The sequence below is a fragment of the Alteraurantiacibacter buctensis genome, assembly GCF_009827655.1.
GTDB classification, from domain to species: domain Bacteria; phylum Pseudomonadota; class Alphaproteobacteria; order Sphingomonadales; family Sphingomonadaceae; genus Alteraurantiacibacter; species Alteraurantiacibacter buctensis.
In genome coordinates this window covers 168,138-224,613 of record NZ_WTYV01000003.1, presented here as the reverse complement: position 1 = coordinate 224,613, position 56,476 = coordinate 168,138, and the positions used below count along the sequence as shown (strand labels likewise).

At 65.7% G+C, this 56,476-nt stretch carries 53 protein-coding genes (2 of these 53 only partly in view); 25 read left to right on the top strand and 28 right to left on the bottom strand.

Annotated elements, in window-relative coordinates:
* Positions 1-225: the 5' portion of a putative quinol monooxygenase gene (locus GRI99_RS09915; protein ID WP_160771885.1), read on the bottom strand. The gene continues 75 nt to the left of window position 1, outside the view; 225 of the gene's 300 nt are visible here — the first part of the coding sequence; its start codon is at positions 223-225; the stop codon falls past the left edge of the window.
* Between the two features lie 38 nt (positions 226-263).
* On the opposite strand from GRI99_RS09915, the gene GRI99_RS09910 reads away from it, so the two are divergent.
* Both GRI99_RS09910 and GRI99_RS09905 read left to right on the top strand, forming a co-directional pair.
* Positions 264-1,187 (top strand): NAD-dependent epimerase/dehydratase family protein, encoded by a 924-nt coding sequence (locus tag GRI99_RS09910; protein ID WP_160771884.1) that lies wholly within the window; start codon positions 264-266, stop codon positions 1,185-1,187.
* 13 nt (positions 1,188-1,200) lie between these two features.
* On the top strand, positions 1,201-2,193 hold the full coding sequence (locus GRI99_RS09905; protein WP_160771883.1) for a LysR family transcriptional regulator: 993 nt from the start codon (positions 1,201-1,203) through the stop codon (positions 2,191-2,193).
* 9 nt (positions 2,194-2,202) lie between these two features.
* Here the strand turns inward: GRI99_RS09905 and GRI99_RS09900 are convergent, their stop codons facing one another.
* Positions 2,203-2,610, bottom strand: a complete 408-nt coding sequence (locus tag GRI99_RS09900) for a winged helix-turn-helix transcriptional regulator (protein ID WP_160771882.1) — start codon at positions 2,608-2,610, stop codon at positions 2,203-2,205.
* A gap of 110 nt (positions 2,611-2,720) precedes the next feature.
* Here GRI99_RS09900 and GRI99_RS09895 point away from each other — a divergent pair, with 110 nt between their 5' ends.
* From GRI99_RS09895 to GRI99_RS09880, 4 genes are all read left to right on the top strand, one after another.
* Positions 2,721-3,737 (top strand): Rieske 2Fe-2S domain-containing protein, encoded by a 1,017-nt coding sequence (locus GRI99_RS09895; protein ID WP_337192902.1) that lies wholly within the window; start codon positions 2,721-2,723, stop codon positions 3,735-3,737.
* 119 nt (positions 3,738-3,856) lie between these two features.
* Positions 3,857-4,870, top strand: coding sequence for a VOC family protein (locus GRI99_RS09890; protein WP_160771880.1), 1,014 nt, complete (start codon positions 3,857-3,859; stop codon positions 4,868-4,870).
* A gap of 12 nt (positions 4,871-4,882) precedes the next feature.
* Positions 4,883-6,007, top strand: a complete 1,125-nt coding sequence (locus GRI99_RS09885; protein WP_160771879.1) for an FAD-dependent oxidoreductase — start codon at positions 4,883-4,885, stop codon at positions 6,005-6,007.
* Between the two features lie 173 nt (positions 6,008-6,180).
* Complete coding sequence (locus GRI99_RS09880; RefSeq protein ID WP_160771878.1) at positions 6,181-7,227, top strand: nucleoside hydrolase; 1,047 nt, start codon at positions 6,181-6,183, stop codon at positions 7,225-7,227.
* Here the strand turns inward: GRI99_RS09880 and GRI99_RS09875 are convergent.
* From GRI99_RS09875 to hisD, 6 genes are read right to left on the bottom strand one after another with little or no spacing between them, the layout of a single operon-like run.
* On the bottom strand, positions 7,224-7,868 hold the full coding sequence (locus GRI99_RS09875) for an O-methyltransferase (protein ID WP_160771877.1): 645 nt from the start codon (positions 7,866-7,868) through the stop codon (positions 7,224-7,226). The genes GRI99_RS09880 and GRI99_RS09875 overlap by 4 nt on opposite strands.
* Positions 7,869-7,909: 41 nt before the next feature.
* Entirely contained in the window at positions 7,910-8,935 is a 1,026-nt protein-coding gene (locus GRI99_RS09870; protein WP_160771876.1) for a Rieske 2Fe-2S domain-containing protein, read from the bottom strand.
* A 38-nt stretch (positions 8,936-8,973) separates the two neighbouring features.
* Positions 8,974-9,627 carry a TetR/AcrR family transcriptional regulator C-terminal domain-containing protein gene (locus tag GRI99_RS09865; protein WP_160771875.1) on the bottom strand — a complete coding sequence of 218 codons (654 nt, stop codon included), beginning with the start codon at positions 9,625-9,627 and terminating at the stop codon, positions 8,974-8,976.
* A 45-nt stretch (positions 9,628-9,672) separates the two neighbouring features.
* Positions 9,673-10,473: a cyclase family protein gene (locus GRI99_RS09860; RefSeq protein ID WP_160771874.1), complete on the bottom strand. Its 801-nt coding sequence runs from the start codon at positions 10,471-10,473 to the stop codon at positions 9,673-9,675.
* Between the two features lie 11 nt (positions 10,474-10,484).
* A complete protein-coding gene (locus GRI99_RS09855) occupies positions 10,485-11,240 on the bottom strand; it encodes an SDR family oxidoreductase (RefSeq protein ID WP_160771873.1) in 756 nt (251 codons plus the stop codon).
* Complete coding sequence (gene hisD, locus GRI99_RS09850) at positions 11,237-12,568, bottom strand: histidinol dehydrogenase (protein ID WP_160771872.1); 1,332 nt, start codon at positions 12,566-12,568, stop codon at positions 11,237-11,239. Before hisD ends, GRI99_RS09855 begins: the two co-directional genes overlap by 4 nt.
* Positions 12,569-12,737: 169 nt before the next feature.
* Between hisD and GRI99_RS09845 the strand changes: the two genes are divergently transcribed.
* The 5 genes from GRI99_RS09845 to GRI99_RS09825 all read left to right on the top strand — a co-directional run bounded on the left by GRI99_RS09845 (position 12,738) and on the right by GRI99_RS09825 (position 17,660).
* On the top strand, positions 12,738-13,682 hold the full coding sequence (locus GRI99_RS09845) for a fumarylacetoacetate hydrolase family protein (RefSeq protein ID WP_160771871.1): 945 nt from the start codon (positions 12,738-12,740) through the stop codon (positions 13,680-13,682).
* The gene (locus GRI99_RS09840; RefSeq protein WP_337192896.1) at positions 13,679-14,173 is read left to right on the top strand and encodes a cupin domain-containing protein; all 495 of its coding nucleotides are present in this window, start codon (positions 13,679-13,681) and stop codon (positions 14,171-14,173) included. Before GRI99_RS09845 ends, GRI99_RS09840 begins: the two co-directional genes overlap by 4 nt.
* Positions 14,174-14,214: 41 nt before the next feature.
* Positions 14,215-15,519 carry an MFS transporter gene (locus tag GRI99_RS09835; RefSeq protein WP_160771870.1) on the top strand — a complete coding sequence of 435 codons (1,305 nt, stop codon included), beginning with the start codon at positions 14,215-14,217 and terminating at the stop codon, positions 15,517-15,519.
* A gap of 159 nt (positions 15,520-15,678) precedes the next feature.
* On the top strand, positions 15,679-16,839 hold the full coding sequence (locus GRI99_RS09830) for an alpha/beta hydrolase (RefSeq protein WP_160771869.1): 1,161 nt from the start codon (positions 15,679-15,681) through the stop codon (positions 16,837-16,839).
* Positions 16,840-16,892: 53 nt separating this feature from the next.
* Complete coding sequence (locus GRI99_RS09825) at positions 16,893-17,660, top strand: siderophore-interacting protein (RefSeq protein WP_160771868.1); 768 nt, start codon at positions 16,893-16,895, stop codon at positions 17,658-17,660.
* Here GRI99_RS09825 and GRI99_RS09820 read toward each other — a convergent pair.
* Positions 17,657-19,093, bottom strand: a complete 1,437-nt coding sequence (locus GRI99_RS09820; protein WP_160771867.1) for an MFS transporter — start codon at positions 19,091-19,093, stop codon at positions 17,657-17,659. The genes GRI99_RS09825 and GRI99_RS09820 overlap by 4 nt on opposite strands.
* Before the next feature lie 164 nt (positions 19,094-19,257).
* Here GRI99_RS09820 and GRI99_RS09815 point away from each other — a divergent pair, with 164 nt between their 5' ends.
* From GRI99_RS09815 to GRI99_RS09800, 4 genes are read left to right on the top strand one after another with little or no spacing between them, the layout of a single operon-like run.
* Entirely contained in the window at positions 19,258-20,481 is a 1,224-nt protein-coding gene (locus GRI99_RS09815; RefSeq protein ID WP_160771866.1) for an MFS transporter, read from the top strand.
* A complete protein-coding gene (locus GRI99_RS09810; RefSeq protein WP_160771865.1) occupies positions 20,478-21,383 on the top strand; it encodes an alpha/beta hydrolase in 906 nt (301 codons plus the stop codon). The genes GRI99_RS09815 and GRI99_RS09810 overlap by 4 nt, the downstream gene beginning before the upstream one ends.
* Positions 21,383-21,823: a nuclear transport factor 2 family protein gene (locus GRI99_RS09805; protein ID WP_160771864.1), complete on the top strand. Its 441-nt coding sequence runs from the start codon at positions 21,383-21,385 to the stop codon at positions 21,821-21,823. Before GRI99_RS09810 ends, GRI99_RS09805 begins: the two co-directional genes overlap by 1 nt.
* Before the next feature lie 11 nt (positions 21,824-21,834).
* Positions 21,835-22,671 carry a 3-keto-disaccharide hydrolase gene (locus GRI99_RS09800; RefSeq protein ID WP_160771863.1) on the top strand — a complete coding sequence of 279 codons (837 nt, stop codon included), beginning with the start codon at positions 21,835-21,837 and terminating at the stop codon, positions 22,669-22,671.
* On the opposite strand, the gene GRI99_RS09795 is transcribed toward GRI99_RS09800, so the two are convergent.
* From GRI99_RS09795 to GRI99_RS09785, 3 genes are all read right to left on the bottom strand, one after another.
* On the bottom strand, positions 22,668-23,687 hold the full coding sequence (locus GRI99_RS09795) for a Rieske 2Fe-2S domain-containing protein (protein ID WP_160771862.1): 1,020 nt from the start codon (positions 23,685-23,687) through the stop codon (positions 22,668-22,670). The two genes, GRI99_RS09800 and GRI99_RS09795, sit on opposite strands and share 4 nt — an antisense overlap.
* Positions 23,688-23,898: 211 nt before the next feature.
* The gene (locus GRI99_RS09790) at positions 23,899-25,590 is read right to left on the bottom strand and encodes a GMC oxidoreductase (RefSeq protein WP_160771861.1); all 1,692 of its coding nucleotides are present in this window, start codon (positions 25,588-25,590) and stop codon (positions 23,899-23,901) included.
* Positions 25,590-26,234 carry a gluconate 2-dehydrogenase subunit 3 family protein gene (locus GRI99_RS09785; RefSeq protein ID WP_160771860.1) on the bottom strand — a complete coding sequence of 215 codons (645 nt, stop codon included), beginning with the start codon at positions 26,232-26,234 and terminating at the stop codon, positions 25,590-25,592. Before GRI99_RS09785 ends, GRI99_RS09790 begins: the two co-directional genes overlap by 1 nt.
* A gap of 76 nt (positions 26,235-26,310) precedes the next feature.
* Here GRI99_RS09785 and GRI99_RS09780 point away from each other — a divergent pair, with 76 nt between their 5' ends.
* The gene (locus GRI99_RS09780) at positions 26,311-26,922 is read left to right on the top strand and encodes a redoxin domain-containing protein (RefSeq protein ID WP_160771859.1); all 612 of its coding nucleotides are present in this window, start codon (positions 26,311-26,313) and stop codon (positions 26,920-26,922) included.
* Here the strand turns inward: GRI99_RS09780 and GRI99_RS09775 are convergent.
* The 5 genes from GRI99_RS09775 to GRI99_RS09755 form a co-directional block, all read right to left on the bottom strand.
* Positions 26,919-27,605 (bottom strand): glutathione S-transferase family protein, encoded by a 687-nt coding sequence (locus GRI99_RS09775; protein WP_160771858.1) that lies wholly within the window; start codon positions 27,603-27,605, stop codon positions 26,919-26,921. The two genes, GRI99_RS09780 and GRI99_RS09775, sit on opposite strands and share 4 nt — an antisense overlap.
* A 51-nt stretch (positions 27,606-27,656) precedes the next feature.
* Positions 27,657-28,712, bottom strand: a complete 1,056-nt coding sequence (locus tag GRI99_RS09770; RefSeq protein ID WP_160771857.1) for a sugar phosphate isomerase/epimerase family protein — start codon at positions 28,710-28,712, stop codon at positions 27,657-27,659.
* Between the two features lie 14 nt (positions 28,713-28,726).
* Positions 28,727-29,827, bottom strand: coding sequence for a Gfo/Idh/MocA family protein (locus tag GRI99_RS09765; protein WP_160772010.1), 1,101 nt, complete (start codon positions 29,825-29,827; stop codon positions 28,727-28,729).
* Between the two features lie 72 nt (positions 29,828-29,899).
* Entirely contained in the window at positions 29,900-30,292 is a 393-nt protein-coding gene (locus GRI99_RS09760; RefSeq protein ID WP_160771856.1) for a C-glycoside deglycosidase beta subunit domain-containing protein, read from the bottom strand.
* Positions 30,293-30,306: 14 nt separating this feature from the next.
* Entirely contained in the window at positions 30,307-31,335 is a 1,029-nt protein-coding gene (locus tag GRI99_RS09755) for a sugar phosphate isomerase/epimerase family protein (RefSeq protein ID WP_160771855.1), read from the bottom strand.
* A gap of 157 nt (positions 31,336-31,492) precedes the next feature.
* Between GRI99_RS09755 and GRI99_RS09750 the strand changes: the two genes are divergently transcribed.
* A complete protein-coding gene (locus GRI99_RS09750) occupies positions 31,493-31,894 on the top strand; it encodes a DoxX family protein (RefSeq protein WP_160771854.1) in 402 nt (133 codons plus the stop codon).
* A 13-nt stretch (positions 31,895-31,907) separates the two neighbouring features.
* Here the strand turns inward: GRI99_RS09750 and GRI99_RS09745 are convergent, their stop codons facing one another.
* The 4 genes from GRI99_RS09745 to GRI99_RS09730 all read right to left on the bottom strand — a co-directional run bounded on the left by GRI99_RS09745 (position 31,908) and on the right by GRI99_RS09730 (position 37,386).
* Positions 31,908-32,867, bottom strand: coding sequence for a nucleoside hydrolase (locus GRI99_RS09745; RefSeq protein ID WP_160771853.1), 960 nt, complete (start codon positions 32,865-32,867; stop codon positions 31,908-31,910).
* Positions 32,864-34,189, bottom strand: coding sequence for a glycoside-pentoside-hexuronide (GPH):cation symporter (locus GRI99_RS09740; protein WP_160771852.1), 1,326 nt, complete (start codon positions 34,187-34,189; stop codon positions 32,864-32,866). Before GRI99_RS09740 ends, GRI99_RS09745 begins: the two co-directional genes overlap by 4 nt.
* The gene (locus GRI99_RS09735; protein ID WP_160771851.1) at positions 34,182-34,946 is read right to left on the bottom strand and encodes a TIM barrel protein; all 765 of its coding nucleotides are present in this window, start codon (positions 34,944-34,946) and stop codon (positions 34,182-34,184) included. The genes GRI99_RS09740 and GRI99_RS09735 overlap by 8 nt, the downstream gene beginning before the upstream one ends.
* Before the next feature lie 82 nt (positions 34,947-35,028).
* Positions 35,029-37,386, bottom strand: a complete 2,358-nt coding sequence (locus tag GRI99_RS09730; RefSeq protein WP_160771850.1) for a TonB-dependent receptor — start codon at positions 37,384-37,386, stop codon at positions 35,029-35,031.
* A 364-nt stretch (positions 37,387-37,750) separates the two neighbouring features.
* Between GRI99_RS09730 and GRI99_RS09725 the strand changes: the two genes are divergently transcribed.
* The 3 genes from GRI99_RS09725 (at position 37,751) to GRI99_RS09715 (ending at position 40,529) form a co-directional block, all read left to right on the top strand.
* Positions 37,751-38,446: a TetR/AcrR family transcriptional regulator gene (locus GRI99_RS09725; protein WP_160771849.1), complete on the top strand. Its 696-nt coding sequence runs from the start codon at positions 37,751-37,753 to the stop codon at positions 38,444-38,446.
* Positions 38,447-38,480: 34 nt separating this feature from the next.
* Complete coding sequence (locus GRI99_RS09720) at positions 38,481-39,413, top strand: LysR family transcriptional regulator (protein WP_237438261.1); 933 nt, start codon at positions 38,481-38,483, stop codon at positions 39,411-39,413.
* Positions 39,414-39,626: 213 nt separating this feature from the next.
* Entirely contained in the window at positions 39,627-40,529 is a 903-nt protein-coding gene (locus GRI99_RS09715; RefSeq protein WP_160771848.1) for a VOC family protein, read from the top strand.
* Between the two features lie 116 nt (positions 40,530-40,645).
* On the opposite strand, the gene GRI99_RS09710 is transcribed toward GRI99_RS09715, so the two are convergent.
* Genes GRI99_RS09710 through GRI99_RS09695 form a run of 4 tightly spaced genes read right to left on the bottom strand, consistent with a single transcriptional unit; the run spans position 40,646 to position 48,385 of the window.
* Positions 40,646-44,005, bottom strand: a complete 3,360-nt coding sequence (locus GRI99_RS09710) for a glycosyl hydrolase (RefSeq protein ID WP_237438260.1) — start codon at positions 44,003-44,005, stop codon at positions 40,646-40,648.
* A 26-nt stretch (positions 44,006-44,031) separates the two neighbouring features.
* A complete protein-coding gene (locus GRI99_RS09705; protein ID WP_237438259.1) occupies positions 44,032-45,318 on the bottom strand; it encodes a sugar isomerase in 1,287 nt (428 codons plus the stop codon).
* Entirely contained in the window at positions 45,318-46,235 is a 918-nt protein-coding gene (locus tag GRI99_RS09700; protein WP_160771847.1) for an alpha/beta hydrolase, read from the bottom strand. Before GRI99_RS09700 ends, GRI99_RS09705 begins: the two co-directional genes overlap by 1 nt.
* 26 nt (positions 46,236-46,261) lie before the next feature.
* Entirely contained in the window at positions 46,262-48,385 is a 2,124-nt protein-coding gene (locus GRI99_RS09695) for a bifunctional rhamnulose-1-phosphate aldolase/short-chain dehydrogenase (protein WP_160771846.1), read from the bottom strand.
* 85 nt (positions 48,386-48,470) lie between these two features.
* On the opposite strand from GRI99_RS09695, the gene GRI99_RS09690 reads away from it, so the two are divergent.
* The 4 genes from GRI99_RS09690 to GRI99_RS09675 are packed head-to-tail and all read left to right on the top strand — an operon-like array spanning position 48,471 to position 53,068.
* Complete coding sequence (locus GRI99_RS09690) at positions 48,471-49,859, top strand: FGGY-family carbohydrate kinase (RefSeq protein ID WP_160771845.1); 1,389 nt, start codon at positions 48,471-48,473, stop codon at positions 49,857-49,859.
* Positions 49,856-51,103 (top strand): MFS transporter, encoded by a 1,248-nt coding sequence (locus tag GRI99_RS09685; protein WP_202393025.1) that lies wholly within the window; start codon positions 49,856-49,858, stop codon positions 51,101-51,103. Before GRI99_RS09690 ends, GRI99_RS09685 begins: the two co-directional genes overlap by 4 nt.
* Positions 51,104-51,105: 2 nt before the next feature.
* Positions 51,106-51,897 carry a DeoR/GlpR family DNA-binding transcription regulator gene (locus GRI99_RS09680; RefSeq protein ID WP_160771843.1) on the top strand — a complete coding sequence of 264 codons (792 nt, stop codon included), beginning with the start codon at positions 51,106-51,108 and terminating at the stop codon, positions 51,895-51,897.
* A gap of 55 nt (positions 51,898-51,952) precedes the next feature.
* The gene (locus GRI99_RS09675) at positions 51,953-53,068 is read left to right on the top strand and encodes an FAD-dependent oxidoreductase (protein WP_160771842.1); all 1,116 of its coding nucleotides are present in this window, start codon (positions 51,953-51,955) and stop codon (positions 53,066-53,068) included.
* On the opposite strand, the gene GRI99_RS09670 is transcribed toward GRI99_RS09675, so the two are convergent.
* Both GRI99_RS09670 and GRI99_RS09665 read right to left on the bottom strand, forming a co-directional pair.
* Positions 53,065-54,753, bottom strand: coding sequence for a GMC oxidoreductase (locus GRI99_RS09670; RefSeq protein ID WP_160771841.1), 1,689 nt, complete (start codon positions 54,751-54,753; stop codon positions 53,065-53,067). The two genes, GRI99_RS09675 and GRI99_RS09670, sit on opposite strands and share 4 nt — an antisense overlap.
* A gap of 16 nt (positions 54,754-54,769) precedes the next feature.
* Positions 54,770-55,354, bottom strand: a complete 585-nt coding sequence (locus tag GRI99_RS09665) for a gluconate 2-dehydrogenase subunit 3 family protein (protein ID WP_160771840.1) — start codon at positions 55,352-55,354, stop codon at positions 54,770-54,772.
* Positions 55,355-55,459: 105 nt separating this feature from the next.
* On the opposite strand from GRI99_RS09665, the gene GRI99_RS09660 reads away from it, so the two are divergent.
* The gene (locus GRI99_RS09660; RefSeq protein ID WP_160771839.1) at positions 55,460-56,443 is read left to right on the top strand and encodes a sugar phosphate isomerase/epimerase family protein; all 984 of its coding nucleotides are present in this window, start codon (positions 55,460-55,462) and stop codon (positions 56,441-56,443) included.
* Here the strand turns inward: GRI99_RS09660 and GRI99_RS09655 are convergent.
* Positions 56,440-56,476, bottom strand: the final stretch of a protein-coding gene (locus tag GRI99_RS09655) for a sugar phosphate isomerase/epimerase family protein (RefSeq protein ID WP_160771838.1). Its footprint extends 821 nt past the window's final position; the window shows 37 of its 858 coding nt (coding positions 822-858); the start codon falls outside the window, past its right edge; its stop codon occupies positions 56,440-56,442. The genes GRI99_RS09660 and GRI99_RS09655 overlap by 4 nt on opposite strands.

The window sequence follows — 56,476 nt, the reverse complement described above, 5'->3', positions numbered from 1 at the left end:
CCAGCGGGTGAAATTGGGCGAACCGCGGAAGGTCACCGTGTGGGCCTCTACGCTATCCCAGCCAACCACCAGGCGGTATTGCGCAGGGTCTTCCACCACCCGCTCCAGCCGCATGGACCGGCAGCCACTGTCGGCCTTGAACGAGGCCGCAGCTTCGGCCACGGCAGCCTCGAATTCGGCAGCACGGGTGGGATCGATGGTGATATGGGCCACTTCGGTGATCATGCGGCTGTCATGACCAAAATCGGGGCGGGAGACAAGCGATGAGAATTTTGGTGACCGGCGCGGGCGGCTTCGTGGGCCGGCGACTGGTGGAAAAACTGCTGGCGGCAGGCCACGCGGTGACGGGGCTGGACAGTGCGGCAGGCGGCATCCCCGCAGGGGCGCGGGCGGCGGCGGGTGATCTGGGGAACAAGGCCGTGCGCGCCGAGGCGCTGGCTGGTGGCTGTGACGCGCTGGTGCATCTGGCCACGGTCCCCGGCGGCGCTGCCGAGGCCGATCCCGCCGCCAGCCGCCGGATCAACGTGGATGCCACGTACGACCTGCTGGAAGAAGCTGCTGCTGCCGGAGGCCGCCCACGCGTGGTCTATGCCAGTTCCATCGCCGTGCTGGGCGAGCACCTGCAGGCAACGGGCGTGGACGATAGTACCCCGCTCTCTCCCCACCTGATTTACGGGGGTCACAAGGCAATGATGGAGGTGGCAGCCGCGCTTCTGTCCAACCGCGGGGCGATCGATGCAGTCAGCCTGCGCCTGCCGGGCATCCTGGCCCGCCCGAAAGGCCCATCCGGCATGAAGAGCGCCTTCATGAGCGACCTGTTCCATGCACTGAAAGCTGGCGAGTCCTTCACCTGCCCCACCAGCCCGGCCGCGACGATCTGGGCGCAATCGGTGGATTGCTGCGCTGAAAACTTCGTCCACGCGCTGACGATGGACACCGCGCTGCTGCCGCCAACCCGCGCCGTTACCCTGCCCGCGCTGCTGATCCACATGGACGACCTGGCGGCCGAGATTGCCCGCCAGTGCGGCACCGATCCGGCCCTTGTCACCTACGTGCCCGACCCTCCGCTCGAAAAGGCCTTCGGCGCCTATCCGCCGCTAGCCACCCCGGCGGCGGAGCGCGCGGGCTTTGCGCATGACGGTTCTCTCGCTAAGCTGGTGGCGAGCGCTCTTTCGACGCTCGCCTAGGGGAGAGAAAATCGTGCGGTTCCAGCGACTGGACCTGAACCTGCTGGTAGCGCTGGATGTGCTGCTGGAGGAGCGCAGCGTATCGCTGGCGGCTGACAGGCTGTGCCTGTCGCAGAGCGCCACGTCCAGCGCACTGGGCCGCCTGCGCGACTATTTCGAGGATGACCTGCTGGTGCTGAAGGGCAGGCAGATGATCCTGACCCCGCGCGCTGAGGAACTGATTGAACCGGTGCACGCGGTGCTGGAACAGATCCGCACCACCATTGCCGTGGCGCCGGAGTTCGATCCCGCCACCTGTGACCGGCAGATCCGCATCATGGCCTCGGACTACACTTGCGAGGTGCTGCTGACCGACGTGATCAATGGCCTGGCTAACAAGGCCCCGTACATGCGCTTTGAAATCCAGGGCATGGGCAGCAAGCCGATCGATTCGCTGGAACGCGGGATGATTGACCTGATCGTGTCGGTCGACTTCTCGCTCTCATCCGACCACCCCAGCGAGGTGCTGTTCGACGATGGCTATATCATCGTCGGCGATGCCAACAACGAGGCGGTGAAAGCGGGCATCGACAGCAAGCAATATTTCACAATGGACCATGTGACCACGCGCTTCGGCCGCAGCCGGGTGCCCGCGTTCGAGGACTGGTTCCTGCGCAAGCAGAAGCAGACCCGCCACGTGGCGGTGGTGGCCCCGTCCTTCATGTCGGTGCCCGGCTATCTGATCGGCACGCGGCGCATCGCCACCATGCACCGCAAGCTGGCCGACCGCCTCGTGCAATACCTGCCACTGTCCACCTGCCCCGTGCCGTTCGACATCCCGCCGATCCGCGAGGCGGTGCAATGGCACATCACGTCGAAGAACGATCACGCCATCCAGTGGGTGCTGGGCGAACTTCGCATCTTTACACAGGAGCAACTGGGCAAGGTAGGACAGAAGGAATACGATGACCACGGCCGCATCCTGGTGGAGTTCGAGGCCAACCGGGAGGCGAGCCACCCGGCCTGACCAGCCAGCTCAACGCGTGGCATCATATTGCGCGCGGGCAGCGGCAATCGCTCCGCGCCGGTCGGCGATCCATTGCACCTTGGTGCGCACAAGCCGCTGCAGTTCGCGACCCGGCGGGCTGAGCGCGTAGCTGACCCTGGGCGGCACGTCCGGCGTGGCGTGGCGGGTGACATAGCCTTCCCGCTCCAGCGCGCGCAGCTTCAGCGTCAACATCCGCTGGCTGATCGGCCGCTCGCCCGATAGCTGGTCCAGCGCACGGCGCAGGTCTGCATGGCGCCATTCGCCACTCTCCAACACCAGCAGGATCAGTGGCGTCCAACTATCGCCAATCAGCGCCATGGTGGTGCGGATCGGATCGTCCCGGCCATATTCGGCGGTGGCCATTTGCGCGCGCAAGCGGGCAACCGTGTCTTCCATCTGCTCGCCTCCAGCGGGCCTGCCAGGGCACAAGAATGTGCCTTCTTCCGCTCGCCGCACCTTGCTGCCTATTCTCTACCCGATGCGGGAGGAGAACTGAATTGGCCGAAGTGTTCCTGAAAAATTGCTGGTACCTGGCCGCTTGGGCGGACGAGTTGGCCCCGGGTGCCAAGCTGGGTCGGCAGATTGCGGGTGAGCACGTGCTGCTGCTGCGCGACGATGCGGGCCAGCTGGCGGCCCTGCAAGATAGCTGCCCCCACCGCTTCGCCCCCCTGTCGATGGGCGCGTGGGCCGATGGCCAGGTGACCTGCCCCTATCACGGCCTGCGCTTTGCGGTCGATGGCAGGTGCGTCCACAATCCGCACGGCGCCATCACCGCAGCCCTGGCAGTGCCCGCTTATGCCGTGGTGGAACGGCATGCGGCGCTGTGGCTGTGGCTGGGCGAACAGCCGGCCGATCCGGCGCTGGTGCCGGACCTGTCGTTCATCGACGAAACCCCGCCGCAGTCGCGGGCCATGGGCTATCTCCCCAGTGCTGCCGACTATCGCCTGATGGTCGACAACATCATGGACCTGACCCACGCGGACTACCTGCACGCCGATACGCTGGGCGGCGGCATCAACAGCCGCGCGCGGGCCGATGTGGTGCAGGACGGAGACCGCGTGACCATCACCTGGACTGCGCGGGATGACGAGTTACCCCCACTTATGGTGAAGCAGGTGGATACAGCGGATGGCCGGGGCGATTTCCGCAACCGCGTACACTGGTATGCGCCGGGAACCATGCTGCTGCAACTCCGAGTGGCCCAACCGGGTGCGCTGGAAATTGGCGGCCACGATGCCACCAGCGCCCATGTGATGACGCCCGAGTGCGCGGGGCGCACGCACTACTTCTATTGCAGCACCAGCGACGAGATGATCGCCAATCCGGCGCTGACGCCCATCATCGCCGAAATCCTTGGCAAGGCCTTTGCCGGGGAAGACAAGCCGATGCTGGAAGCCCAGACCGCTCGCATCGCCGGGCGCGACTTCTGGGCGCTGCGCCCGGCCATGCTGCCGTCCGACAAGGGCGCAGTGCTAGCCCGCCGCACGCTCGACCGGTTGCTGGCGGCGGAGGCTGGCGGCTAATTCGATCCGGTGGATAGCTGGCCCCGCATTCAATCAATGCGGCAAACTTGCGCCGGATCAACAATCGCATTCCGCTTCTGCCTCATTCCTCGCCCATCGATGGCGAGGGAGCCCACAGCATGGCAATTACGGGTATCAGGCGGCTGACCTATCTGGTGGACGATATGGACGAATGCGTCCGTTTCTTCTGCGATTTCGGCCTGCCGCTGGTGGAACGGGTGGGCGATACCGCCCTGTACGAGCTGCCCGATGGCAGCGAGGTGCGGCTGCTGCCGCGCGGCCATGCAGACCTGCCCATCGGCACGCAGCAGACCGGCATCGGTGTGCACGAATGCACCTGGGCGGTCGACAGCGAACAGGCCCTGGCGCGCCTGTGCAAGGGGCTGGGAACCGATCACCGGATCACCCGGGATGAAGCTGGCGTTGTCCGCTTCGTCACCCCCTTCGGGCAGGCAATCGCGCTCGAAGTCTGGCAGCCCCGCATGGTGCAGGGTGCGCCCAGCCCCAGCAACACCGTGGGCCGCATCGGCCGCCTCAACCAGCCGCGCAAGTGGATCAACAAGGGCGTGCCCAAGCGCATCCACCACGTGGTCTGGACCTTCCCGGACGTGGACGAGGCGCTGGACTATTACCGTGACCGGCTGGGCTTCCGGCTGACCGACATCCAGCGCGGCTTCGGGGTCTACATCCGCGCCGATGGTGCCTGGGAACACCACAACGTGTTCATCGCCAATGCCAAGGCGCCCATGCCCGGCTTCGACGGGTCGTTAAAGTTCCACCATGCCAACTTCGAGGTGGAGGACATCGACGAGATGCTGGTGGCCAAGAACCACCTCGACCGGCGCGGCTGGCAGTTCAATGACTGGGGCTTCGGCCGCCACCGGCTGACCAGCGCGGCCTTCCTCTATGTCCCCTGCCCGGCAGGCGGCGAAGCGGAGTACGGCGCCGACTGCGATTGCGTGGACGATGGCTGGCGGCCGCGCGTGTGGGAAGGGAACTTCGGCACGCTGATCTACATGCACAACCTGCCCAAGTGGCTGATGGAAGAACCCAGCTGGGACGTGCGCTATGCCCGCGAGGACGAGACGCACTTCATCCCGGTGGATTTCAATTTCGCCCAGGCGGCCGAGTGAGGAGAAAATGCCATGACAAAGAAGGTATGCGTAATCGGCGGCGGCGTTGCCGGTCTGGCCGTGGCAATCGGCCTGCACCGCCAGGGCATTGCTGTCGAGGTGGTGGAGAAGGACGCCAACTGGAGCGTCTATCACGTGGGCATCATCGTCCAGTCCAACTTCGTGCGAGCGCTGGACCAGCTCGGCATCGGCAAGGAAGCCGTGGCCGCCGGATATCCCTACAACGGGGTGCGTTTCATGACACCGGCGGGCGATCTGATCGCGCAGATTCCGGCGGAAAGCCAGGTGGACGGCCTGCCGGGCGACCTGGGCCTGACCCGCCCGGCCCTCCACCAGGTGCTGACCACCCGCGTCAAGGAACTTGGCATCCCGGTGAAGCTGGGCGTCACCTTCGAAAGCTTCACCGATACGGGCGACGGGGTGGACGTGACTTTCAGCGACGGGACCAGCGGCTCCTATGACCTGCTGATCGGCTGCGATGGCAACTATTCCGCCGTGCGCAAGGTGCTGTGGCCGGAAGCCGCGCCGCAATATACCGGCCAGGCGGTGTGGCGCTACAACGTGCCCAAGCCCGCCGGGCTGGAATGGTCCGACATCTACCTCGGGGTGGACAACGGTTTCAACGGCAAGTCCGGCTATTGCCCGCTCACCCCAACCGAGATGTACATCTTCGCCGTGATCGAGGAGCCGGGTAAACCCCGCTTCCCCACCGAAACGCTGGCCGATGAAATGAAGAAGCGGCTGGCCGGCTACGGCGGCATCATGGGCGAAGCGGCGAAACACGTGACCGACCCGAACCTGGTGGTCTATCGCCCGCTGGAAGCCTGCATCATGCCCGATCCCTGGTACCAGAGCCGCGTGGTGCTGATCGGCGATGCCGCCCATTCCGCCACCCCGCACTTGGGCCAGGGCGCGGCGATGGCGGTGGAAGATGCCGTGGTGCTGGCCGAAGAGCTGGGCAAGAGCCAACCGGTCGACATGGCGCTGAAGGCATTCATGGCCCGCCGCTTCGAACGTGCGAAACTGGTCGGCACCAGTTCCATCATGCTGGGCGAATGGGAAATGCATCCCGAACAGGCCGGCAATCCCGTGGAAGTGACCGAACGGGTGCGCCAGGCGCTGGCCGAACCGGTGTAACACCCTGGGCGCTGCCGCCTGCCCTGTCTGTACTCCTCTCTCCCAACGCAGGCTGGCACGGCGGCAGCGCCTTCCCTTCTGTCCGCTCGATAGCGCGATTCCGGAGAACGGGTTTGTGGTGCGTGGCGCGCCGCCATACCCTCGCCCGCTCACGTTTCGGGAGAGGCCCCACGATGACCGTTCTGTCGCGCCGCCAGTTTGCCGGCTCCACCCTGGCGTTGGCCCTCGCCATCCTCGCCCGCCCCGCACTGGCTGCCGATGCACCGCCGCTGGCACGGGTGATCTGCGACAACGACTGGTCAGGCGACCCCGATGGCCTGGTGCAACTGGCGCACCACCTGCTGTCGCCAGCGGTCGACATCCCGCTGATCGTCGGCTCGCACCTGCCCGGCGGAGGCGGCTGGGGCAGCGCCACCAGCGCCACCGACGCCGCGAACGAGGCCAATGCCCTGCTGCGGGTAATGCGGCGAGAAGGCAATGTGCCGGTGGTCGCGGGTGCGGAAACGAAGATTGCCGCGCGCGACGACTGGCAACCCAGTCCCGCCACCGCCGCCATCGTGGCCGAGGCGATGCGCGAAGATGCCGCCGGCCCGCTGGTCTATTGCGCCGGCGCCAGCCTGACCGAACTGGCGCTGGCCTGGCTGGCGGAGCCACGCATCGGCCCGCGCTTGCGGCTGATCTGGATCGGCGGCAACGAGCATCCCGGCCTGGCCCTGCCCCCGCCCGATCCCGACCCGGTGGAGTTCAACCTGGGGCTGGACGTGATTGCCGCGCAGGTGGTGTTCAACGAGAGTGACATCGAAATCTGGCAGGTGCCGCGCGATGTCTACCGGCAACTGTTATTCAGTTATGCCGAACTGGCGGAAATGGGAGAAAGCGGGCCGCTGGGGCGCTATCTGGCGGACAAGATCGCCGGGATCGAACAGGCCCTTCGCCGCATCCGCCCCGATGCTGTATTCCCGCGTACTGAAACCTACGTGATGGGTGACAGCCCGCTGGTCACGCTGAGCGCGCTGCACAGCTTCTTCAACGCCGATCCGGCATCCAGCTTCCATGACCTGCGCCCAACACCGCATCTGAACGCGGATGGCAGCTATACGCCCAACCCGCAGGGGCGGCCGATGCGCGTCTATACCCGCAGCGACAACCGCCTGACCTTTGCCGACATGACTGCGAAGTTCCGGGCCGAGGACCGGCGGCTGAGGGCGCTGGTGCCCTAGAGCCTGACATTCCCTGCGCTCCACTTCACGGTCAGTTCGATGCCCTGACCCACGGGCAGCAGGACGGTCTGCAGGTCAGCCTTGCTGCGGATCGCCTCGCGGTAGAGGCGCACGCTGGGGCGCGCAGCGGCGGGATCGATCATGTTGTCGGAACAGATGACCGCCTCCTCGGACAGATGCGGATAGAGCGCCTCGAAGCACGGGAGGTAAAGGTCCTTCCAGATATCGAGCAGGACAAAATCCCACTCGCCCGGGTCCTCACCGATCATGGCCACGGCATCACCGCAGCGCAGGTCAACATGGGGCAGCAGGCCGGCGCGTTCCAGCCGTTCGCGGGCATAGGCCTGCTTGTAGTCGGCCAGTTCCATCGTGACGAGTTGCCCGCCAACCGCGCGGGCGGCATCGGCCAGGACCTGCGTGGAATAGCCATAGCTGGTGCCCAGTTCCAGGATGCGACGCGGGCGACGGGCAAGGATCAGCGCGTGGAGCACGGCGGCTGCTTCCCGGCCTACGGGCAACAGGAACTCGTCCCGACGGGCGAAGCCCTCGCTGCCAAGGTCGATCATCCGCCGGGCATCGTCGGCAGCGCGAGCCTCGTATTCGTCGAACACCTGCTGCACGCGCACATCGGCAAAGATCATCGGCTGGCTCTCCCCCTTACCGGCCGGTGAATCGGCCGTTGCTAGCTGGCGCCACCCTGCTCTTCCCGCAGGAGTTTTTCCAGTACCCGGCGGGCCCGGGTGCCGCCCTGGTCGATACCAAGCGAGAGTGGCTTCTCGGCCCAGAAATCACCTTTCACGTTGCCATAGGCAGCTTCAATCAGCGGCTTGTCCTCCTCGTCGAAAGCCTGGCGGAACAGGCCCAGCAGCATCTCGTCCAGTTCCGGCTCGGGCCCCTGCGCCGGGCGACTGGTGGACCAGAAATAGTGCGTCTGGTGCTCGTTAGCCGGCGTCAGAATGTGCGCCTGCGGCACCTCGAATCCTGCATCGCGCGGGGTCCCATGCGGGCACACGCCAACATGGAGGCGCATGGAGGCGGGCGCGTTCCAGCGCATGTCCAGCCAGTGATCAACCTTCATCTCCGGCGGAAAGACACCCTGCGCCACAGACGGCGGGGGAATGTCCGGCATCCACCATTTGGAGTGCAAGGTATCGCCGTCCTGTTCCACCGTGTGCTGGCCGGCAAAGATCACACCCTGACCGGCAAAGCTGCCCTTGTGGACGAATTCGATGTGCGACAGGTCCATCAGGTTGTCTGTCCCGTACTCGTAGTTTGCCTGCATCAGCGTATAGCCGGTCAGCGTCCGCCAGCCGGGCGCGTCAGGCACGAAATGGAACGCGGGGATTTGCGCCGGATCGGCCGCCTCCCGATCGCCCCGCCACAGCCACACGATGCTATCCCGCTCGTGAACGATGAAAGCGGGCACCTGCGCGCCGGCGGGGATCTTCTCTGCGAACGGGTTGCGCTTGCAGGCCCCATCAGGCCCGAAAGCCAGGCCGTGATAGGGGCAAACCACCAGGTCGCCGTCGCGCGTGCCAAGCGAGAGGGGCGCGAAGCGGTGCGGGCAGCGGTCGTGCAGTGCGTTCAGCGAACCATCACCCAGGCGATAGATGAACAGTTTCTCACCGCAGATTTCGCGAACCAGTCCCTGCTGGCCAACTTCGTGCGCCCAGCCGGCCATGTACCAGGCGTTGCGGAGGAACGGCATAGGGACTCTCCCGATCTTATGTGTACCGTTGGTACATATTATCGCGCGGGAAGCCCGTCAATGCTGATAGAGGGCAAGAACAGGGCGACGGTGGCACGCGCCCGGAGGGCGGCATCCTGCGCGCTGACGGCACTTTCGCCCAACCCGATCAGAGCCTGTTCGTATAACCCGGCGCGGATGGCGTGCAGCATCTGATCGGCCACCGCGCTGCTATCGACAGCGGAGCGAACCTCGGCCCCCTTGCGCGCCTCCAGCAGCGCCGCCAGAGCCGCTACGAGCGACTGGTGCCCCTGACGGTAAAAGCCGGCCGAGCCCACCGGATCGGCCGCACTGACAACCGCGCGATAGAGCGCCAGTGAACCGGGCAGCAGGTAGAATCGCAGGATGCCGGCCAGCACCCGCTCCAGCGCCTCGCCCAGCGGCAACCCGGCCACTTCGTCCAGCGCCAGATCCGCTACCGCAGCCTGCGCCTCTGCTCCGATGGCGGCGGCAATCAGGCCACTGCGGTCACCGAAATACTTGGCCAGCGTGGCCTTGGATCCGCCGCTGGCCCGCAGCACCTCGTTCACGCTGAAGCGGTCCACGCCCACGGCCATGATCTGCGCGCGGGCGTGGCGCACCATGGCATCGCAGCGGGCCTGCGCGGCGCGCTGCTTGCCGTCGGGCGCAGGGGCTTGCGGGGCGGATGTCACCCGCCCCGTGTGCCCGCGCGCGCGCCTTGCGGCAAGGGCCCGGCCTCAGTCCTCGAAGATCGCCACGGCGCGGGTCCAGCCGGCGCTGGCACCCTTGATCTTGTGCGGGAAGCACGAAATCATGAATCCGGTAGCGGGGATCGCTTCAAGGTTGTGCATCTTCTCGATGTGGCAATAGCCGATGTCCACACCGGCACGGTGGCCTTCCCAGATGAGCTTGGAATTGCCGGTTTCCTCCACCCGCTTCTTGGTGTGGATGAAGGGCGCATCCCATGACCACGCGTCGATCCCGGTCACGCGCACGCCGCGTTCCAGCAGGTACATGGTGCCTTCATAGCCCACGCCCGCGCCGCGGCTGACATATTTCGGGTCGCGGTTCTTCAGCGCCATGCCAGCGCTGGTGTTGACGACGACGATATCGAGCGGCTGGAGATCGTGGCCGATCCGGTCGAGCTCTTCCTCGATATCCTTCGCGGTGATCAGGTAGCCGTCTTCCTTGGCGGTGAAGTCCAGCTTCACGCCGGGGTTGAAGAACCATTCCAGCGGCATCTGGTCGATCGTCATCGCCGGGCGGCTGCCGCCTGCCAGCTTGGCATCCTGCGTGGGGTGATAGTGCCAAGGCGCATCCACGTGGGTGCCGCTGTGGGTGGTCAGCTTGACCCATTCGGCGGCGGCAAACGGCTCACCGCCGATGATCCCGTCAATGTCGGCACCGGGGAAGAACTGTTCCAGCTCGTGCCGGGTATCGGCGTGAACTTCATAGTCGATCTTGGGGGCCAGGAACGGCGGATCGGAAATCACGTCGTTTTCCAGCGTCATCGACAGGTCGATATAGCGGCGGGGCATTGTCTCTCTCCTTAGTCGGCGGTCCAGCCGCCATCGATAATCATGTGTGTGCCGGTCATCAGGGCAGACGCGTCACTGGCCAGGAACACCACCGCGCCCATCAGGTCCTGCACCTGGCCGATGCGGCCGAGCTTGATCTTGCCGAGCACGCTGTCCTTGAACGCTGTGTCCTCGAAGTAGGGCTTGGTCAGCGGGGTTTCGATGAAGGTGGGGCACACGGTGTTGGAGCGGATGCCGTGGGGGGCCAGGTCCAGCGCCATCGCCTTGTTCATGCCTTCCAGCGCCCACTTGCTAGCGCAGTAGAGACTGCGGTTGGGGCCGCCGACATGGCCCATCTGGCTGCCCATGTGGATCAAGCTGCCCCGCGCGCCCTCGGCCAGCATTCGCTTCACGCATGCCTGCGCCACGAAGAAGGCGCTCTTGAGGTTGAGATCGAGCACCGCGTCATAGTCGTCCTCGGACACCTCCCACAGCGGCTTGGGCCGGTTGGTTCCGGCATTATTGACGAGGATGTGGAACGCCGGGCGTTCGGCGAAGAAGGCTTGCACGGCGGCAAGGTCAGACACGTCGAGTGTTTCGGCGGTGGCACCCCTGCCGATCGCTTGGGCCGCCTCCCCGATCTCGCCAGACGAGCGCGCTACCAGCGTCACTTGCGCGCCCGCTTCCGCCAGCGCGGCGGCCGCCGCCAGCCCGATCCCCCGCCCCGCGCCGGTGACCAGCGCGCGCTTGCCGTCGAGGCGGAAGGAGGGAGTTTGGGGAAGCGTCACGCTCTGGTCAGCTCGCTCGGCTCTGCCTGACCGGCGTAGGGCACATTGCGCCCGCCGAACCGGCGCACACGCACATTGGCCTGCTCGCCGTGCCCGGCAAAACCTTCCAGCGCGCACAGGCGGCTGCAATACTCGCCGATCAGTGTGCTGGCCTCGTCTGTCAGCACTTTCTGGTAGGTGCAGGTCTTGATGAACTTGCCCACCCACAGCCCGCCAGTATAGCGCGCCGCCTTCTTCGTGGGCAGGGTGTGGTTGGTGCCGATCACCTTGTCACCATAGGACACATTGGTGCGGTTGCCGAGGAACAGCGCGCCATAGTTGGTCATGTGGTTGAGAAAGTAATCGGGATCCCCGGTCATCACCTGCACGTGCTCGCTGGCAATCTCGTCGGCGATGCTGACCATCTCCTCGTAGCTGTCGGCCACGATCACCTCGCCGAAGGTCTCCCACGCCTTGCGGGCATGGTCGGCGGTGGGCAGGATCTGCAGCAGCCGCTCTATCTTGGCCATGGTGGCGCGGGCGAACTTCTCGGAATTGGTCAGCAGCACGCCGGGGCTGTCTGGCCCGTGTTCCACCTGGCCAAGGATATCGGTGGCGGCTAATTCTGGGTCGCAGCCGATCTCGTCGGCGATGATCAGGGTCTCGGTCGGGCCGGCGAACAGGTCGATCCCCACGCGGCCGAACAACTGGCGTTTGGCTTCGGCCACGAAGGCATTGCCGGGGCCCACCAGCATGTCGACCGGGTCGATGCTCTGGGTGCCGATAGCCATGGCGCCCACGGCCTGGATGCCGCCCAGGGCATAGATCGCATCGGCCCCGGCCATCGCCTGTGCCGCCACGATGTGCCGCGCGGCCTTGCCATGGAACGGCGGGGCGCAGGTGATAACGCGCTTCACGCCCGCCACCTTGGCCGTGATCACGCTCATGTGGGCGCTGGCCAGCAGCGGATACTTGCCGCCGGGAACGTAGCAACCGGCTGCACTGACGGGCACGTTCTTGTGCCCCAGCACCACGCCGGGCAGGGTCTCCACCTCCACGTCCTTCATGCTGTCACGCTGGATCTGGGCGAAGTTCCTGACCTGCGCCTGCGCGAACTCGATGTCCTTGCGTTCCTGCGGGGTCAGGCTGTCCACCGCCGCGTCGATCTCGGCCTGGCTCAGGCGATAGTCCTCGCGGTCCCACTGATCGAAGCGGATGCTCATGTCGCGCACCGCCGCATCGCCGCGCGCCTCGATATCGGCCAGTGCGGCCTCCACGATCTCGCGCACCTTGCGGTCGGCATCGGCCTTCGCCTGTGCGTTAGCGCCGCGCTTCAGCCAGATGGCCATGATGAAACTCCCGAATGCTGTGACAGTGATCGCGCCGCTGAATGCAGCCGCCCCGCCTCGCTGACCAATGGATAGGATGGATGACTAGCTATCGACCCAATGCCGTTGCTGGCGCCTGCCTCCCCGCATAGTCAGGCACACGAGATAGATTCAGGGAGAGTTCTGCACCATGCGCTTGGCAACGATTGACAATGGCACCCCCGATGGCCGCCTGGTGGTGATATCAACCGATGGCACCAGCTACGCGGAAGCGCCCGTGCCGACCATGCAGGCCGCGCTGGAGCAGTGGGCCACGGCAGAAGCGGCCCTGCGTGCCGTCACCACGTTCGACCAGCCGCTGGCCCAGGCCCGCCTGCTGGCCCCGCTGCCGCGCGCATGGCAGTGGCTCGATGGCTCGGTCTATGCCAGCCACGGAGCCTTGATGGACAAGGTGATCGGCGTGGAAAAGCCGCCCGTGCCCTTCCCGCTGATGTACCAGGGCGTCTCCAGCAAGTTCTACGCACCCAATGAAGACGTGGTGATGGCAGACGAGGCGCTGGGCATCGATTTCGAGGGCGAGTTCGGCATCATCACCGACATGGTTCCCATGGGCACCAGCGCCGCCGATGCAGCAGGCCACATCAAGCTGGTGGTGCAGATCAACGACTGGTCGCTGCGCACCCTGGCCGCGCCGGAGATGAAGACCGGGTTCGGCTGGATCCAGGCCAAGCCGCCGTGTTCGATGGCGCCTTTCGCGGTGACGCCTGACGAACTGGGCGACGCCTGGGTGGATTGCCAGCCCAACATGAACCTTACCGTCCACTGGAACGGCGCGCAGTTCGGCAATGCCCACGGGCAGGCAATGGGTTACGGCTTCGATGCCCTGGTGGCGCACGCTGCCCGTACGCGCGACCTGGTGGCAGGCACCGTGATCGGCAGCGGCACCGTTTCCAATGAGAACTTCCGCGAAGTGGGCTCAAGCTGCATCGCCGAGCGGCGGGGCATCGAGATCGTGGACGAAGGCGCACCGAAGACGGAGTTCATGCGCTTTGGCGACAGCGTGCGGATGGAAGCGGTCACTGCCGATGGCCGCAAGCCGTTTGGCGCCATTGACCAGAAGGTTGTCAGCCGGTGAGCGGCGAACTCTTGCCGCCCATCCAGCGGGTGGTGACCGGCCACGATGACAACGGACGCGCCCGGTTCAAGAGCGAGGACGTGGAGGCGCCGAAGCTGGTGCCCGGCGGCGATGCCGAGTTCCTCCTGCTGTGGACCACGCCCACGGTTCCCGCCGACAACAACGACGAGACCGATGGCCGCCATCGCGATGCCGGGCTGACGCTGAATGGCGGCAGCGTGTTCCGCATCGTCGACATCCTGCCAGGCCGTGAAAGCCCGATGCATCGCACCAACTCGATCGATTACGGCATCGTGCTGGAAGGCGAGATCGAGCTGGAGCTGGAGGATGGCCACAAGAGAACCGTGGGCAGGCACGGCGTGATCGTTCAGCGCGGCACCAACCACCTGTGGCGCAACACCACCGACAAGGTGTGCCGCATGGCGTTCATCCTGATCGAGGCCCCGGCCTATCTGCACAACGGCCAGCCGCTGGCGGAACTCAAACCTTAGGGCTAGGCAGCGCCAGACAAGCAAGACGGGAGAGAACGCAGATGGCCAGCGCAACCGAGGCGGCAACCTATCCGCCGCGCAGCCGCGCGTGGCTTTCTGCCGTGGTCATCTTCCTGATCACTGCCATCGCCCTGGCTGACCGAATGGCGATTGCCATGCTGATCGGGCCAATCAAGGCGGAGTTCGGCATCGGCGATTTCCAGGCCAGCCTGCTGGTGGGCCTGGCCTTCACGCTGTTCTACGTCCTGTTCCTGATCCCCATCGGCGCGGCGGCGGACCGGTTCAGCCGGGCGAAGGTTCTGGGTGTATGCCTGGCCGTGTGGTCGCTGGCGACGGTGCTGTGCGGCTTTGCCACGGGCCTCATTGCCCTCTTCATCTGCCGGATGCTGGCGGGATCGGGCGAGGCGGCGATCGGCCCATGCTCGCAGGGCATCATCGGTTGCAGCTTCCCGCGCCATGCGATGGCCAAACCGATGGCGCTGCAGGGCATCGGCTTCCAGGTTGGCCCGGCAGTGGGCGTAGCCGCAGCGGGGGCGATCCTGGCGGCGGGGTCGGCCGGCGCTTTTGAGGGCTGGCCCTTGCTGGGCGAGCTGGCCCCTTGGCGGGTGGCCTTCATCCTGATCGGCCTGCCCGGCCTGCTGGCGCTGCTGCTGGTGCCGCTGCTGCATTCCCCGCCGCCCGCGCCTGCCGTGGCCAGCGGGGCCGAGGGCCAGTTGCTGCCGTTTGTGCGTGGCAACCGCGCGCACCTGACGCTGTTCCTGCTGGCGGCAGGCTGTTCGGCTATTGCCACCGGGGTCATCACCGCGTGGGTGCCGGAATATCTCCAGCGTGTGCTGGGAGCTTCCCCGGCAGAGGCAGGCAGTGCGCTGGGGCTGATCCTGCTGGCCGCGGCATTTGCGGGCCAGGGAACGCTTGCCACCGCCATCGACTGGCTGGCCGCTCGCGGGGTGCAGGACGCGCCGCTGCGCGCTGCGCTGGTGCCGGTCGCACTGGCCATCCCGCTGGGCTGGCTGGCTTTTGCCGCGCCCGATACGGCCAGATTCTATCCGCTGCTCTTCCTGCTGGCCCTGTGCACGTCCAGCCTCAATGCCGCGCACAACACCGTCGCCCAGACGATCGCCCCGCCCGCCTTGCGCGCTCGCGTGGGAGCCCTGTTCATCTTTGCGATCAACGTGCTGGGCTTTGCCATCGGTCCCGCGCTGGTCGGAGCGCTGAGCGAATATGTGCTTGGCGAGGAGCACCTGGGCCGGGCTATGCAGCTGGTCGCCGCCCTGTCGATGGTGGCTACCCTGGCGCTGACCTGGCAGGCGCGCAAGGCCCTGGCTGCGCGGATGGCAGCGACCTAAGACGGCACTGCGCGCCGGGCCCTGTTCAAATCCATCAGGTCGATAGCTCGCATCCCGAAATCCGGCTTTCGTTATTGCCAGCCCGCTGGCTAGGGGAAGATCATCGCGCGCCCTGCCGCCTGTCGGCTTCCCTCCCGGCGCGCCCTGAGGAGACAAGCCGTGGCCCTATTCGAACCTTTCCCCAACTATGTCTGGAACCTCAGCGTCTCCATCGCGATGGAGAACGGCGGCAAGATCGGCGAGATCGTCGACATCATCAAGCCGCTGATGGCGGCGGCCGAGGCCGGCGAGGATGCCGGCACGCGCGAGTTCATGATCGAATGGGTCAAGATGGCCGACAAGCTGGTGGCCCTGGGCGAGGAAGACCTGGCGCTGGGCCGCGAGTTTTCAGCCGGAAACAAGTTCAAGCGCAGCGCGATCTACTACCAGACCGGGGAACGGATGCAGCCGCATGGCTCGCCCGATCGCATGGCGACCTACCTCAACGGTATCAACAACTTCATGCGCGGCATGAAGCTGACCAATGAACCGGTTGAAAAGGTGACCATTCCCTATCAGGGCAAGGAGATCACAGGCCTGTTCCACAAGGCCCCGGTGGATGGCCCCGCGCCCTGCGTGGTCTATTGCAACGGCCTCGATTCCATGAAGGAAATGCTGTGGATGGGCGGCTTCCCGCACGCCATGGCCAAGCGCGGCGTGCACACCCTGTGCGTGGACCAGCCGGGTACGGGCGAAGCGCTGCGCCTGCAGGGCCTGCCCGCCACCCCCTATTCCGAACAGTGGGCCAGCGCCTGGGTCGACTATCTCGAAACCCGGCCCGACGTGGACAAGGAGCGCCTCGGCATGACTGGCATCTCGCTGGGCGGCCACTTCGCCCCGCGCGCCGTCGCCTATGAACCTCGCTTCAAGAGCGGCGCGGCCTGGGGGGCCAACCACAACTGGCATGAGGTGCAGTTCAAGCGCATGAAGCGCGAGGGCGAGAACCCCGTGCCGCACTACTGGGGCCACGTGTTCTGGGTATTCGGCGCCGAAAACATGGACGACTTCCTGGAGAAGTCGAAGGACATGAACCTCAACGGCCACATGGACCGGATCAAGGTGCCGTTCCTGGTTACCCACGGCGTGAATGACCGGCAGATCAGCCCGGACTATGCCCAGCAGGCTTACGACCAGCTGGTCAATTCGCCGCGCAGGGAACTGAAATGGTTCACGGAACGCGAAGGCGGCGTGGAGCACGTCGGGGCCGACAACCACTCGTTCGCCATCGATTACATGGCCGACTGGTTCGCCGAAACGCTGGGGACCTGGACCAAGGCCTGACATGACGGGGTAAGGGGGTTGCCAAGCTTAAAGATATTGTTTAGATATATCTTATGGCACCCCCGCACAGACCCCCGCCCCGCACGCTCACCGTTATCGGCAAGTCCGCCGTCACCCCCAACATGCTGCGGGTGACACTGGGCGGGTCGGGGCTGGAGGGTTTCCCCGCCGGACAGCAGGGCGGCTACGTCAAGCTGCAACTGCCGCAGGTTGAGGGCAAGAAGGCGGTGCGCACCTACACCATCCGCAACCAACGTGACGGTGAGATAGATCTCGACTTCGCGCTCCACGGCGATACCGCCACCGGCCATGCAGGCCCGGCGACCGAATGGGCGCTGGGGGTGGAACCGGGCGCCACGATCGAGGTGGGCGGCCCTGGCCCTGCCAAGCCGTTGCCCGCCGGCTTCGGCTTTTATTTCGTCGCTGGGGACCTGACCGCACTGCCCGCCATCGCCGTCAACCTCGCCGCCCTGCCGGACAACGCCTGCGGCATGGCGGTTATCGAGGTAGCCAGCCCCGACGATTGCCAGGATCTTGCCCGCCCCAAAGGCGTGGACGTGGTCTGGCTGGTGACCGAGCAGCCCGGCTCACGCCCGGACAAGCTGGCCGAGGAGGCGCGCGCCGCCGCGCTGCCGCTGGAAGAAACCTATGCCTGGGTGGCCTGCGAGTTTTCCGCCATGCAGGCCTTGCGCGCCTATCTGCGCGACGAGTGCGGCCTGGGGCCGGATCGCCTCTACATCTCGTCCTACTGGAAATCGGGCCTTACCGAGGATGCCCACAAGCTGGCCAAGCGAGCCGATGCCGAGGCGCAGGCGGACTAGCGCGCGAACAGCGTCCGCGGCAGCCGCGTCACCGCAAGCACTGCCCCCGCCAGCAGCAGGGCCACCACCAGTGCAGCCGGCGGCGCGCCCGCCAGGCTGGATGCGGCATCGGTGCCCGCCACGCTGAAATAGGCCGCGCCCACCAGCGCGATCCCGCCTGCCCCGCCGATCTGCTGCGCCGTGCGGAACGTGGCACTGGCCGTGCCTGCATGCTCGCGCGGGACCTGCGCGACCACGATGGGTCCCAGCGGTCCCTGCAGCAGGCCCATGCCAATGCCCGCCAGAGCCAGCATGGCCAGCAACGGCGCATTGGCCGGCTGGGCCGCGGCGATCAGGGCCAGGGAGCCAGAGGTGCCCGCGATCATCACCAGTCCGCCCGTCACCGGCACGGCCTTGCCGAAGCGCGGCAGCAAGCGGGGCACCATGAAGCCCACGCCCGCCATCACACCCGCGCCGAAGGGGATGTGCACCAGCGCGGTATCCAGCGCGCTCAACCCCAGCCCCTGTTGCAGCGATATGGCGAACACCAGCAGGAAGCCGGTGGAGGCGGCGGCAAAACCGAAGCCGGCCCAGGTTGCCCAGCGGAAAGTGGGAATGGCGAACAGCGACGGCTCAACCACCGATGCAAGGCCGTGCGTGCGGCGCTGCCTGGCACGTATCCAGCCGAACACCAGCAGGCCCACGCCCGCCACGGCCAGCGCCGCGAAGGGCAACGACCAGCCCTTCTCCGCCGCCTCGATCAGCGGGTAGAGCATGGCTCCGAAGCTGGCGGTGAATACCACCGCGCCCAGCGGGTCAATCTGGGGCGGTGCCAGATCCTCCGCACGAGGCAACACCTTGCGCCCCAGCAGGATCACCCCCAGCCCGATCGGCAGGTTGATCAGGAAGATCGTGCGCCAGCCCAGCCCGAACAGGTCCAGGGCAATCAGCATTCCGCCGATGATCGGGCCGATGATGGCGGCAAGGCCCAGCGTCAGCCCGAAATAGGCCAGCCGCTTGACCCGCTCCAGCGGCGAATAGAGCAGTTGCACCACGGCCATCGACTGCGGGGCCATGATCGCTGCCGCCGCACCCTGCACCACGCGGGCCAGCACCAGGTGCAGCGGATCCTGCGCCAGGCCGCACAGGGCCGATGCCGCGATGAAGCCGCCCACGCCCCACAGGAACACCCGCGCATGGCCGAAGGCATCACCCAGCTTGCCGCCCAGCAGCAGCAGCGATCCCAATGCCAGCAGGTAGCCGGCAACGATCCACTGCATTTCCTGCGGGCTTGCGTGCAGCGCGTCCCGGATTGCGGGCAGCGCGGTGTTGACGATGGTCGAATCGGCTACTTCCAGTACCAGGCCGGTCAGCACCGTAATGAAGGCCAGCGTGCGCTGCCGCTCGCTGATTGCGGGCAGGTTAGCCGCCGATCCAACCGGTTGATCAGCCACGCAAATATCCTTCCAGGAAGCTCGCCCGGAACACGTTCGCGGCGATAATTAAAATGGTGCTTCTATTATGCTGCGAAATGCCCTAGCGTCAATCGCACATTCAACAGCGCCCTTTCGGGCGTGGCCGGACAAGGACGCCGCCAGTGCGTCCGGGGAGAGGGATCATGCAGGCACCATCGGGACAGCGCACGGCGGGTCTTCCGCAAGGGATAACCGTCATTCTCACGGCGTTCCTGCCAATCCTGGCCATCGTCTCGATGTTTCCGGCGGTAGGGGCGATCATCGGCCATTTCATGCCGACCGATCCCAGCGCCGCCACCAAGGTCCCCTCGATGGTGACCGCCCCGGGCCTGGCGATTTCGATCATTGCGCTGTTCGCCGGGGTGCTGGTGGACAAGTACGGTCGGCGCAAGCTGCTGCTGGTCTCCACCTTCTTCTATGGCATCGTCGGTGCGATCCCGTTTTTCCTGGAAGACCTCGACCAGATCTATGCCTCGCGCCTGGCGCTGGGCGTGTGCGAGGCCGCCATCCTGACCACGATCAACACCCTGATCGCCGACTATTGGGACGAGAACGGCCGCCGCCGCTGGCTGACCTTGCAGGGCATCGTCGGCCCAGGGCTGTCTTCGGTGATGATCTTCTTTGCCGGTTCGCTGGTGGCTTGGAAGTGGAACGGCATTTTCCTGCTCTACCTGGTCGCCATCCCGATCTTCTTTGCCATGCTGAAGTGGATGTACGAGCCCGAGAGCGATGCCACCGTGCGCCGCAACCTGGGCATGGACGAAGCGAGCGTGGCCGCCAGCGGCTTCCCCTGGGCCAAGATCGTGGGCATCGGCGTGGTAACGCTGTTCACCTCGCTGATCTACTACGTGTTCATCGTGAACGGTTCGCTGGTTTGGCAGGAACTGGGCGTGACCGATCCCGCCAGCATCGGCCAGATCACTGCCCTGCCCAGCCTGTTTGTGCTGGCCGGTGCGGTTATTTTCTGGGTGCTGGGCAGGAAAGGCATGGCATCGCACTGGCAGATTGCCATCATGCTCGGCTTCCTGGGCTCCGGCCTGGCGCTGATGGGCCTGACCACCGGCTGGCAGGGCATGGTGGCCGGCATGGTGCTGCAACAGACCGGCGCGGGGATGGCTATTCCGGTGCTGATCGCCTGGGCGCAGAACCAGATGCCCCGCGAACATCGCGGACGGGGCATGGGGGTGTGGACTTCCACATTCTTCTTCGGCCAGTTCGCCAGCCCTCTGGTCCTGGGCCTGATCCGCGGGCCGGAAGGCACCACGCAGAGCGTGTTCCTGATCGCCGGCATCGCGGCCATGGTGGGCGGCGTGCTGGTGGCCCTGCTGCTGCGCAGCACGCGGGCCGGTGAGGGTGCCGCCGCATGATCCGCCCCGCGCTCGTCGCCCTTGCCCTGCTCTCGGCTGCTCCCGCCGCCGCACAGGAAAGCTTCAGCTATACCGAGATCGCCGCCCCGCGGCAGACCGGAGCCATCGTCTTGCCCACCGTTCCCGCCGGCACTCCCGACCGCGAACAGTGGATGGTGCAAAACGGCCTGATCGGCGTGCGCAACGTGACCGTGCCCACGCTGACGCCGGTGCTGCCCGCCGGCCCTTCCACCGGCGCAGCGGTGATCGTGGCACCCGGCGGGGCGTTCCTGGGCCTGGCAATCGATCACGAAGGCTGGCAGGTGGCCCGCTGGCTGGCGAACCACGGCATTGCCGCCTTCGTCCTCAAGTATCGCGTGATCCCCACCCCGGCCGACAACGACCAGTTCCGGCGCGAGAATGATGCCATGCGTAATGGCGGCACGGCCAGCTTTGCGCCGCCCGCCGATACGCCGCCCGCAGCGCTGGCCGATGGCCTGGCCGCGATCCGCCACGTGCGCGAGCATGCCACCGAATACGGGATCGACCCGCAGCGCGTGGGCTTCATGGGCTTTTCTGCCGGCGGCTTCCTCAGCCGGAGCGTGGTGGAGCATGGCGGCGCCGATGCGCCCAACTTCGTCGCCCCGATCTATCCCAGCATGGCGCCGATGCAGGTTCCGGCCAATGCCCCGCCGATGTTCGTGGCGATAGCGGCGGACGACTTCCTGCTGGCCATGCATCCGGACATGCCGCTGCTGCGTGACTATCGCGCCGCCGGTGCCCCAATCGAGTTCCACCTGCTGGCCAACGGCGGCCACGGCTTTGGCCTGGCCTTTGGCACGGAGGGCAAGGCGAGCGAGGACTGGATCGAAACGCTGTACCGCTGGATGGGCGTGATCGGCGTGCTGGACGCTCGGCCGTGATGCGCCGAGCGCTTTTGCCGCTGGCCCTGCTGGTCGGCGCTTGTTCGGCCGAACCGCCAGCCGATACGGACGCGGCCAATCGCGCCGTCGTGACCGACTTCGCCCGGCTGTTCTACACCGAGCGCGACGTGCCTGCGGCCTTCGAAACCTACGTTGCCGAGGATTACATCCAGCACAATCCCGGCGTGGCCGATGGGCGCGAGGCCGCAGTAGCGGCACTGGCGGGCATGTTTGCCGAAGCCGGCCGCGAGTTCCGCATCAAGCAGATCCTGGTGGATGGCGACATGGCGGTGATCCATGTCCACGCCATCCCTGCTCCCGGCGAACGCGGCGCATCGGTGTTCGACATGTATCGGCTGGAGGACGGCAAGATCGTGGAACACTGGGACGCAATCCAGCCGGTGCCCGAGACCAGCGCCAACGCGCATCCGATGTTCTGAGGAAACAGGCCATGCTCCACCGCCGCCGCGCCCTGAGTTTGCTTGCGGCTGGCGGTGCCGCGATGGCCCTCCCCGGCTGGACCCGCGCCTCGGCGCAGGGCACGGGCTGGCGCCCGCTGTGGGACGGTCGTTCGCTCGACGGCTGGAGCTTCTGGCAGGACGGCGTGGGCGATTCGGATACGATGGGCGTCGTCTCTATCCGCAATGAGGAGCTGCATTTCCTTGGCGATGGCTATGCCCACGATACCGCCCCGCCCGGCTTCATCGCCACCATGGCGGACCACGGCAACTATCACCTGCGGCTGCAATACCGCTGGGGCGAGCGGCGCTGGGCCCCGCGCGGCTGGCAGGCGCGCAACAGCGGTGTACTCTACCACATGGGCCCTCAGCGGTCCGGCCTGCTGTTTCCCGAAGGTATCGAGTTCCAGATGCAGGAGGGCAACTGCGGCGATGCCATCCTGATCGATGCCCTGGGCGTGCAAGGCCCATCACTGGGCGGCACGCCGCTGTGGCCGAACTGGATCCCCGCCTTTTCCGACGTACCGATTGAGCCAACCGTCAACGGGGGCTATGCCCGCCGGTGGCTGCCGCGCCTCAGCGATTTCGAGCGTGCCGGCGAGTGGAATACGCTCGATCTGGTGTGCTTCGGGGACCAGGCCGCGCAGTTGGTCAATGGCCGTATCGTCAACACGCTGTTCAAGCTGCGCCGGTCCGATGGCACCACGTCGCTGACCAGCGGGCGCATCGCCCTGGAGTTCGAATGGGCGAGCGTGGCCTTCCGCCAGGTGATGATCCGCGAGCTGGACGAGGCGGCGATAGCCTCCATCCGCCGCCAGGGATCGGACTAGGGGGCTTCGGCCTCGCCCGCCTCGCGCCGGCGCAGCTGCATCAGCGCACGGCGGCAGCGGATGGCGGCGGCATCGGTCTTCAGGATGGCGGGCCGTGCATCCCAGAAGTCGGTTTCACCCAGCGCTGCCTGCGCCGCCTCGATCATCGGCTCGTCCTCCTCCACGAAGACCTGCATGGCCATGTCGCGGGCCTGCTCGGTCGGCTCGTGATCATAGAAATAGTGCGATGACCCTTGCGTCTCGGGCGTGATGATGTGCGGGTTCAGCATCGGCGGCAGCAGGTGCACGCCATAAGCCGTGCCAGCCTTGCCGATCTCCACCAGCAGCGCCATCGAAGCAGGGGCGTGCCAGCGCATGTGCAGCTTCTGGTCCACCCTTGCGCCCTCGCCCAGCACTGGTTTGGCCCAAGCCGGCGCACGGGCATCGGTCATGGTCCACTTGTTCCAGATCGCCCCGTCAGCTTCCTGTTGCACGGTCTGCGCGCCGCTTTCGAACAGCGAGCCGTTCACCCCGAAGGTCTCCACGTGGAGAAACTCGGCATGGGTCAGGTCCATCAGGTTGTCGGTCACCAGTTCGTAATTGCCCTGCATCACCAGGTGGCCGCGGGTCATCGGCCTGTAGCTGTCGAGGAAGGCGAAGTCAGGGATCAGGCTCGGGTCTGCCAGCGCCGGATCGCCCGGCCAGAACCACAGCGCGCGATAGCGGGCGACCACCGGCATGGTCGCGGCCTTCACGTGGCCGGGCGGGCTTGCGGGAAACGGCGTGTGGACACAGGCCCCGTCCGGCCCGAAGCCCAGGCCGTGATAGCGACAATGGACCACATCGCCCTGCTTCCTGCCCATCGATAGCGGCACGAAGCGGTGCGGGCAGCGGTCCTCCAGCATGGCATAGGCACCGCTTTCCAGCCGGTGGACCAGCCACGCCTGGTCGAGCAGCTTGCGGCTGAGCATCCCGCCATCGGGCACCTCATGCTCCCACGCGGCCATGTACCAAAGGTTGCGGACGTATGCGGGCATTTGCGCTCTCCTCTTGCGCGGCTCGCGGACAGGGGGAGGGAGTGCGAAGCGTTGCGGCAACCCCGTCCCGCAAGGCGGAACCGTCTTCACGACATGGGGCCCGCAGCTGGCCGCCCGGCTGAAGGGGCAAACCATCCCAGGCGGGCCGTTTGCTCCCGCCACCAGGCATGACGCCATCCTAGATAACTAGAATGGATATTTCAATGAGTACCTAGATGGCCCCTTCGCGCAATAACTGCACGGCGTGATCCGCCGCCCGCGCAGTCAGCGCCATGTAGGTCAGCGAGGGGTTCTGGCAGGCCGAACTGCTCATCTGCGCCCCGTCGGTGACGAACAGGTTGGGGATATCGTGCGCCTGGCTCCACTTGTTGAGCACGCTGGTGGCCGGATCGTGGCCCATGCGCGCGCCGCCCATCTCGTGAATGGCCGAGCCGCCCGCGCCGGGCCGGTCAAAGCCCATGATTACCTGCCCGCCCGCGTGGGTCAGCATCTCGGCCGCATCGGCCTTGGCCTGGGCCAGCGCGGCGTGCTCCTCCGCACCATAGGCAAAGTCGATCTTCAGTTGCGGGATGCCGTTGGCGTCCACCCTCGTGCGGTCCAGCGTCAGGCGGTTGCTGGCCCGCGGCATGCAATCGGCAAAAGCCACCAGCACCACCCGCCAGGGGCCGGGGCCGCGCAGGTTCGCCTTGAAATCCTCGCCCACACCGGGCTCACGCATGCCGCGCACCCAGGCCGATTGCAGCGCCCCGCCCTGGTAGGAGAAGCCGCGGGTATGGCCCACGCCGTCCATCTGGTCCGTATTGCGATAGCGGGCGATCACCGCGCCCGTGGGGCGGTTGCCGAAAGTGGTGATCCCCTCGAACCCCGGAACCAGCGCGGCGGCAGACAGCGTGGTGGGGTGGTCCATGATGTGCGTGCCCAGCACACCGCTGGTGTTTGCCAGGCCGTGCGGATTGGCCTCGCTGGCAGAGTTCAGCAGCACCTGGACCGAATTGAAGCTGCCCGCATTCAGGAACACCATGCGCGCCGTGGCGCTGCCGCTGGCTGCGCCATTGCGGCCCACCCAGCGCACACCGGTGACGCGGCGGGTGGCTGGATCATAGTCCAGCTTCTCCACCACGGCATCGGTCACCACGGTCAGGTTGCCGGTGGCCCGCGCGGCGGGCAGCGTGCTGGACTGGGTGGAGAAATAGGCCCCGAACGAACAGCCGCGCGGGCAGATCGCCCGGTTCTGGCACGGTGCGCGACCGGGTTTGGCCTGCGTCAGGTTGGCAGTGCGGCCGATCATCAGGCGGCGTTCGGGCCAGCGCTCGCCGATCCGTTCACGCAGGGCCTGTTCCACCGCGTTAAGTGCCATCGGCGGCTGGAACTTGCCATCGGGCAAGGACGGCACGCCCTCCATCGAGCCCGATACGCCGATGAATTCCTCCACCAGGTCATACCAAGGCGCAAGATCGGCATAGCGGATCGGCCAGTCGGTGCCGTGCCCGTCGCGCCGGTTGGCATCGAAATCGTAGTCCGACCAGCGATAGGACTGCCGCCCCCAGGTGAGCGAGCGACCGCCGAGCTGGTAGCTGCGAAACCAGTTGAACGCGGTATTCTCGCCTGTCTGGTAGGGATTCTCGCGATCGCTGACGAAATGGTTCTGCGTGAACTCGGTGAAATGGCGGTTCAGGCGCTGCACCGCATGTTCGCTGGCGAAAACCTCCGGATCGCCTTTGCCCCGGAACGGCATGTCCCACGGGGCCTTCATCTCGGTGGCATAGTCGCGTCCGTGAATGATCTCGCGCCCGCGCTCCACCATCAGCACCTTCAGGCCGGCCTGTGTCAGTTGCTTGGCCGACCAGCCGCCGGTGATGCCCGAACCGACCACTATGGCGTCAAAATCGTAATTTTCAGCCATCAGCCGAACTCCACCCCGGTCCACTCGTTGGAATAGGCCCGCTCGCCCGGCTGCACCGGCACGGCAGGATCGAAACGGCCCGGCAGCGGGGCGTATTGCAGTTCCTGCGAGCCGCCGATTTCGGACGTGTAATAGCCCAGCAGGATCAGCGCCTTGACCTTGCGCCATGGGTGCGCGCCGGCATTCTGCGCATAGGCGGCTGCATCCAGCGCGCGGACCTTCTCCAGCCGCGCAGGGGGCGCTTCCTCAAGGAAGCCGGCGCCCAGCACATCATCCAGCCAGTCGACATAGCGCAAGGACCCGTCGGCCCGCAGGAACCGGGTGGAGGCAAAGGTCTGCGCGGCAGGCGGCAGCGGCGCGCGCGAGGCTTCCATGCCGTGGGCCAGCGCCATAGCCACGAAGGCGCCCACTTCCGCATCCCCTGCGCCGGGGGTGTCAGTGGCCGGAATGACGATCTGCGATACCTCGCGCAGCATGGCCAGTTGCCGATCATTGGGAGCCTCTTCAGGGGGTAGCGCAGCGGCCAGATCGGCGGCACCAGCCGATGCCGATACGCAGCCGGGAAGACCCAGCGCGATTGCCAAGAGCCCCGCCGCGCCGACGAATTCGCGGCGGTTCCAGCCTGCACCTGTTCCGGTGGCCATTGATCCTGTCTCATTTGTTTGACTGTTGGCGCGAGACGTATCAGAATGCTCATTCTATTTCCAGCGGAGAATGCCCGTGCTCAAGCTTTCGCGACAAGTCGATTATGGCCAGCCCCCGCGTCCCTTTGCGCTGACCGACACCCACGGCCAGGTGCGGCGGCTGGACGAGTTCACCCAGGGCAAGGGCCTACTGCTGGCCTTCATCTGCAACCATTGCCCATTCGTGCAGCACATCCTGCCGGGGTTGGTGGACTTTGCCCGGGACTATATGCCGCAAGGGCTGCAGGTGGTAGCGATCAGCAGCAACGATCCGGCGGATTTTCCCGATGATGCGCCGGAGGAAATGGCCCGGCTGGCGCAGGCGATGGACTTCCCGTTCCCCTACCTGTTCGATGCCACGCAGGACGTGGCGCTGGCATATGGCGCAATCTGCACGCCCGATTTCTTCCTCTACGATGGCCAGATGAAGCTGGCATATTGCGGCCAGTTCGATCCCAGCCGCCCTGGCCTTGGGCACCCGCCGATGGAGGGGACAGAGACCTGGCGCACCTCTGTGCCGGTGACTGGCGAGGACATGCGCCGCGCCGCCGATGCCGTGCTGGCAGGCCAGCCCGCCCCGCAACCGCAGGTGCCCAGCGCGGGCTGCAACATCAAGTGGAAGGCGGGCAAGGACCCAAGCTGGGGCTAGCTGAACGTCGCCGGATCGGGCGGCGTGAACAACAGGCCACGGGCCACCAGGTCCGCCTCGCTCTGCCGTTCGCGCAGCATGGCCCGGCGATAGCTTGGGCGTTCCTGCATCAGTTCGTCATGCCGGGCGAAAGCGGGGAAGCGGCTGACATCGTAGCGCGCGCCGGCCACGCGGAAGAACGCCCAGTTGAGGTAGGCATCCATCACCGACCACTCGCCATACCACCAGGTCCGCTGCGCCAGCCGCGCCTCGATCATGGCGAAGTTGGGGTCCATCGCCTGGCAAGCGGCATCGTACACGGCCTTGGCGCTGGCCGGCCCGGCAATAAAGGGGGCCATGCGGATGCGGGTGACGATGGGGTGCAGGGTGGCGGCGCAGAAGGCCAGGTCCGCCAGTCGCTCCGCCCGCGCTGCCGGGGTGCTTGCAGGCGGCAGCAGGGCGGCTTCCGGGTGTCGCTCGGCCAGGTAATCGGCAATGGCGACATTCTCGGTCAGCACCAGCCCGTCAATCGCCAGCGCCGGAACCTTGCCCTTGGGGTTGCGGGCCAGGTAGTCCGGCTGGCGGTGTTCGCCGGCCATGAAAGCCACAGTGTGGACGGTGAAATCCACACCCGCCTCCTCCAGCGCCACCAGCGGCACCCGGGCGCAGGTTTGCGGGGCGAAATAGAGCACTGTCTCGGCCATCGTGCCCTCCCTTGGCAGCGTTAGGCCTGGTTAGACCCCGTTAGACCCCCTTCAGTCCAGCCCCATCAGCCGCCGGTTCAGGTCGCGATCGCTGCCGCTGTCGGCAAAATCGTCGAACGCGCGCTCGGTCACGCGGATGATGTGCTGGGCGATAAACGGGGCCCCTTCCGCCGCACCAGCCTCGGGGTGCTTCAGCGCGCACTCCCATTCCAGCACGGCCCAGCCGGGGAAATCGTATTGCGCCATCTTGCTGAAAATGGACGAGAAATCGACCTGCCCGTCACCCAGGCTGCGGAATCGGCCGGCCCGTTCGACCCAGCCCTGATAGCCGCCGTAGACGCCCTGCCGACCGGTGGGATTGAACTCGGCATCCTTCACGTGGAAGCACTTGATGCGCTCGTGATAGATGTCGATGTAATCCAGGTAGTCCAGGCACTGCAGCACGAAGTGACTGGGATCATAGAGAATATTGGCCCGCGGGTGGTTGTTCACCCGTTCCAGGAACATCTCGAAGGTGACGCCATCATGCAGGTCCTCGCCCGGATGGATCTCATAGGCGATGTCCACTCCGCACTCGTCGAAATGGTCGAGGATCGGCGTCCACCGCCGCGCCAGTTCGTCGAAGGCATCCTCCACCAGACCCGCCGGACGCTGCGGCCAGGGGTAGAGGTAGGGCCAGGCCAGCGCGCCCGAAAAGCTGGCATGGGCCGTCAGGCCCAGCCGCTTGCTGGCAGTGCCGGCCATCTTGACCTGCTCCACCGCCCATTCCTGGCGCGCCTTGGGGTTGCCGCGCACGTGCGGTGCGGCAAAGCCATCGAACTGCGCGTCATAGGCGGGGTGCACGGCGACAAGCTGGCCCTGCAGGTGGGTGGAAAGCTCGGTGATTTGCAGGCCGTGGCTGGCAGCAACGCCCGCAATCTCGTCGCAATAGTCCTGGCTTTCCGCTGCCTTGGCGAGGTCGAACAGGCGGCCGTCCCAACTGGGCACCTGCACGCCCTTGTAGCCCATGCCCGCAACCCACTTGCAGATCGCGTCGAACGAATTGAATGGCGCCTCGTCACCCGCAAACTGGGCGAGGAAGATGGCGGGGCCCTTGATGGTCTTCATGTCTCGATCCTCGGTCAGTCGGCCAGATCCACCCAGCCCGCATTGGCGGCGCTGGCGCGGACGGCGGTATCGATGAAGGTCATGCCACGCAGCCCTTCGGCAATGCCGGGGAGCAGCGGCGCATCCTCGCCGCGCAACACGGCGGCGAAATCGCGGTAGATATTGGCGAAGGCTTCCAGGTAGCCCTCCGGATGGCCGCCCGGCGTGCGGGTACGCCCGGCAGCCCAAGGGCCGAGCGAGGCATCGGCGGCGCGGACAATCTCGGTTCGGCCATCGGCGTGGTGCTGGGTGAAGCTGTTGGGCTCCTCCTGCTTCCAGCTTATGCCGCCGAATTCGCCATAACAGCGGATCCGCAGTCCGTTGAGTTCGCCCACCTCGATCTGGCTGGCCAGCAGCACACCGCGCGCGCCATTGGCGAAGCGGAGCAGGATCGAACAGTCGTCATCCAGCGCCCGGCCCGGCACCACGGCAGCAAGATCCGCCAGCAAGCGCGTCACCTTCTGGCCAGTAACGAATTCCGACAGGTTGAAGGCGTGAACGCCGATATCGCCAATGCAGCCGCCCGCCCCTGCGCGCGCGGGATCGACGCGCCATTCGGCCTGCTTGCCCTCTGCCGGTTGCGACAGCCAGCCCTGCGGGTATTCAACCACCACCTTGCGCAAGGGCCCGATGGCCCCGGCGGCAATGCGCGCCTTCATCTCGCGCACCAGCGGATAGCCGGTGTAGGTGAAGGTGACGCCCAGCGGCAGGCCAGCTGTCGCAACTAGCCCCGCCAGTTCCTGCGCTTCGGCCAGCGTGGCGGTCAGCGGCTTGTCGGTCATCACCGGCAGGCCGGCCGCCAGCGCCGCACGGGCCGATGGCAGGTGATTGTGATTGGGAGTGACAATGGAGACAAAGTCGATCCCGTCCGCCCGCGCCTTCTCGGCGGCGAACATGGTCGGCAGGTCGGGATAGGCGCGTTCGGGATCGATACGATACTGCCCGGCGGCTGCGCGCGAGCGATCCGGGTCAGACGAGAACACCCCCGCCACCAGTTCGATCTCGCGGTCCAGCTCGGCAGCAAAGCGGTGCACCGGGCCGATGAAGGCCCCCGGTCCGCCGCCGATCATGCCCATGCGCAAACGCCTCTCCAAGCGATCCTCCATCTTCGTTCCAAACCCGCATTATTGCGCGGTTTTGGCGGTTTGTCAGGCGGCCAGCGCCAGCGTCTTCGTGAACCTGGTGGTCGGCACGAAGGGCAGGTAGGAGACGCGATAGCGCACCGCCATGCCCACCTGATGCTCCCCATGAGCCAGCCCACCGTCCTTCAGCACGATGATGGTCGCCTTCTCACCGAAGTTCCAGCGATCATCGTAGACGGTTTCCATCTCGTCGAGCGTATAGGTCTTGCCCCGCACGCTGAAGCGCACATCCTCGCGCGCCACCGTCTCGCCGTCGATCTCCACGGCAATGTCTTCCACCATCGAGAGACCCAGTCCCCGGTAATACGGCAGGCGGCCCAGGAACTGGAAGCCCTTGACCACGCCGCCTTCGGCGTAGTTGGCAAGGCTGCCCTCGACGATCATCTTGTTGTCCATCATTGTCGGGGCACTCCTTATTCGGCAGCCACGGCATAGGCCGGGGTTGTGATCCTGGGGTCTTCGGGCTCGCCCAGCAGGCGGGCCAGCATCACCTGCTGGCGGCGGACCTGCTCGACGCTATCGGGCTCTTGCGCATCCTCGATCCAGCGGTTGCCCTCGTATTCCGAACAGATGTAGCCATCATAGCCGCCCTGCTTCAGCACGGCGGTGATCTGGTCATAGGGGATCGAGGGTTCCACGTAATCATCGGTAATCTCGTAGAACTTGCCGTGGATGTTGTGGATGCGGGGCATGTAGTCCAGCATCCGCTTCGGCTCGAAAGCGGCATTGTGGCGCAGCGTTTCCACCATGCCCAGCGCCGGGCCTTCCGCCCCCATGTCGCGTACGGCCTGCACCACGTATTCGGACAGGGTGCGGTCTTCGTAAGCCTTGACGATGTAGTCGGCGATATTCTTCGGCACGCCCATGCGCAGGAACTTCTCGTACCACACCGGCGGGAAGGCGTGGAGGAACATGCCCATATCGGGCAGGAAGCCCAGCGCATCCGATCCGCTCTTTTCGAAGGCTTCGGCGTGGCGCACGATCCATGGGTGATCGAAGTGCAGGGGTGCATGGACCTCGATCAGGATCTTGAGGCCCTTCTCCTCGGCGTAGGGCGCTGCGGCCACCAGCACTTCCGGCGAGATAGAGACCAGCGCGCGCAGGTATTTCACCCCCAGCTGGGCGCCGAATTCAATATCGCGCCGCACGCTGGCCACCTGCTCCTCGACCGACATGATGCGGCCCTTGAAGCGCTTGTAATCGAGCATGAAGTCATGGCTGACGGGAACGCAATCGTACTTCGCAATCAGGCCGTGCCAGTTGGCGATGGCCGCGGGGTCCACCGCATATTCCGGCCAGCCCCAGAAGCTCTGTTCGCCGATCACCTCGATCCCCTTGGCACCCAGTTCGGCGCTGGTGCGGATACAATCCTCCAGGGTCATTTTCCCCGTAAAGGTCTCGTTCTGGTAGGAATAGAGGCTGACGCCCCGCTTGATGGCCATGTGCCCGATCCTCTCACCTCGCAGGCATCCTGGGCCCGCTGCGTCACCAATCCGGGGTATCACGCCGCTTGCGCGAGTCCCGAAGTTCAATTAGAATATTCATTCTATAATTGCGATGCCGCGTCAAGGGGCACGACAGTGGGAGGGGACCGATACCATGCAAAAGACACCTTATGGCTGGGCCGCGCTTATCGCCCTGGTGGCGCTGACCGTGCTGCTGGCGGGTTTTTCCGCCTTCGTCGGCTGGCACAAGACCACCGCGCCGCTCGCTCTGCTGCGCGAGAATTCTGCCTGGACGATCCACCTGCCAGTCGCGCTCGGCCGGATTGTTGGCGTGCTGGAACTGGCAGCGGTGGCGGCCCTGGCCATCGCCCTGCTGGTGCCGCGCGCCGCGCGCCTGGGGCTGCTGGGCGCAGCCTGGATCGGTGCCAACCACGTTGTCGCGGCGGTGTTCCACATTATCCATAAGGAATGGCATACTCTGACGCAGAGCGGGATCGTGATCGCGTTGTGCCTGGTGTGGGTCACCCTCTGGTACAACCGCAGCCGCCACGCATGACCCTGTCCGGTTGCTACCGTGCGGCGTGGATGCGAAGGCGGGCCAGGAAGTCCGCCCAGGTGAGCCGCATGTCGAGTTCATCGAACACGCGCACGGTTCGGCCCGGAATTTCCTCGCCGTAAGAGAAATCGGCACCAATGCGGCGCGCGGGGAGATCGCGATAGCGGCTGCTTTCGCCGGTAATCGCTGTCAGCAGCACCGGCGGGCTATCCCCCATCGGCCAACTGCCGCCCAGTTCCACAAACGCGGGCGGTGAAGTGAACCGCTCATACAGCCATTCGGAAAACGGCGAGATCGGCCGCATGTCTGCCTCCATCTCGGCAACCGATGCCTGCATCAGTCGATAGGCTGGCTGCGGCACCTGCCACATCGGCACACGGCTTTCCTCGATCACGTGCCGTGCCGCCGCCAGGTCAGCCGAAAGGTTGTATTCCCAGCCACCATCCGGATAACCGCCGCCGCCAATCCAGATTACCGTCAACCTGTCAGCAATGTCGGGAGCGAGACGCAGGGCTTCAGCCACGTTGGATAACGGTCCACCGCAGGAAACGAACAGCGGTCTGGCATCGTCGCGCCGGGCCTCGGTGATAATCGCGATCGCGGCAGGCGATGGGCCTGCAGACTGCTGGCCAAGTTCGTAGCCGCCTGCAATGGGCGGAACTGTGGAAAGGCCCGCGCGGCGCAATGTTTCACCCGCCAGCCGCTCCCCGGCAGATACCGAACGACCGGCAAGGCCATGGCCACCGGGCCGGTCGACCAGGCCAGACACGGTGACCAGCGGCACAATCGTGCGCGGGGCCAGCACCTGATGGGTCAGAGCCACGATGCCATCGGGATCCCCGGCAAAGTCGTTGTCGACAATCACCCGTGCACCGGGCCGCTGGGGAATCCGCGCCTGCGCCCAGGCTGCGGCAGGCATAACAAGCAGGCTGGCCGTTGCCATGCAGCCCGCCAACCACTGCCGCCGGTTCATGCAGAGCTTCCCTTCCATTCCCCGTCCATCGGCCAGAACCACACCACCACGCCCTGGATCGCCAGCAACACGGCGGCTCCGCCATAATAGGACCAGCGGATGGCCTGGCGCGCCACTTCGGTCACCGCATCGGGCTGATAGTCCACCCAGCCCAGCAGGAAGGCGACCCCGGCAGAGCCGATCGCCATGCCCACCTTGGTGGCCAGGCTGACACCGGCGGACAGCACGCCTTCGTTGCGGGTGCCATGCTTCCACTCGTGATAGTCGACCGTACCTGCGATCATGGTGAAGGCAGCGGTGATGGTCAGCGAGGTGACCAGCGCCGCAGCGATGTAGATCGCCAGGAACAGGGTAGTGTTCTGCTCCGCCAGCGGCAGCAGCAGGAACAGCACGGCAGACACCGCGAAAATCCCCAGGCAGCCGTTGCGGATGCCCGTGCGCGCCAGGATCGGCGGGGCGATGAAGGCCGAGAGTAGCAGGGTGCCAGAAACCGCCGGCAGCATGATCGAAATCAGCCACGGCTGGCCCAGCACGTCGATCGCCAGATAGGGCGTGGCCGCCATCATCGCGCCAAAGCGGATGAAGTAGAACAGGCACGACAGGAAAGCGACGATCCACGCCCGGTTGCGCAGCATTTCGCCGATCACCGGTAGTACCGGCGGCCGATCCCCCGCCGGAGCGGTTATCCGCTCGCGGCAGTTGCGGAACAGGGCCAGCACGGCGATCAGCGCCAGACCGGCAAACAGGGCCGCCACGGCCAGGAAGCCACGCTGCTCGTCACCGCCGCCGAACAGGCCCACCAGCGGCAGCGTGGCCGCCGTTCCCAACACCACCGAGGCCGACGTGCCGACCGAGCGCATCCCCGAAAGCTTCAGCCGCTCGCCGGTGTCCGCCGTCATCATCGGCATCAGCGCGGTGTAGGGAATGGACCCCAGGCTCATCAAAATACCCAGCGCCTTGAAGGTGATGAAGGCATAGACGAGCTGGGCGTTCAGCCCCCAGTCCGGCACGGCAAAGACCGCCACGGACATGATCGCATAGGGAATGGCGGTGAACAGGAAGTAGGGCCTCGTGCGGCCCCAGCGGCTTTGGGTACGGTCAACCGCGATGCCCACCAGGATGTCGATCACCGCGTCCATCAGCCGGGCGGTTAGAAAGATCACTCCCACCGCCGTCGCCGGTAGGCCCACCACATTGGTGTAGTAATAGAGCAGGAAACCGCTCGCCATGTTGTAGGCAAGGCTGAAGCCGAAATCGCCAAAGCCGTAGCTGAGGCGCTCTGCCAGCGACAGGCGCTGGCCAGCAACAGCAGCCTCAGCCACCGAGCGCTTCCCGCGCACGCGCGATGGAGGTCACGCTGTCCACTGTGGGGAAGTATTCGAGGCCGATCGGGCCGGTGTAACACAGGTCCGCCAGCACTCGCATCACCTCGGCATAGTCGAGATCGCCGGTGCCCGGCTCATTGCGGCCTGGCCAGCCGGCCACCTGCACATGGGCCACCAGGTGGGTGCGCCCCGCCAGCACTTCGCGCACATCCTCGCCCATTACGCGGCTGTGATAGACGTCGTAGAGCAGGCGCAGGTTCGGGCTGTCCACGGCTTCCACGATATCCAGGCCCAGTTTCGTGCTGACCAGGTACATGGTGGCGAACAGTTCGGTGTTGAGCGGCTCCAGCACCAGCATCACGCCGGCAGCCTCGGCCAAAGCGGCGGCCTGCTTCAGGACCGAAACGGCGTTGGCAAAGTGTTCGGCCTCGCTCATCCCTTCCACCCGGAAGCCGGAGGCGACGATCAACGGGGGCGAGCCGAGCTTGCGGGCCACGGTCAGCGTATCGGTAACAGCGGCCAGCATCTCGTCATGCTCGACCGGATCGACGATGGAGCGCCGCGGATCGACGCAGATGCCGGTGAGCTTGACGCCCGTATCGGCCATCGCGGCGGCAATGCCGTCGCTGTTCTTGTCCCGCCACAAATGAAATTCGGCCAGCGAAAGGCCGGCCGCATGGGCGGCGCGCAGGCGATCGGCCAGATCGTCCCCCGCTTCCGCAAATTGCCATTCAATACATGCCGACAGCTGCATGGCTGCGCCCTCTCCAAGGAAACGGTCGGCCGGCTGCCGGATGGCGGGGGGCGGTCGCCAGGCGCCCCCCGGTATCAGGAACTTAGTAGTCCAGCGAGAAGCGGATGCCCACGGTGCGCGGCGTGCCGAACTGCCAGTTGAAGATATCGTCCGGACCAGCCGAAACGAACGAACCGTAGGTCAGCGGGCGGTTGTTCTCGAGGTTGCGGACGAACAGCTGCACGCCGGCCCGGTCACCCGGATCGCGCCACTGCAGCGACAGATCGGTCTGGAAGAAGGCGACCTGGCGGCCATCGTTGTAGTTGTAGAAGTCGGTGAAGTAGCTGCTCTTGTAGGTGGTGCTGGCGCCAGCTGTCAGGCTACCGGCCGAACCAAGGTCCAGCTCATGCTGGATACCCGCCCGGATCACCCATTCGGGCGAGAACGGCGCGGTGTTGCCTGCAAAGTTGGGCTGCTGCACGCCGGCGGTGGTGGGATCGAGATCGCCCACGCCGTTGACGTCGGTGCCGGTGCCAGGAACGGTGTACACGTTGAACTGGGCAAACAGCTCGTCATAGGTGGCATTGAGGTAGTTCACCGCGAAGTCGATCGTGGTGCCCTGCTCGAAATCGAACACGCCTTCGGCTTCCAGCCCCCAGATGGTGGCCGCACCGGCATTGAAGGTCTGGCCGCCGACTGTGGTGTCGAGCAGCACCGAGACCTGAAGGCCGGTGTAATCATAGTAGAAGCCGCCCAGATTGAACTGGAAGTTGCCGTTCGGGCCGAAGGTCAGCTTGGCGCCGGCTTCATAGGCGGTGTTCGATTCCGGATCATAGGTGCCGACCGAGTCGAAGCCGCCACCCTTGAAGCCGGTCGAAACCTTGGCATAGATCAGCGTATCGGCATTCGGCTGCCAGTTCAGGCCGGCCAGCCAGGTAATCTTGTCATCATCGCTGCCCAGGTTGAGGCGGGTGGCATAGCGCAGGGTGGAGAAGGTCTTGCGCGAAGGGCCAGCGTTGAACAGCCCGGCGTCGGGCGGACCGGCACCGAACGGGCTGGCATTGTCATAGATCGCCGAGCGCGAGTTGTCAGTGTAACGAATGCCGCCGACTGCGGTCAGCGTATCGCCCAGCGGCACTTCGACCTGGCCAAAGGCCGACAGGCTGTCGCTCGACACGTCGCGACCGAAGTAGCTGAGGTAGGTGCCGTTCGCGCCGATCGGCACGAAGAAGCCACTTTCGCTCTGCTGCTCTTCCTTGAAGTAGAAGCCGCCAACCTGGTAAATGATGCCGCTGATATCGCCGTTCAGGCGCAGTTCGTGGCTCTGCGTCTGGGCTTCACCCAGCCAGTTGAAGCTGCGGTAGGAAACCGGCAGGGTCACGAAGGTGCCGGTGTCTTCCGAGAAATCGCGATAGCCTGCGATGTAGCTGAGGGTTGCGGCATCGCTGAACTCGTAGGCAATGCGGCCGCGCAGCGCCCAGGTCTCGTCACCGATGCGGCCCAGGCCGAAGCCCGGCGAGGCGTATTCGGACCGATCCAGGGTTTCCAGGAACGTTGTCTGGTTGGGCACGCACAGCGTCTGCGCATAGGCCGTGGCCACGCGGGTATAGCCGTCGCGGTTGCAACCCGGACCGGCCGGAGCCCGCCCGCCGGAATTCAGGTCAGCCGCCGCGAAGGCCTGCGGCGTGAACTGCCGATCGGCATATTCGAACTGGATATTGGCCGAGAACGGGCCACCATCGTCGAACGCCAGCGTCGCACGGCCACCATAGGACGAGTTATCGTCCGACTGGCCGCCGCCGAACCGCGGGAACGGACCGAAGCCGTAGCCGGCGGGATGATCGACATAGCCGTCGCGCGAGTCCTTGAAGCCGGCAACACGCAGGCCCAGGCCATCGGCCAGCGGCACGTCAACACCGGCATCCACGCGCAGGGCGCTGTAGTTGCCCAGCGACAGCGAGACATTGGCGCCCAGCTCATCGCCCGGCTTGCGGGTGATGAAATTGATCGCACCGGCAGTGGAGTTGCGGCCATACAGCGTGCCTTGCGGGCCGCGCAGAACCTCCACGCGCTCCAGATCGAAGATCGCCACGCCCAGCACGTTCGGGCGGTTGATGTATTCGCCATCGATATTGGCCACGACCGAGGTGTCCTGCGCCTCGTCGTTCGAGGTGGTGCCGATGCCGCGCAGGGTGATCTTCACCGTGCCCTGGTCCTGGATCACCTGCACCGCCGGAGCGATCTGGCTCAGGTCGTTGGCATCGGTGAAGCCTTCATTGGCGAGTTCCTCGCCGCCGACCACGTCGATCGCGATCGGCACGTCAGTCACATCCTGCGCGCGGTTCTGCGCAGTAACGACGATGACATCCTCTTCCTCAGCGTTGTCCTGGGCGTGCGCCGGCATGGCCAGCGCCGCAATGCCGCAACCGGCAAGCAGGATCGATCTCTTGGTGATACGCATGACTTCCTCCCATTCAGCGCCCTCGAAGGGCACCCTTGTTCTATTTCCACCCCGCCCCACGCGGGGGTCCCTGCCTCCCCCTTGGGAGGCGTGTTTCATAACCAAAAGCTGCGCCCTCATTTGCGAGCTTTCGGCACGAACGGCGTTATGGCCGAAGCGGTCAATCAGGTGAAATTGTAAGTTTCCATACAAACCCATTCACAAGATGGATGACTGGTCCTTCCCTCCGCCTGCCCGAGCCCTCATCCAAAGACGTTTCGGGGCAGCAATTTCCTCAACCTCTGACAGCCAACACCGAATTCGAACCGTTTGACGAATCCAAATTAGAATTGCTGTTATCGTTTAATTCCGCATAACGGCCTTCATGTCAACATTCGGAACCCAGACGCGCGCACTTGCGACCAGTGCCATCAGCCGAAAACCCCGCCAGGGCCGCTCCCTCGCCTCCTTCGAAAGGATGCTCGAGGCGACCAAGGCGTTGATGCTGGAACGGGGTAGCGAGGACTTTACGCTGCAGGACGTATCCGAGCGCGGCAACGTCTCGATCGGTTCGATCTACCTTCGCTTCGAAAGCAAGGACCGCCTGCTGCACGCGGTCATCGCGCAGGAACTTGAGCAGGTGATCGCCGGCGAACGGGCCATGATCGACGAGGTGCTGGCACAGAGCGGCAGCCTGGCCGAATTCCTGCCGCTCTACATCGATCGCTACAGCCGCTTTCTTGCGGAAAACGCGGCGCTGTTGCGCACGATCATGCAGCGGGCTGCGATCGATCCGGCCGTATCGGGCCCCGGGCGCGAAACAGCCCAACGTTCCGCGCGCATGTCGCTCGATGCGATCATGACCTTCCGTGACGAAATCGGCGGGGCGGATCCGGAAATCAAGGTACAGGCGGTCTTCCAGATCATCTTCGCGACCATCGCCCGACAGTATGGCCTGGGCGCGACTGCTGAATCCGGTGACGAGAAGGTGTGGACCCTGATGAAGCCGGAATTGTCGCGCATGGCGCTGGCCTACCTGCTGTTTGACGAGCAATCATCAATCCGCCCTGCCGATAGGTAGGCCGCCTTTCAATTTACAGTTGCAATGATCGGGCTTGGCCAGCAAGCTGTCGCGCATGCGTTTCAAAGGCCTTGATCTGAACCTGCTGGTGGCATTCGATGCCCTGATGACCACTCGAAGCGTCAGCCGCGCTGCCGAACGGGTCAACCTGAGCCAACCGGCCATGAGCGCGGCCCTGGCCCGCCTGCGTGAATTCTTCGGCGACGATCTTCTGGTCCTGCAGGGCAAGCGGATGCACCCCACCGCCTTTGCCGACGAGTTAATGCCGCAAGTAAGGAAAAGCCTGCAACAGCTTGAATCCATGCTGGCCAAATCGCCCAATTTCGACCCGGCGACCAGCCAGCGCACCTTCCGCATCGTCACCTCGGACTACGTCCAGGCGTCGATCATCGTGCCTCTGGTGGCCGAACTTGCCGCAGAGGCACCCTCGATCCAGCTCGATTGCCAATTGCCCAACCTGACCATTGCCGAGCATCTCGATGAAGGCAGTGTCGACGTTGTCATCACGCCGGAATACATCGTGACAGGCAGCCACCCGTCCTACGAACTATACCGCGAGCCGCAGGTGGTTGTCGGTGCCGCCGAGAATCCGGTTCTGGCCAAGGGGTCGATCACCGCCGAAGAATTCGAGGCGGCAGGTCATGTAGCGGTGGTCATCGGCGAGCGCCCCGTCGCCTCCTATGCAGACCGTCAGCTCGAAATCATGGGCATCCGGCGGCGTATCGAGGTGACCACTTCGGTGTTCACACTGGTACCCTGGCTGCTGGAGCGAACCGGCCGCCTGGCGGTGCTGCACGAGCGCCTGGTGGTCCAACTGGAGGATCGCTTCGCGATCCGCCGGGTCCCTGTGCCCTATCCGGTGCCACCGATGAAGCAGATGCTGTGCTACAATGCCGGACGCTCTGAAGACGCAGGGTTGCTTTGGCTGCGCGGAAAGATCGAACGGATCGCGCGCACCAACCCATAGATTTGCCAGATGACCACACATCCAGATAAGTCATTTTGCAAATTGCCACTGTTACCTATCTTGCGAGCCTGAGGGGTGGCAGCCCGCAAGGGGCTGCCGCCGGGATCGGGATCAAGCGTCCTGTGTGCTTTGCGATGCAGTCCCCCGGCTGCGCGCAGGCCGCTGGCGCAAATCGCCGGCCCGGATCTGCCCCATAACATGGAAGGAAATCCGATGAGCCGCGTTACCGAAATCCGCTATGTTGGCTATGCTGTGAACGACCTGGCGACAGAGCGCGCATTTTACGCCGACAAGTGGCTGTTGAAGGAAGTGCACGAGGCGGATGGCATGGTCTATTTCGCCGCGCAGGGGCATGACGAGCTTTACGTCGTCCGCCTGCGGCAGGATGCGGTGCAGCGGATCGACATCATCGCCCTCGCCGCCGATACGCCCGCCGATGTCGATGCGCTCCATGCCAAGGTGCGCGATTATGGCTGCCAGATCGTGTTCGAGCCGCGCGAGCTCAACCAGTTCGGCGGCGGCTACGGCTTCCGCTTCTTCAGCAAGGACGGCCTGCCTTACGAAATCTCCGCCGGCGTCCAGCGCGGCACCGCCCGCCAGCTTGAGCGGTTCGAGGGCGTTCCTGAAAAAATCAGCCACATCGTGATGCATTCACCCCGCCACAAGGAGGAGATTGCCTTCTTCACCGATGTGCTGGGCTTCCGCATCAGCGACTGGCTGGGCGATTTCATGTGTTTCCTGCGCTGCAATTCGGCCCACCACCGGATCGCCTTCCTGCCCGGTCCGCCGTGCCTGAACCACGTGGCCTACGACATGCCCAACGTGGACGAGATGATGCGTGGCATCGTGCGCCTGAAGCGGGGTCAGGTGGACCTGCGCTGGGGTCCCGGCCGGCACGTGGCCGGCAACAACACCTTCAGCTATTTTACCACGCCAGCCGGTTTTGCCGTGGAGTACACGGCCGAACTGGAAGAGGTCGACTTCGAGAACCACCAGTACCAGGTGATCACGCCTGCGCCGCACATGATGGACCAGTGGGGAATCGGTGAAGGCGGCCCGCAGACAATGCCGCATCCTGCGCCGGATGCCGGCCTGTTCCAGCCTGCGGGAATCTGACGAAGCTTCACGAATGCGGTCTGGGCTCTCTCAAGCTCTGCCCAGCTGCTCAAGTCCCCTGCCGCCCGGCTCTCCCCCAGACGGCAGGGGCAACTTTTGTCGCGATGGGCAATTGGTTAATCGCCCTGCAGCAAGCGCACCGGACCGATCAGGCCCGCCGGGCGCAAAGGCGCGTCGGGATGATAGGTCGGCGCGGCAGTAAAGGTCACCCGCTCTGCCCCCGGCTGCACATCACCGATCAGCCGGTTGACCCACAGGTTGGCCACCCGCACCTCCACCCGGTTGCTGCCGGCGCGCACATGACGGGTGATGTCGACCCGATCCGGCGCGAACCAGCTTGTCCCGGCATAGGTGCCGTTGATCCACACTTCCGCCACATCGCCCACCTGCCCCAGATCGAGCCACAGGCGGCTGCTCAAGGCGGCTGCCGGCACGTCAAAGGCAGTGGTCCAGTTCGACACGCCAGAGAAATGGCGCAAGCCCGGGTTGTCGAGCGTGTGCAGCGATTGCAGGTGGTTGAACGTGTGCGGGCCTTCGGGTGCCCCGCGTCCGGGCTGGAAGGTGACCTGCCAGGGTCGCTCTGCCAGCGACAGCAGCACGGTCGGCTCGGACACAGGATGGCTGGCAGACGGCGCCTGCGTCGGCTCCCGGAACACCACGAAGCCTGAATCCTCGGCCTCCAGTGTGAGCGGGATCACCGTGTGCTGCCCATCGGTGCGGTAAGACAGCGGCCGCGCCGTGCCGCTGACTGCGTCCCACCATTCCGGCTGCAATCCCGTAACGCGGAAGCGGGCTTCGATGGTTTCTGGCCGGTGCTTGCGATTGGTCAGGAAGTAGAGGTGCTGGTTGGCAACCTGCCGGTGCAGAAACAGGATTTCCGCCCCTTCGCCACCGCCGGTAAAGGCAAAGTCTGCGCCAATTCCCAGCGCGGCAAGCGCCGCTTCGGGATCATCGCTGTCGATCACCTGCGGGTTCTGCCACAAGCGGTCGGCCAGCGTGGCGAATTCTGCTGCGTCATCCGCCAGCGAGGGCGTGGAAAGCGGCTTGCGCCCCACCACCGTTGCCCCCTGCTCGACAAGTTGGGCGATCCGGCGCAGGGTTGGCAGGGTCATGTTGCGCGCGTCGGGCCGCAGCGCCAGCACGCGGTAGCGGGTGCCGCCCTGGCTCACCAACTGGCCTTGCTCCACCCGGAAGGCATCGGCGAGCATCTCTGCATTGACGAAGTCGTAGGCATAGCGGCTCGGCAGGCCGGCCGGGATGCTGGTGGCAAACTGCGCGGTAACCGGCGATTCCTCGCCGCGGAACAGCGCGATGTCGGCAAAATACTGCCCCTGGCTCAGCATCCACGCATTGCGCGCCATGTAGTCGACCCATGGCCCGGCCATCTCCGCCCAGGTTTCGTGGCGGTTGAAGTACTGCCCGAAGATCGCCAGCGACAGTCCGGGCTGCAGGTCATCGCTCGGCTGGTGGACGCTGGTATGGATCACCGGGCGGTTGATGCCATAGGCAAACTCAAGGTCGATAAAGCGCCTGAGGTCGCGCGGGGCAAAGGCCCAGGGGCTGCTGGCGGCAGTCATTGATTCCGCCGCCACGAAGCGCTGGCCATAGACGTGCGCCGTGCTGGCCGCGCCCTTCATGTCGCCCAGCAAGGTGGTGCGCACCTGGCCGCTGCGGGGATAGGTCCACAGCGCCGCCATCGGGATGTCGGCGTAGCGGCGCATCGACAGGTCATCGCCCAGCATCGGGCGCTTGTCCTCTAGCGCCTCACCATAAAGCGTCAGTCCGTTGGCGTCGGCCGCTTCCGCCGCCACGCGATAGAGACTGTCGGTGAGCAGGTCGCTCAACGTGAGGCGCCAATCGTAGAGGAAGCGCTCGGTCTCGGCTTCGGAGCCGATGACGATCCCCGCCAGCGCTGGCATCCACGGCCGCAGGGCATAGCCGCGTCGCGCCGCGAACTCGCGCTCCATCGCGGGCGTCCAGTTGGCATAGCCGGCCTCGATCGAATCGGTCAGAAGGGCGGTTACGCCGCGCGCGCCAATCAGGTCATCACCCACAGTCTCGCGGTACATGCCCAGGTAGGTATCGAAATAGCGGCGGACCGCATCCGGATCGTACTTGTCTACCTCCAGCCCGGTGGCTTCGGGCGGTGCGGGATGGTTGGTCTTGCCGGTCAGCGACCAGCCGAAGTCGAGCACGAGCCAATCGCTTCCGGCGGGCGGGGTCCAGTCAAGCGTGCCGTCGGGTGCGATGCGATCGGTAAGGTCGATCACTTGGGCGGTCGTCAGATCGACCGGCGTCGCATCGTCCGACATGATCGGGTAATAATCGTAGATGCCGGCAAACCCGGCCTTCTCCTGCGCCCGGCCCACGCGATGCGCTCCGCTGAGCCGCAGGTCGTTGAGCGGCACCGTGCTGAGGTCGCCCAGCGCGAAGATATCGACCACAATAGCGCCGGGCACGCCGTCCATCTCGGTTGGGGCGACGGCGCTCGTATTGTTGCGGATCACCAGCCGGAATTCGGCCGCCGTCACCGGATCGAATGTGTGCGTGGCCGGCGTATTCGTCAGCGGCAGGTCGGCCACGTGCTGCCACTGGCCGCCGATGCGGGCTTCCAGCGACGGGCTGACCGGCGGGTCCCGAAAGGGCCGAACCAGGCCCGGCAGGGCGATGTGCAGCGTGCGCACGGTCACCGGCTGCGGATAGGTAATGGTCAGACCGCCCTGGCGATCTTGGCTGAGTGGCAGGGCGAAGCCGCTTTCCAGCGAAGCATCGGCCAGCCCCGCCCCGTCAATCGCCGTGCCATCCGGCAGGCTGTAGCGCGGCTGCGGCAGCGTCGGCTCGCTCACCGGAACGGCCAGCACGGCAATGCGGCCCGCTGCCTGCGGCGGGGCGTGGCCGGTATCGCCGTGGATCACGTCGGGCTGCAAGGCCATGGCCTGATAGGTGCCAGTCACCGTGGGCGCGGCGTTGATCGCGTCGGCAAAGCGCTGTCCGCCAACCAGGCGGGTTTCGCCCCAGACCAGCTTCTTGATGCCATCCTCAACCGGCACCCACGGCCCGCCGGTGTGGCTCCAGCCGGGGGATGAGGCGATGGCCATCTCCAGGTCCAGCCGCGCAGCCTCGCTGGCGGCGAAGCGGAAGGCTTCGCGCCATTCGGGCGTCATATAACGCAAGGGCCGCTCGACCACTTGCGGCGTGTCGAGGTTGGCATCGAAGTTCTGGAAGCCGCCGATGCCCACGCGGTCCATCCACGCCAGGTCCGCCGCAATGCCTTCCTGTGTCACGTTGCCGTGCATCCAGTGCCACCAGACGCGCGGGCGCGCTTCGGCCGGGGGCGCGGCAAATCCCGCCGCAAGGGGATCGACTGCGGCCACCATCGGCGGCGGCGCGACGGTCTGCACCTGGGCGGTGGCGCAACCGGCCAGGGCCAGCGCCGAAACGAAAGCCAGCAACGGGCCCTTGTGCATTCCTGTCATCCTCTCCGATCCTCTTCCTGTGCTGGTCAGACGATCCCGGCGCCCAGACCCACAGCCTTGCGTTCTTGCGCCTTGCGGGCCCGGTGTTGACTGGCACGATAGGTGGTTAGCCAGTCGATCGCCCCGCCCTGCTCCATCCGCGCCATGGCCAGGATCGGGCCGACATCGATCTCGTAAGCGGCGCGCAGTGTGCGGAAGGCCAGCATCACATCGTTGGCTTCCTGCGCCGCGTGCAGCGCCTCGCGGTCCACCAGTTGCGCGCGGGCGTAGCAGCCGGCGATGGCTTCCGCGCTCGCCAGCATGGATTCAATCGGATCGGTCACGTTATGCGACTGGTCGATCATGTAGGCGGGATCGAAGCCGCCACGCGGGTTGGCCTCCGCCTCGGCCAGTTCGTTGAAAACCAGGAACAGCTGGTGCGGATTGATCGACCCGCTGTCGAGGTCGTCATCCCCGTACTTGCTGTCATTGAAGTGGAAGCCACCCAGCTTGCCGGCGCGGTGCAGGCGGGCGACGATCTGCTCGATGTTCACGTTGGGCGCGTGGTGGCCCAGGTCCACCAGGCACTTGCATTTCTCGCCCAGTTCCTGCGCCGCCATCAGGCTGCTGCCCCAGTCGCTGATCACGCTGGAGTAGAACGCCGGCTCGAACATCTTGTGTTCCAGCATCATCCGCCAGCCATCCGGCAGCGCGGCATAGACCTGCGCGGCGGCATCCAGATAGCGATCGAAACTGCGGGCAAAGTCCTGCTGCCCGGGAAAGTTGGTGCCATCGCCCACCCACACCGTCAGCGCGGTGGAGCCGAGCTGGCGGCCGATTTCAATGCACTCGATGTTATGCTCCACGGCCTGCGCGCGGGTGGCGGACACCGTGCTGGAAAGTGACCCCGTTGCATAGGACTGCGCCTGGCCCGGTTGGTCCTGAAAGGTGTTGGAATTCACAGCATCGAAGCCCAGTCCCAGTGCTTCGGCTTCCTGACGCAAGCCTGCGTAATCGCTGACGCAGTCCCACGGGAAGTGCGGGCTGACGCGCGGCGTAGTGCGGCCAAGCTGCTGGATCACCGCGCAGTCTTCCAGCTTCTCGTGGATATTGGTCGGCTCGCCCGCCAGCGGGAACTTGGCGAACCGCGTGCCGCCGCGCCCGGCACCCCACGAAGGCACCGCCACCGACCAACCTTTCACACGGGACTTTATCGTGTCGATGGCAATGCCGCGCCGCTCGAGCTTGCGACCGAGGGCTTGGTATTCATCATGCAGGGCATCGGCCTGCGGAGCGTTCTGCTGAGCGATCAGGTCCGGGGAGATTGGTGGCATCAGTCGCGGTCCTCCAGCCAGCCGTTGCTTTCCAGCCAGGCGATGAATTGGTCCAGCACGCCCGTGCTGGTGGTGCCCGCCGCGCCCAGGCCGAAGCCGTGCCCGCCGTGCTGGTATAGATGCAGTTCCGCGCCGCGCCCCGCTGCCTGCCAGTCGCGCACCAGATCGAGCGGGCCGTTGGGATAGAGCTGGTCGTCCAGCGCCCGCGCGGCGAACATCGGCGGGGCGGCAGCGGGAACCGGGCGGCTGGCCAGATCGCCATAGATATAGCCGAAGAAGGCCGGCTGGTCTTGCGCCTCTGCCCCCAGAACCGTCATGAGCGAGGTTCGCGCACCGGCGGAAAATCCGATCATGCCGGTGCGTGAGGAATCGATGTGCCATTCGTTCGCCCGCGCCCGGACCATGGCCAGAGCCGCTGCCGCATCCGCCCCGGCATCGGGGTTGTAGAGCGAATCCGGACCGGCCGGCGAGGCAAACGCCGCGCCGATCCGCCGGCTGACTTCGGCGGCTGCCTCGGCCTCACCAGCAGGCGTGGAAAAAAGCCGGTACTTGAGCACGAAAGCCGCGATGCCACGGGCAGCCAGTTGGCGCGCCACGCGGGTGCCTTCGTGATCGTAGGACAACATCATGAAGCCGCCCCCGGGCAGTACGATCACTGCGGCGCCTGTCGCCAGCGCTGGATCGGGCAGGAAGGGCTCCAGCGTGGGATAGGTCACGTTGCGCACCGTCCGGTCGCCATTGGGCGCCTGACCCCAGTTCTCTGTTGCCCGGTTGCCCGGCGTCTGGGCGCCGTACAGGGGGATGGCATCTTGGAGGGCAGGAGCAGATACCGCCGTGATCGGCGGCGGACCGGACTGTGCCGCCACCGGAGCAGCAAGCGCCAGCGCCAGCATGCCAATCGTCAGCCGAAAACCCATCTTCCCTCTCCCGCCCCTTTCCGGGCCTATCGCGTGAACGCCTGGACGTTGCCGGCATCCACGTTGATCATGTTGCCGGTCGACTTTGCGCTGGCATCGCTCGCCAGCCAATAGGCGGCCTCGGCGATATCCTCGGGCAGCACGTCGCGCTTCAGCAGGGAACGGTTGCGATAATGCGCTTCTAGCTCCTCACCCGGATCGATGCCGTTGCTGGCCGCGCGCTCCCTGCGCCAGTCGCCGTCCCAGATGCGGCTGCCCCGGATCACTGCATCGGGGTTGACTACGTTGACGCGGATCCCCTCTGGCGCGCCTTCCAATGCAAGGCAGCGGGCCAGGTGGTTGGCGGCGGCCTTGGCGCTGGCGTAGGCCGAAGCGCCCGCAGCAGCCGCGACCGCGTTCTTGCTGCCGATGAACACAACGCTGGTGCCACCCTGCTCCTTCATCGCCTTCAGCAGCGGCCAGGCGTGCTTGGCGGTGAGGAAATAGCCCTGGGCCAGCACGTCGTAATTTCGGTTCCACAGCTCCAGCGTGGTCTGCTCTATGGGGGCCGAACTGGCTATGCCGGCATTGGCCACCAGCATGTCCAGCCCGCCGAACTCGCGCGAGCAGGCGGCAAAAGCCTCGGATACCTGAGCCTCGTCCGTCACGTCGCAGGCGACAGCGCGCACTACGTCCTTGCCGAACTGCCTGGCAAACCCAGCGCGCACCTCTTCCACGGCGGCGGCATCGCGATCTGCCAGCATCACGCAGGCCCCCTCGCGCAGCATCCGTGCCGCCGTAGCCGCGCCAATACCCCCGGCCCCGCCGGTGACCAGGGCGATACGGCCCACCATCGGCCTGGGAGCAGGCATGCGCTGCAGCTTCGCTTCTTCCAGCAGCCAGTATTCGATGTCGAAGGCTTCCTGCTCGTCCAGTGCCACATAGTCGCCGATGGCCTCGGCCCCACGCATCACGTTGATGGCGTTGAGGTAGAACTCACCCGCGATCCGGGCGGTCGCCTTGTCACCGGCGAAAGTGAACCGCCCCACACCCGGCACAAGGACCACCACCGGGTTGGCATCGCGCATGGCGGGGGAATTGGCCCGCTTGCAGCGCTGGTAATAGGCTGCATACAGCGCCCGGTAATCCTCCAGCGACTGCGCCAGGTAGGTATCGTCATCCAGCCGCGCGGGATCGAGCACCAGAGGGGCGATCTTGGTGCGCAGGAAGTGATCCGGACAACTGGTGCCCAGCGCCGCCAACCGGGAAAAATCGTGGCTGCAGACGAACTCCAGCGTCTCCGCATCGTCGGCAAAGTGGCCCACCTTGCGGCGGCTGGCGTTATCAGCGTTTGGCATCAGCCCGCGCAGGCGCGGCATCAGCGAGGAAGCAATGGCGGCGCGGCCAGTTAAGGGAGAGATAGCCGCGCCGCCAAAGGCCGGTTGCCCGGCAAGCCTGGTGTTCAGGTATTCCGCCGCCTGGGAGATCAGGCGCACGGTCTGTTCGTAGCAATCCTTGGCCGTATCGGCCCAGCAGATGATCCCGTGGCCCGCCAGCATGGCCCCCTTCGCCTGCGGGTTGGCGCGGGCGAAATCGCGGATCATGATTCCGAGGGTGAAACCGGGGCGCTTCCACGGCAGCCAGCCGATTTCGTCACCCCAGATCTCGCGGGTCACAGCCTCGCCATTGGAGCTGGCAGCCAGGGCGATGATCGCATCGGGGTGGACATGGTCGATGTGCCTGTGGGGCAGCAGCGAATGCAGCGGCGTATCGATGCTGGCAGCGCGGCCATTCAGGTTGAAGGTGCAGTGGGGCAGGAAGCCGACCATCTTGTCGTCATCCTGGTCGCCCGCGTAATGCCCTTCCAGCCCCAGCAGCTTGTCCTGATACAGGGTGGCAAATCCGTCCAGCTTCATTGAGCCGATGTCGCCGCCCGAGCCTTTAACCCACAGGACCGGCACTGCCTCGCCCGTCAGCGGATCGGTCTCCATGATCTTGGCCGAGGTGTTCCCACCACCGAAATTGGTGACAGTCAGGTCGGAGCCGAGCAGGTTGCTGCGATAGAGCAGCAGCTCCGCCTCGCTCATCCCGGCGGCGTAGGCATCGTCCCAGCGGCTGGCGGGAACGGCAAAGCGGATGGCCTCTGCGGCAGGAAGGTCGAGAATGGTCATGACAGCGAATCAAATATCATCGCCTCTTTTCATAAACAATCATTTTCGCTAACACCCGATCAACAATGCCCACGGGAGGGACGGTTTGATCAGCGGATTCGCCATCGTTGTCGATGTGGGCAAGACCTTGACCAAGGTCAGCCTGTGGTCGCGCGAAGGGCGCCTGCTGCAACGCGCCACGCGTCCCGGTTCATCGCTGGTGATCGACGGCCATCGCCACCTGGATGCGCCGGCCATCGGGGAGTTCGTCCTCGATGCCATTGCCGGGATGGATGCGGCTGAGGTCAGATATCTTGTGCCGGTGGCCCATGGTGCCGGGGTGGCGGCGATCAGGGGCGACACTCTTGCAGTGCTGCCGCTGGACTACGAACAGCCGCTGCAAGGTGATATCCTGGCCGAATACCGGCTGCAGCGCGCGCCGTTTGCCGAAACCGGCTCCCCTGCCCTGCCCGGCGGGCTGAACTTCGGGGCCCAACTGTTCTGGCTGGATCGCAAGATGCCCACTGCAATGCACGGCGCCACCCTGCTGCCCTGGGCGCAATACTGGGCGTGGTTCCTGAGTGGCGCAGCGGCGAGCGAAGCGACCAGCCTGGGCTGCCATTCGGACCTGTGGAACCCGGCGCAGGGCAGGTTTTCCTCACTGGCGGAGCAGCAAGGCTGGGCCGGCCGGTTCGCCCCGCTTGCGCGCGCCGGCGAGGCGATTGGCACGGTCCGGCCGGATATTGCCAAGCGCTGCGGACTACCCGCAAGCTGCCAGGTGCTGGCCGGCCTGCACGATTCCAACGCGGCCCTGATTGCCGCGCGCGGCTTTCCCGAGATTGCCGGGGGAGAGGCGACCGTGCTGTCCACCGGCACGTGGTTTGTGGCCATGCGATCCGGGGCCGGCATCCTGCCGGATCTGCCGGAGGAGCGGGACTGCCTGGTCAATGTCGATGCCTTCGGCCAGCCCGTGCCTTCGGCCCGCTTCATGGGCGGACGCGAGATCGAGCTGCTGGTGGAGATTGACACCCGCCGTGTGGATATCGTCCCCGATCAGCCGCGCATGCTGGCATCGGTGCCGGGCATCGTTGCGCAAGGATCGATGGTCCTGCCCACCCTTACCCCGGGTTGTGGCCCCTTCCCCGTCGCGCAGGGGGGCTGGCACAACCGGCCCGACGACTGGTTCGCCCGGCGCGCCGGAGCCTGCCTTTATGCCGCGCTGGTGGCCGATACCGCGCTCGACCTGATTGGCGCTCGGGACACTCTCCTGATTGAGGGCCGTTTTGCCGAGGCGCAGGTGCTTGTCCGCGCGGTTGCCGCGCTGCGCCCGGAAATGCAGGTCTACACCGCCAACGCCCACACGGATGTCAGCTTCGGCGCGCTGCGCCTGATCGATCCGGACCTTGCACCGGAAGGCACGCTGAACGCGGTCGAACCGCTGCCGATCGCGCTTGAACAGTACAGAACAGAATGGACGGGAAGGATCTCCGCATGAGCCACGACACCGCGCAGGAAAAGGACAACTGGCGCAACACTATCCTCGCAGGTCTGGCCAATTATATCGACGCCGGCTCGATTGTGGCCGGCGCGGCGGCGCTGGCGTTGTGGCAGCAGCAGTATGGCCTCTCCAACGATTTCGTGGGGCTCATCGCCGCCTTTGGCCCCAACGCCATCGGCGCGGGAGTGGGCGCGCTGATCGGGGGCTGGTTGTGCGACAAGCTGGGCCGCAAGCGCATCTACCAGTGGGACATGCTGGTCTATGCCCTGGGCATGGCCATGCTGGTGTTTGCCGTGGCCCCGTGGATGATCGTCATCGGCTTCCTGATCGTGGGCCTGGCCGTTGGCGCGGACATCCCGGCAAGCTGGTCGCTAATTGCCGAGGAAGCGCCTGACACCCGGCGCGGCAAGCATTCCGGCGTGGCGCAGGTGCTGTGGTATCTGGGGCCGGTGGTGGTGCTGCTCCTCAGCCTGGCGCTGACTGACCTGGGCGTGCTGGGCGCGCGGATCGTGTTTGCCCACCTGCTGGTGATCGCGCTGGGGCTGATGCTGCTGCGCCGCAAGATGAAGGAAAGCCGCCGCTGGGAGGAGACGCAGAAGGCGGACGTTGTGCGCCCGCCGGTCTCCATCCTGTTCAAGGGCCGATACCTCACCGCCATTCTGGGCCTTGTGGGCATGTACGGGTTCTGGAACCTTTGGGCCGGCACCAACGGGTTCTTTTTCCCCTATATCCTCCAGACGCTGGGCACGGCGGACCAGGCGGGCAGCGTGGCGATCCAGGCCCTCAGCTTCGCCATCGGCATGGCATCGATCTACTTCATCTTCATGCGCTTTGCCGACAAGGTGAACCAGCGGCGCCTGTTCATCCTCTCGGCCGTGATCCAGGTGTTGGGCATGGCGCTGCTGGCCGTGTTCGACCTGACCATTCCCGTGGCCCTGCTCTATGTCTTCCTGCTGCAACTGGGCGGCGGCTTCGGGGCGCAGAGCTTCTTCCAGCTGTGGAGCGCGGAGATGTTCCCCACGGCCCTGCGCGCCACGGCGCAGGGGCTGTGTTTTGCCGTGGTGCGAATTGCGCTGGGCTTTTTCAGCTTTTTCGTGCCCGCGCTTACCGCTACCGGCTTTACCACGCTGGCCTGGATCTTGGTGGGCTTCCTGGCGATGAGCGGGATCATCGGGGCCCTGTGGGCGCCGCGCAACGAGGGCAAGTCGCTGGAGCAGATCCAGCGCGAGCGTGAAGGCTGACAATGCACGCGACCGAGCGGGAGGAGGCGATACTGGCCGCACTGGAGCGCAGCGGCTTCGTGTCCTATCGCGACCTTGAAGCCAGCCTTGATGCCTCCCCCGCCACTATCCGGCGCGACCTGTCGCGGCTGGAAGAAGCAGGGCTGCTGCGCCGCGTGCATGGCGGGGCCAAGGCGGCGGGCGACGATACCCGCGCCGATGGCCAGCCACTGGCGTTGCAAGGCACTCCGTTCGACAAGTCAATTGCCCTGCACCTGGCCGCCAAGCGGGCCATCGGCAAGGCCGCCGCCGCGCTATGCCAGCCCGGCGAAGGGGTGATCATCGACGGCGGCACCACCACCTACCAGATGTGCGACCACCTGGCCGGCAAGGGGCTGCAGGTGCTCACCAATTCGCTGCACATCGTCAACGCGCTGCTGCCGCAGGACGGCACGCAACTGCTGGTGCCATCGGGTACGATCTTCCGCGAACAGAACATCATCCTTGCCCCCGGCGGCGAGCATTCGATGCCCAGCTTCTTTGCCAGCAAGGCGTTTATCGGCGCGGCCGCCGTCAGCCCCAGGGCGATCTTCCAGGCCGATGCCGTACTGGTGGCCAGCCAGCGCCGCTTTCTGGAGATTGCGGAGGAGGTGATCCTGCTGGTCGATTCCAGCAAGTTTGCCGGCCAGTCTGGTGCGATCGTCTGCCCGCTGGACCGGATCGACCGGGTGATTACCGACAAGGGCGCGGACCCGACAATGCTGGAGGCGCTGGCCAAGGCAGGCGTCCGGCAGATCGACCTGGTCGACACCTGAGACATTGGCCGCGCGGAACGTCCACGCTAGGCTGCACGCCTGGAGAGGAACACACATGGACAACCTGAACATCGGCATTGTGGGCGGCGGTATCGGCGGCCTGACAGCGGCCATTGCCCTCAGGGCACATGGCTTTGCCGTCACCGTATTCGAAAAAGACCCGCACGGATCGGTGGACGGGGTAGGCATCACCCAGCAATCCAACGTGATCCGGGCGATGCACCAGCTCGGCATCCTCGATGCCTATCTGGACGCCGGCTATGGGTATGACGCGGTGGAGGTGTTCGCGCCCGATGGCACCATGGTTGCCCGCCTGCCCTCCCCCCGGCTGGTGGAAGGTCGCCCGGCCAACATGGGCGTGGGCCGCCCGGCGCTCGCCCGCGTGCTGCAACAGGAAGCGCGCTCTGCCGGGGCAGAGATCCGGTTGGGCGTGTGGCCGGTGGACCTGGCCGACGATGGTGAGAGGGTCACCGTCACCCTGTCCGACGAGACCACCGCCAGCTTCGACCTGCTGGTGGGAGCAGACGGCCTCTATAGCTGGGTCCGCGGCCAGATCATGCCCGAGGCCCCGTCGCCCGAATTCGCCGGCCAGGGCGTGTGGCGCTACAACCTGCCGCGCGATCCCACGCTGGATGCGCTGCGCACCTACAACGGCCGGATCGGCGCGGGGCTGGCGCCGATGACCGACGAACACATGTACATGTTCGTGACCTCGCCCGAACCGGGCAATCCGCGCTTCGAGCAGGCCGGCATGGCGGCGCGGATGCGTGAGCGGATTGCCGGGGCCGCCCCGACCGTGCGTGAACTGGGAGAGCAGATCACCGACGATGCCGGAGTGGTCTATCGCCCGCTGGAAACGGTCAACATCACGGGTGACTGGTATCGCAGACGGGTGACGCTGCTGGGCGATGCCGCGCATGCCACCACCCCGCACTTGGGCCAGGGCGCAGGCATGGCAATCGAGGATTCGCTGGTCCTGGCAGACGAACTGGCGACGAAGGCCAGCGTGGCCGAAGCGCTGGCCGGATACACAAAACGCCGCCAGCCGCGCTGTTCGTACATCGTCGAAAGCTCGCTGGCCATCTGCCGGGGCCAACTGGGCCTGGGCCCGACTGTCGACCAGTCGCGCGCGGCTGCCGAGATGATACAGCTGGTCAGCCAGCCGCTCTAAAGCGCACCCTCCGCCAACATGCTCGCCGCCGCATCGGCCGCGCGGGCGGACATGGCCATGTAGGTCAGCGAGGGGTTCTGGCAGCCGCTGCTGGCCATGGCCGCGCCATCGGTGATGAACAAGTTGGGCACGTCGTGGGTCTGGTTCCACTTGCCCAGCACGGACGTGGTGGGGTCCTTGCCCATGCAGGCGGTACCCATTTCGTGGATCCCTAGGCCAAACGGGCCGGGCTGGTCGATCGTGGTGACCACAATGCCCCCGGCGGCCTCTGCCATGGCGCGCCCGTCGCGCTGGATCTGCTCGGCCATCTTGCGCTCGTTCTCGCCCATGCTGGCCGAAATATGCGCCTGCGGCAGGCCCCACTTGTCCTTCAGCGTGGGGTACAGCGTCACGCGGTTTTCGGGGTTGGGCAACACTTCGCCAAAGCCGCCCAGGAACATGGTCCAGGGGCCAAGCTTGCGCGCTTCTGCCTTCAGTTCCTCGCCGATCAGTCCCGGCTGGCCGATCACCTGGCCCGGCCCGCCGTTGCGCGAAAAGCCGCCTTGGTAGCCATAGCCGCGCAGGAACTCCTCGTGCTGGCCATCGAGGTTGCGATAGCGCGGGATGTAGAAGCCCGTGGGGCGGCGGCCAAAATAGAAGCTGTCCGGCCCATCGGGAAAAACCGCGATGGTCAGCAACTGGTACATGTGATCCATCAGGTTGCGGCCGACCATGTCGGAACTGTTGGCAAGTCCGCGCGGCTGCGCCTCGCTGGCGGAATTGAGCAGGATCATCGCCGTGCCGATGGTGCTGGCACAACTGAACACCACCTTTGCCTCGTAAGTTGTGCCCGCGCGCGTCTGGGCATCGATCACCCGCACGCCGGTGACGCGGTTGGTAGCCGGATCGTGGACCAGTGAATGGACGATGGCGTTGGTCACCAGCGTCATGTTGCCGGTGCGCTCGGCTGCCGGAAGGCTGGTGTTGAGGCTGGAGTGATAGGCCTTGAACATGCACCCGCGCTCACACAGGCTGCGCACCTGGCACGGCGCGCGGCCTTGCGCGCGGTGATGCTCGCGCGCCTCGCGCAGGTTGGCCACCCGGCCGGGGATCACCTTGCGGCCGGGGAAGCTGCTTTCCACCGCTGACTTGAACTGCAGTTCGCCGTCGTTCAGCTCGAACGGCGGCAGGAAAACCCCGTCGGGCAACTGGTCCAGCCCTTCCATGCTGCCGGACACGCCGATGAAGTCTTCGATGTGGTCGTACCACGGGGCCAGGTCGGCATAGCGGATCGGCCAGTCGGACCCCACGCCGTCGCGGGCATTGGCGGAAAAGTCCATTTCCGACAGGCGATAGGTCTGCCGGCCCCACATGATCGAGCGGCCCCCCTTGTGGTAGCCCCGGATCCAGCTGAACGCCTTGTCCGCGGGGGTCTGGTACGGCTGTTCGCTGTCCTTCACAAAGAACTGCTTGGTAGCGCTGCTCAGCGCATAGCACTGGCTTTGCACCGGATAGTCGGCGGCCAGTTCCGCTTCGGGAATCATCCCGGCATTGGGCAGTTGCCAGGGCTGCATCCAGTCGGTCTGGTCGGCGGGCTGCACATCGCCGCCGCGTTCCAGCACCAGCACTTTCAGGCCGCGCTCGCACAGTTCCTTGGCGGCAATCCCGCCGCTCATGCCGCTGCCTATGACGATGGCGTCAAACATTCCTGTGCCCCTCGCTTCAGAACATGCCCGGCCCGCCCTGCGGGCGCGTGGCGGAGGTTACGATTACCGACGACTCCCAGCGGCCGGGCACGTGGGTATAGGCCAGCTCCTGCGTCAGCGCCGGCTGGCTGAGGTAATAGAGCGTGAGCACCAGCTCCTTGAACTGCTGGTAGGCGGGATCCGCCGCGGGAGGAGGGCCGAACGGATTGGCGCGCGGGGCATCGGACGGGGCCAGCGCGGCAGCATCGAATGCCTGCAACGTGGCCTTGCGCTCGGCCGCAGACAGCGCCGCGAAGCCGCCACCCAGCGCAGCAAGCCGGTCGAGCACATCGGCCAGCGCAGTGGCTGTGGCAGGCGCGGCCCAGTTGGCCAGCAGCCCCTCGAACAGCGCCGGCACACCCACGTCCACCGCGCCCGGCGTGTCGGTTTGCGGCACAAGGGTGTCGGCGGCAGCGACCAGCGTGGCGCGCTGCGTGTCGCTCAGCAGGTCGGCCTCGACCGCCGCCAGCGCCTCGAACGGCAGGCTGACAACGCTCGCCCCCACCAGCAGCAAGGCGCGCGCCAGCAAGGTGCGGCGATCCACGCCCTTGGCTCCCATCATCCCAATTCTCCCATCGTTCCGCAAAGTTAGAGAAGGCATAAGCTTCCGGCAAATCGATGCATCGGATATGCAGGCATCTGGCAAAGCGATAAAAGGAGCAAGGGGATGCTGGTAACGGACAGGCGCACGGTGCTGCGCGGCATGGGGATCATGGGCGCAGCGGCGATCATCCCGGGATGCTCAGGCGGAGGCGATGCAGCGCCCGCCGCAACAGGCAAGTTTTTCGAACGCATCGGCAAGCCCATCGGCCTGCAGCTTTATGCCATGGGTGAGGAAGTCGGCGCCGACCTGCCCGGCACACTGGCAGCGGTGAAGGCCATGGGTTACGGCGAGGTTGAACTGCCCAACACCTATGGCAAGGACCCGGCCGAGATCAAGGCGATGGCCGATGCTGCGGGCATCGCCATTGCCTGCCTGCACGTACCCGCCGTGCCTTTCGACCGTTCGCGCGATGGCCTGACCTTCCAGTCCGATCCGGATGCCGTTGCCGCCGTGGCGCGGGGTCTGGGCATCACCAGGCTGGTCATCCCCTTCCCTGTCCTGCCCGAAGGCTTCGCGCCGCAACCGGATGAACCCTTCCCCGTGGCGATCGAGCGGGCCCTGGCCGGTACCGGCATCGACCACTGGCAGCGCGTGGCCGAGCGGTTCAACCAGATCGGCAGCGAGATGAAGGACCGCGACATCGAGCTGGGCTATCACAACCACAATCTGGAATTCGCCCCGCTGGGCGATACCACACCCTTCGCCGTACTGATGGACGAAACCGATCCCGACCTGGTCAAGTTGCAGCTGGATCTTGGCTGGGTGGCGCAGGCGGGCCTCGATCCGGCGCAGGTGCTGCGTGAACAGGGGAGCCGCGTCACCTCACTGCATGTGAAGGACGTGGCTGAAGGCGGGGCCAACAGCTTCTATTTCAACGCCACCCCGACCGAGGTCGGTTCCGGCCGGCTCGACTGGAAAACCATCCTGCCGCTGGCGGCCGAATTGGGCGTCCAGCACTACTTCGTGGAGCAGGAGCCGCCCTATACCATCCCCCGTGCCGAGGCGATGGCCAAGAGCGCCCGCTTCCTGCAGGCTCTGGAAGCCTAGGCGGCAGCCAGGCAGCGGCGGATATAGGCATAT

Coding starts and splice junctions, on each gene's coding strand:
- GRI99_RS09670 (WP_160771841.1), bottom strand. CDS start 54,753: ATGTTTGACGCCATCGTCATAGGCAGCGGCATGAGCGGCGGGATTGCC.
- GRI99_RS09790 (WP_160771861.1), bottom strand. CDS start 25,590: ATGGCTGAAAATTACGATTTTGACGCCATAGTGGTCGGTTCGGGCATC.
- GRI99_RS09710 (WP_237438260.1), bottom strand. CDS start 44,005: ATGACAGGAATGCACAAGGGCCCGTTGCTGGCTTTCGTTTCGGCGCTG.
- GRI99_RS09805 (WP_160771864.1), top strand. CDS start 21,383: ATGCGCCGAGCGCTTTTGCCGCTGGCCCTGCTGGTCGGCGCTTGTTCG.
- hisD (WP_160771872.1), bottom strand. CDS start 12,568: ATGGCCATCTGGCTGAAGCGCGGCGCTAACGCACAGGCGAAGGCCGAT.
- GRI99_RS09800 (WP_160771863.1), top strand. CDS start 21,835: ATGCTCCACCGCCGCCGCGCCCTGAGTTTGCTTGCGGCTGGCGGTGCC.
- GRI99_RS09890 (WP_160771880.1), top strand. CDS start 3,857: ATGGCAATTACGGGTATCAGGCGGCTGACCTATCTGGTGGACGATATG.
- GRI99_RS09730 (WP_160771850.1), bottom strand. CDS start 37,386: ATGCGTATCACCAAGAGATCGATCCTGCTTGCCGGTTGCGGCATTGCG.
- GRI99_RS09860 (WP_160771874.1), bottom strand. CDS start 10,473: ATGCCCCGCCGCTATATCGACCTGTCGATGACGCTGGAAAACGACGTG.
- GRI99_RS09705 (WP_237438259.1), bottom strand. CDS start 45,318: ATGCCACCAATCTCCCCGGACCTGATCGCTCAGCAGAACGCTCCGCAG.
- GRI99_RS09735 (WP_160771851.1), bottom strand. CDS start 34,946: ATGCAGCTGTCGGCATGTATTGAATGGCAATTTGCGGAAGCGGGGGAC.
- GRI99_RS09745 (WP_160771853.1), bottom strand. CDS start 32,867: ATGAACCGGCGGCAGTGGTTGGCGGGCTGCATGGCAACGGCCAGCCTG.
- GRI99_RS09775 (WP_160771858.1), bottom strand. CDS start 27,605: ATGGCCGAGACAGTGCTCTATTTCGCCCCGCAAACCTGCGCCCGGGTG.
- GRI99_RS09885 (WP_160771879.1), top strand. CDS start 4,883: ATGACAAAGAAGGTATGCGTAATCGGCGGCGGCGTTGCCGGTCTGGCC.
- GRI99_RS09835 (WP_160771870.1), top strand. CDS start 14,215: ATGGCCAGCGCAACCGAGGCGGCAACCTATCCGCCGCGCAGCCGCGCG.
- GRI99_RS09845 (WP_160771871.1), top strand. CDS start 12,738: ATGCGCTTGGCAACGATTGACAATGGCACCCCCGATGGCCGCCTGGTG.
- GRI99_RS09760 (WP_160771856.1), bottom strand. CDS start 30,292: ATGATGGACAACAAGATGATCGTCGAGGGCAGCCTTGCCAACTACGCC.
- GRI99_RS09680 (WP_160771843.1), top strand. CDS start 51,106: ATGCACGCGACCGAGCGGGAGGAGGCGATACTGGCCGCACTGGAGCGC.
- GRI99_RS09815 (WP_160771866.1), top strand. CDS start 19,258: ATGCAGGCACCATCGGGACAGCGCACGGCGGGTCTTCCGCAAGGGATA.
- GRI99_RS09880 (WP_160771878.1), top strand. CDS start 6,181: ATGACCGTTCTGTCGCGCCGCCAGTTTGCCGGCTCCACCCTGGCGTTG.
- GRI99_RS09825 (WP_160771868.1), top strand. CDS start 16,893: ATGGCACCCCCGCACAGACCCCCGCCCCGCACGCTCACCGTTATCGGC.
- GRI99_RS09675 (WP_160771842.1), top strand. CDS start 51,953: ATGGACAACCTGAACATCGGCATTGTGGGCGGCGGTATCGGCGGCCTG.
- GRI99_RS09785 (WP_160771860.1), bottom strand. CDS start 26,234: ATGGCCACCGGAACAGGTGCAGGCTGGAACCGCCGCGAATTCGTCGGC.
- GRI99_RS09725 (WP_160771849.1), top strand. CDS start 37,751: ATGTCAACATTCGGAACCCAGACGCGCGCACTTGCGACCAGTGCCATC.
- GRI99_RS09795 (WP_160771862.1), bottom strand. CDS start 23,687: ATGCCCGCATACGTCCGCAACCTTTGGTACATGGCCGCGTGGGAGCAT.
- GRI99_RS09665 (WP_160771840.1), bottom strand. CDS start 55,354: ATGATGGGAGCCAAGGGCGTGGATCGCCGCACCTTGCTGGCGCGCGCC.
- GRI99_RS09660 (WP_160771839.1), top strand. CDS start 55,460: ATGCTGGTAACGGACAGGCGCACGGTGCTGCGCGGCATGGGGATCATG.
- GRI99_RS09715 (WP_160771848.1), top strand. CDS start 39,627: ATGAGCCGCGTTACCGAAATCCGCTATGTTGGCTATGCTGTGAACGAC.
- GRI99_RS09910 (WP_160771884.1), top strand. CDS start 264: ATGAGAATTTTGGTGACCGGCGCGGGCGGCTTCGTGGGCCGGCGACTG.
- GRI99_RS09700 (WP_160771847.1), bottom strand. CDS start 46,235: ATGGGTTTTCGGCTGACGATTGGCATGCTGGCGCTGGCGCTTGCTGCT.
- GRI99_RS09770 (WP_160771857.1), bottom strand. CDS start 28,712: ATGAAGACCATCAAGGGCCCCGCCATCTTCCTCGCCCAGTTTGCGGGT.
- GRI99_RS09755 (WP_160771855.1), bottom strand. CDS start 31,335: ATGGCCATCAAGCGGGGCGTCAGCCTCTATTCCTACCAGAACGAGACC.
- GRI99_RS09765 (WP_160772010.1), bottom strand. CDS start 29,827: ATGGGCATGATCGGCGGCGGACCGGGGGCCTTCATCGGCCCGGTGCAC.
- GRI99_RS09810 (WP_160771865.1), top strand. CDS start 20,478: ATGATCCGCCCCGCGCTCGTCGCCCTTGCCCTGCTCTCGGCTGCTCCC.
- GRI99_RS09870 (WP_160771876.1), bottom strand. CDS start 8,935: ATGCCGTTCCTCCGCAACGCCTGGTACATGGCCGGCTGGGCGCACGAA.
- GRI99_RS09900 (WP_160771882.1), bottom strand. CDS start 2,610: ATGGAAGACACGGTTGCCCGCTTGCGCGCGCAAATGGCCACCGCCGAA.
- GRI99_RS09695 (WP_160771846.1), bottom strand. CDS start 48,385: ATGACCATTCTCGACCTTCCTGCCGCAGAGGCCATCCGCTTTGCCGTT.
- GRI99_RS09685 (WP_202393025.1), top strand. CDS start 49,856: ATGAGCCACGACACCGCGCAGGAAAAGGACAACTGGCGCAACACTATC.
- GRI99_RS09875 (WP_160771877.1), bottom strand. CDS start 7,868: ATGATCTTTGCCGATGTGCGCGTGCAGCAGGTGTTCGACGAATACGAG.
- GRI99_RS09750 (WP_160771854.1), top strand. CDS start 31,493: ATGCAAAAGACACCTTATGGCTGGGCCGCGCTTATCGCCCTGGTGGCG.